Genomic DNA, 57,671 nt, shown 5'->3' on the forward strand with positions numbered 1-57,671 from the left:
CGTCGGCACGGCGGTTGCGAACCGCGACATCCATGGCATTCAAAACACGATAGGCATGCTCGTCAACATGCTGCCGGTGTGCGTGGAGTTGTCGGCCGACACGCGTTGGCCGGCGCTGCTCGACCGCGTGAAAGAAGAGATCCGCGCCGCTTGCGCGCACTCGCATGTTCCGTTCTCGAGCATGGTCGCAGACCTGCAGCCGGAACGCGTGGCGAACTTGCTGCCGTATATCCAGGTGGGCTTCAGCTTCCATAACTCGATGACGCGCCAGCTGGATTTCGACGGCCTGGATGTCGATATCGTCGAAGGTCTGAGCAATGGATCGGCGAAATTCGATCTGAACGTGATTGTCGTGTTCGAAGACGAGACACACCCGGAGGCCGGTGGGCGCTTCCTGCTCGAATACTCCACGTCGGCGACCGACGAGGCCGATGTGGTGGCCTTGATGAACGAGTTCTTCGTCCGCGTGAACGCGTGGCTGGATGATCCCGAGCGCAGGCTTGCCGAGCTGTCGGGCGGAGACGTCCCGGCGCTTGCCGCGGGTTTGGCGCCGGAGGCCGCCTTCTGGGCGGCGCAACTGGAGGCGGAGGCGGGCGAGCTGTTTTCGGATGTGGAAGCCGCGCCGGCCGACGCCGCTTGGCGTTCCGAGCGACTGGAGCTGGCGCTCGCCAGCGAGTCTGTCGAATGCTTGCGCGCCGCCTGCGAGGCCGCGGGCATTGAGCCGTCCGCCGCCTGGCTGGCGTTGCACGCGGCGGCGGTCGCCCGTTTTTCCGGCAGCCTCGACGTGATGGTGGGGCTGGCATCGGACATCGACGGGCGCGCGCTTCCTGCGCCGCTGCCGGTCGCGCTGCGCATCGATCCGGCGGCTTCGTTCGCCGATGTGTTCCGTGTGGTTCAGCAAGCGTGGCGGCAGGCGCATGAGCGCTATGCGCGCGCGCCGGGCGCGCTTGACGCCGCGCTTGGCGCATGGCGAGGCGAGGCGGGCGCGGCTGAGGCCCCGCGGCTGCAATCGATGTTTTCCGTCTCGCAGGCGGCGGATGGCTCGCCATCGGATAACCATGCGAATCTGGACGCGTCGCTGCGCATTTCCGACGAGGGCGCCGTGTTGAGCGTCGGCCATGCCGACAGGTTCTTGTCCGCGCGCGCCGCCGAGCTGTACGCGCAGGCGGTCTCGCGGCTGGCCGAAGCGGCGGCGGTATCGTTGGACGCGACGGTCGGCATGGCCGGCGCGCCGCGCGACGCCGCCGTGCTGCGCGCGTTGGCGGAGGGCGCGCGGCCGGCCTATAGCCAGGCGACGCTGCATCAAATCTTCGAGGGCTGGGCGATCGAACAGCCGGATGCCGTCGCGGTGCGTTGCGGCGGCACGGCCTGGACCTATGAAGAACTCGATGCGAAGGGCAATGAGATCGCCGCGTTGTTGCTGGCGGGGGGAATGCGTCCCCGCGAAACGGTGGGTGTTTGCATGGCGCGCTCGGCCTCGCTGGTGGGCGCCCTGCTAGGCATCTTGAAGGCCGGCGGTTGTTACCTGTCGCTGGATGCGGCCTTGCCCGAGGCTCGCCGTGACTGGCTGTTGAGCGAAGCGGGCGTGACCCATGTGCTGGTTGACGCCGACGCGCCGGCGTTTGCCGCCGGCGTCGCGACGCATCGCGTCGACGGCGCGCCGCTCGCGTCCTTCATCGGCATGCGCCAGCCGAACCGGCCGGGCATCGATGCGGATGCGCCTTGCTATTACATGTTCACGTCGGGTTCGACCGGCGAGCCGAAGGCGACGTCGAGCAGTCATCGAGCGGTGGTGAATCTGCTGACGGGCAGCGATAGCGTGAGGATAGGCCGGGACGACCGCGTGCTGATGTTCGCGCCGCTCGCCTTCGACGCGTCCACATTCGAAATCTGGGGTCCGCTGCTGAATGGCGCGCAGCTCGTCGTGCAGCCCGGCGCGCATGCCAGCCTGGAGGAGCTGGCCGACACGCTGGCGTCGCAGCGGGTGAGCGTGCTCTGGCTCACCTCTGCCTTGTTCCAGGAAATGGTTGCGCAGCATCCGGAGGTGTTCGTCCAGGTCGGGCGCGTGCTGACCGGCGGCGACGTGGTGTCGCCGGATGCGATGCGCGGTTTCTTCGCGGCGGGCGGCCGCGCGCTGACGGTGTGCTACGGCCCGACCGAGGGGACGGTCTTCACCACGGCCTACACCCTCGACGCGCCGGAGCAAGTCGGAACGCGCGCGCTGATCGGCCGGCCGCTAGCGCATCGCGATCTGTATGTGATCGACGTGTTCGGCAACCTTGCGACGGAGGGCGTGCCCGGCGAGTTGTACGTCGGCGGCGGCGTGACGGACGGGTATCTGAAGCGGCCGGAGTTGAGCGCCGAGCGTTTCGCGCCTGTCGCGAACGTGACCGATCAGGTGTTGTTCCGTTCCGGCGATATCGGGCGCTGGACGGCCGACGGCGGCGTGGAGTTTCTCGGTCGGCGCGACAAGCAGATCAAGATCCGCGGTTTCCGCATCGAGGCCGGCGAGATCGAACAGGCGATCCAGGCGCAGGATGGCGTGGCGCAGGGCGCGGTGGTGTTGGTCGGCGAGGAGGCGGACAAGCGGCTGGTCGCCTTCGTCACCGCCAGGCGCGGGGCGACGCCGTCCGGCGGCGCCATCCGCGACGCCTTGAGGTCGATCTTGCCCGACTATATGGTGCCCGCCAGCATTCATGTGATCGAGCAGTTGCCGACGACGCCGAGCGGCAAGCTGAACAAGCGCGCGTTGCTGGCGCTCGCCGCCCATCCGGAGGAGGCCGCGTCGGCGCAGCCGTCGGACGAGGAGGTGGGCGAACTGGAAGGCCCGGTCGCCACGGTATGGGCCGAGGTGCTCAAACTCGCTTCGATAGAGCGCCATCAGGACTTCTTCGCGATCGGCGGCCATTCGCTGGCCGGCATGCGGATTCTGTCGCGCTTGAGCAAGATGCTCGGCCGTCGCCTGCCGCTTGACATGCTGTTCCGATATCCGACCGTCGCGTCCTTCGCCAAGGCGATCTCAAACGGCGCGGCGCCTGCGCCTCGTTGATTCAAGCTCCCGCGCGGACAGTCCAGTGGGCTGTCCGCGCGGCGAGGATTCTTACCCCCGAAAAAGCATGACGGCCGGCGCGCCTGCCGTTCTGGAGCAATGCATGCATCTCGAAAGTCTGGCGGCCGCATCCGGCCACTCCTCCTTCGCTGGCTTGGCCGGCTTGTCCGCCGCTCAACAGAGTCTGTGGTTTCTGAATCAGTTCGAACGCGGCGGCGTGACGTATAACGTCCCGTTCACGCTGCGGCTGTCCGGCCGCGTCGACGCCGACGCGCTCGCGCGCGCGTTTGCCGTCGTGCAGCGGCGGCATCCCGCGCTCCGCTCCAGGTTCCCAAGCCTGGACGGCAAGCCGGCCGCGCGCATCGTCGATACCTTGGCCGGGCTGGAGCGGGCGGATCTGTCGGCGGATCCGGATCCCGAGATGCGGATTGCCCTGCTGGAGGATGAACAAGCCCGCTCGGCATTCGATCTGGAGCGCGACGCGCCTATCCTCGCCACGCTCGCGCGCATCGCGGACGACGAATACGCGCTGATCGTGACCGTGCATCACATCGTGTTCGACGGCCGCTCGGTGCAGATATTTCTGGATGAGCTGGCGAACGCTTACGAGGCGCTCGCCGGCGGCGTCGATCCGGACGCGTCGTCGCTTGCCGACGGCCTGCACCCCGGCGCCGCCGTCGGCGGCGCGGAGCTTGAGGCCGGCATTGAGCATTGGCGGAGCCGGCTAGTGGGCGCGCCGGCGGTATTGCCGCTGCCGCTGGACCATCCGCGTCCGGCGGAGCGGCGTTTCAACGGCCGCCGCGCCGTGTTCGACGTGCCCGCCGACGTGGTCCGCGCGCTCCGGGGCGTGGCCAGCGGGCGCAGCGTGTCGATGTATATGATCGGCCTCGCGGCGTTCGCCGTGTTGCTGCGGCGCTATACGCACGAGGGCGATGTGGTGATCGGCTCGCCGATCTCGAACCGTTACGAGCTGGATTGCGAGGACGCGATCGGCTATTTCGTGAACACCTTGCCGAACCGGATCGACGCGTCCGGTTCGCCGACGTTTGCCCAACTGCTCGATCGCGTGCGCGAGACTGTGCTCGAAACGCTCGAGCATTCCTATGTGCCGTTCGAGAAGATAGTCGAAGCCGTCCAGCCTCCGCGATCGCTCAGCCATGGGCCGGTGTTCCAGGTCTTGTTCGATCTGGCGGCGGAAGGGTTCTCGACCGCGTTCGGAGACGGGATAGCCGCGCGTTTTTACACGCTGGATTCCCGCACCGCGAAATACGATCTCAGCCTTACGCTATCGTTGGTCGGCGACGGCATGCGCGGCGCGTTCGAGTACGATTGCGACCTGCTCGACGACGCGCTGGTCGAGCGGATGAGCGATAGCCTGGTGCGGATCTTGCGCCGCTTCGCGGCCGATTTGAATGCGCCGATCGATGGCTTCCCCTTGCTGTCTCGCGAGGCGGCGGCGGTGATGCTGTCCCTGGCCAACGACGGCGCGCGCGATCCCGACGCGCCATTCCTGCCGTTCCACCGGGCGGTAGAGGAGGTCGCGGCGCGCGACGGCGATGCGATCGCGCTGGTTTACGGCGAGGCGCGCCAGACATACGCCGATGTCGACGCGCGGGCGACGGCGCTCGCCGGTCGCCTGCGCGCGTCCGGCGTCCGGCGTGGGGATCGCGTCGTCGTCTTGAGACGCTACGGGCCCGAAGTGATTATCGCTCTCCTCGCCATCCACAAGATAGGCGCGGTGTTTGTGCTGGTTTCGCCGGACGACGCGCGGCATGCGTCGCTATTGGACGATGTGGCGCCGGCCGCCGTCGTCGTCGCGAAGGCTGGCGACGGCGCGGGGTTTGACGGCCCGGTGATCGCGATGGACGAGGCCGACGGCGCCGAGCGCGCGCCGTTCGCGGCCGATGGCTGGGAGGATGAGGCGACGCTGCCCGACGACATCGCGTATGTCATCTTCACCTCCGGTTCGACTGGCCGGCCTAAGGGCGTCCAGGTTTCGCATGGCAGCTGGATGTCCTTGTTCCATGCCTTCGAGGCCGCCTACGGCCGCGCCGAGCTTGGCGTGACCGCCGTGCTGCAGATGGCGAACCACACCTTCGATGTGTTCATGAGCGACGTCATTCGCGGCCTGGGCGGCGGCGGCAGGCTGATCATGTGCCCGCGCGAAAGCCTGAGCGATGCGGCGGCGCTGCATGGCTTGATCGAGCGCGAGGGCGCGACGGTGATGGAGTTTGTGCCCGCCGTGGTCCGGCAGATGATCGACTACCTCGAACGCAGCGGCAAACGACTGCGCGCGCGCGCGGTCACATGCGGCGCGGACGTCTGGTTTGTGCACGAATATAGAAAGTTGCGCGCCTTGTGTGCGCCGGACACGCGGGTGCTGAGCGTATACGGCGTGACGGAGGCGACATGCGAAAGCGCGACGTTCGAACCGCAGGTGTCCTGGTATGAGTCCGAGCGCAGCCTGCCGATAGGCGCGCCGCTGCCCAACACGTCGATGTATGTGGTCGACGGCGCCTTGAATCTGGTGCCGCTCGGCGTGCCCGGCGAGTTGCTGATCGGCGGCGGCGCCGTCGCCTCGGGCTATCTGAACCGGCCGGAGTTGAACCAGGAGCGTTTCCCGACGGGTTCGTTCGACGCCGACGGCCGCTTCGCGTCCGATCCGAACGGCCGGCGTTTCTACCGCACCGGCGATTTGTGCCGCCATCTGGCGGACGGCACGATAGAGTTCATTGGCCGGCTCGACAATCAAGTGAAGGTGCGGGGCTTCCGGATCGAACTGGGCGAAATCGAGAGCGTTCTCGCCGATTATTCCGCCGTGCGCGAGTGCGCGGTGGTGACGCGTCCGGCGCCCGGCGGCGAGCTCGAGCTGGTCGCTTACGCGAGCGCGGCGGAAACGGCGGATATATTGTTGGCGCATCTGCGCGCGCGCCTGCCGGCGCATATGGTGCCGCGCGCATTGGTGCTGCTGCCGGCGCTGCCCCTGTCGGCGAACGGCAAGATCGATAGAAAGCGGCTACCCGATCCGGACTGGAATGCGACCGAACGCGTCTATACCGCGCCGCGCAATCCGCTGGAAGCGCGGATCGCAGAGGATTGGGAAGCGCTGCTGCAGACGACGCGGGTCGGCGTCCACGACAACTTCTTCGAGCGTGGCGGCCATTCGCTGCTGATCACGCAGACGCTGGCGCGCGTTCACGACGCGTTTGGCGTGAAGCTGCGGGTGGCGGATCTGTTCGAGCGTCCGACGATCGCCCAGCTGGCCGAAACAGTGATGCAGAAAATGATGGAGCGCGCGCAGGGCGGCGGCGCGGAGCGCGCCAGCGCGGCCATCTCCGAAGCGTCGGGGACGGAGCGGCGCCGCTTGTCGTTCGCGCAGCGGCGGATGTGGTTCGCGCAGCAAGCCGCGCCGACCTCCGCCTACAATATGCCCGAGGTCTTCCGCGCGCGCGGGCCGCTGGATCGCGCGGCGCTGGAGGCCGCGCTGAATCATGTGATCGCCCGCCACGAGACATTGCGCACCCGCTTCGGCGCGGAAGTGCAGACATTCGTCGACGACGCGGGCGCGACGCGCAAGGAGCCGCTTGCGCAAGTCGATGAACCGGCGCGGCTGGCGCTCGTCGCGGAATCCGTCGACGCGGCGAATCTGGACCAGCGGCTCGCGCGCGAGGCGGCCGGGCCGTTCGCGCTGGATCGCGAATGGCCGATCCGCGCCAGCCTGTGGCGCATGGCCGACGATGACCATGTGTTGTGCGTGGTGCTGCATCACATCGCCTATGACGGCTGGTCCAGCGCCTTGCTGCGCCGCGAGCTGGCGGCCGCCTATCGCGAATACGCCGGCGGCGGCGCGCCCGGCGCTTGCGCGCTCAAGCCGCAGTATCAGGATTACGCGGCCTGGCAGCGCGCGCAAGCCGCGACGCCAGGATTCGCGGAGTGGGTGGCTGCGTGGCGCGAGCGCTTGAGCGACCTCCCTCCGGCGCTGCCCTTGCACGAGCGCGCCGGCGCGACGGACGCCGACGACGCCGCGGGGGACTACGCCGGGTTTGAATTGCCCGCGGCATGCTCGGCGCAACTGACGCGGCTGTGCGAACGCTTGAGCTGCACGCCGACGATGGTGTTGCACGCGGCGTTCGCGGTGCTGCTGCACCGCTACACCGGGCAGGACGACATCATCATCGGCATCCCGTTCGCCGGCCGCGATCATCCGGACGCCGAGGCCTTGCTGGGCTTCTTCGTCAACCTGCTGCCGGTGCGGCTGCGGATGGAAGAGCCGATGCGGCTGGCGGATGCGGTCAAGGCAAGCCGGCGTGCGCTGCTCGACGCCGACGCCGGGCAGGCGGTGCCGCTCGACCATCTGGTTGAAACGCTGAATCCGGCGCGCGCGCCGGGCAGGCATCCATTCTTCCAGATCGGGCTCGTCGTGCAGAGCGCGCCGCCGGCTGCGCTCAATCTGCCGGGCCTGGCGGTGGAGGAGATCGCGCTCGCCTCCGACGAGGTCAAACTCGATCTGATGCTGGAAATCCGCGCGTTCGACGGCGCGCCGCTGGGCGGCGGCTTCAAATACCGCAAGTCGCGTTACGCGCGCGGCTTTGTCGACGGGCTGGCGCGCCACTTCGGCGAATTGCTGCGCAATCTTCTCGCCGACGCCGAGCAGACGGTTTCCGAAGTGCGGATGTTGCCCGCCGACGAATATCTGGCGTTGACGCGCGCGTGCAATCAGACGCGGCGCGATTTCGGCGCGGGCGGCGACGTGGTCGCGCAATTCGAGTCGCGCGTGTTGGCGGCCCCCGATGCCGTCGCGCTGGCGTTCGACGCGCGTCGCTGGACGTATGCGCAGCTCGATGCGCTGTCGAACCGGATCGCCGCCGCGCTGCTTGAGCGCGGCGCGGCGCCTGGCGCGAGGGTCGGCCTGTTCACCGGACGCCATCCGTATCTGGTCGCCGGCATGCTCGGCGCGCTGAAGGCGCGCTGCGCGTTTGTTCCCCTGAACCCCGACGACAAGATCGACGGCGGGCTGGGCTATACCATAGCCGATGCCGGCGTGCGGTTCTTGATCGCCCAGCGCGACATCGCGCCGCGGTGCGCGGCGTTGGGGCTGGCCACGCTTGTCGCCGACGACATCGATGATGAACGCTCGCCGGTCCCGCGCTTGCCCGGCATCGTCCGCGAACCGACCGATCTCGCCTATGTGCTGTACACCTCGGGCTCGACCGGGCGGCCCAAGGGGGTGATGGTCACCCAGCGCAATCTGCGCAATACCGCGAACGCCTTCGCCGAATGCATCGGCCTGTATCCGGGCGCGCGGCAACTGCAGTATTTCTCGCCGGTGTTCGACGGCGTGTGCGGCGAGGTGTTTCCCGTGCTGATCAGCGGCGCCACCCTGGTGTTCGCGCACGGCGCGCGGCTGTTGCCCGGTCCGGAGTTGCTTGAGCTGCTGCGCGCCGCGCAGATCACGCATCTGCAGATCACGCCGACCGCGCTTCGCCTGCTGCCGCATGCCGAGTTGCCGGATCTGGCGACCATCGTGGCGGCCGGCGAGGCGTGCCCGGCGAATGTCGCGCACGCGTGGGCGCAGGGCCGGCGCTTCATCAACGGCTATGGACCGACCGAAACGACCATCTATGCCTCGGCGACCGATTATTGGGATGCGCGCGGCTCGCTGGTGTTGAATCCGATCGCCAACGTGATGTTCTATGTGCTTGACCGTTATCGGAACCCGCTGCCGCATGGCGTGCCGGGTGAGCTGTATATCGGCGGAGAAGGCGTCGCGGCAGGCTATCTGAACCTGGACGAAGCGACCGCGCGCAGCTTTGTGCCGGATCCCTTCTCGTCCGAGCCTGGCGCGCGCTGCTACCGGACCGGCGATTACGTGATCCGCCAGGCGGATGGCAGCCTGGTGTATGTGGGGCGCTCGGACGGGCAAGTGAAAATCCGCGGTTTCCGCGTCGAGGCGGGAGAAATCGAAGCGCATCTGAACGCGTTGCCGGGCATCGAGCAAGGCATCGTGGCGGCGCCGCTCGATGCGAACGGGCATCGGATTCTGATCGGCTACTATGTGGGAACGCTCGAGGAGGGGGATGCGCAGGCCCAGCTCGCGCGGAAGCTGCCCGCGCATATGGTGCCGGAGCGCTTGGTGAAACTGCCCGAGCTGCCGCGCGCGCGCACCGGCAAAGTCGATCGCAAGGCGCTTGCCGCCTATTCCGACGCGCAGCCGACGCAGGCGGCGCCCGCGCCGGCCGTCTCGTCGCCGGCGACGACCGGCGAGCGCGTGCAATTGGGCGGCCGCAAGCTGCTCGCGCGTGTCCGGCGGATCTGGCAAGAGGTGCTTGAGCGCGACGATATCGAAGCGGATGGCAATTTCTTCGATCTCGGCGGCCATTCGTTGCGCATCGTCGAAATGCGCAAGCGCCTTGAGGATGCCTTCTCGACCCGCATCACGATTCCGGAGCTGTTCGAGCATCCGACATTGCGCGCGCTGGTCGCGCATCTGGAGCGCCTGCGGGTATCCATCGCGGACGACGCCGCACCCCAGCCTGCCGCCGAGGCGGCCGATGTCGTCGTGGCCGGCGATGGGGAGGCCCCGGCCATCGCCGATGGCGCGATCGCGGTGATCGGCATGGCGGGGCGTTTTGCCGGCGCGCCGGACTTGCAGGCGTTTTGGGACACCCTGATCGATGGCGCCGAATCGACGCTGCGCTTCAGCGAGGAGTTGCTGGCCGAGCATGGCGCCGACGAGGCGGCGCGCTCGCAGCCGGATTTCGTCAAGCTTGGCAACCGGCTTGAGGACGCGGACAAGTTCGACGCCGAATTTTTCGGCTACTCGGCCCGCGAGGCGGCGTTGATGGACCCGCAGCAGCGGCTCTTCCTCGAGTGCGCGTGGGCGGCGGCGGAAGCGGCCGGTTACGGCAGCGCGCGCGGCGCGCGAGTCGGCGTGTTCGCGAGCGCGGGCACCAGCCACTATTTGCTCGACAATGTCTATCCGCGCCGCCGCGAGCTGAAGCTCGAGAACATCCAATGGTTGCTTGGCAACGGCCGCGATTTCCTGGCGACGCGCGTCGCCTACAAGCTGGACCTGGCCGGTCCGGCCGTGACGGTCGAAACCGCGTGTTCGTCCTCGCTGGTCGCCGTTCACGCCGCGTGCGCCAGCTTGCGCTCGGGCGATTGCGAGATGGCGCTGGTCGGCGGCGTGTCGCTGGAGGCCGAGTACTATGGTTATCGGCCGATGCAGGGCAGCATCATTTCCGCCGACGGTTATTGCCGGCCATTCGACGCCGATGCGTCCGGCACGACCGGCGGCAGCGGTTGCGCCGTCGTCATGCTCAAGCCGCTGGCGAAGGCGATCGAGGACGGCGACCATGTCCACGCGGTGATTCTCGGTTCGGCGATCAACAACGACGGCGCCGGCAAAGTCAGTTATACCGCGCCCAGCGTCGCCGGTCAGGCCGATGTGATCGCGGCGGCGCTGCGCAACGCGCAGGTGCCGGCGGAGACCATAGGCTATGTGGAAGCGCACGGCACTGGCACGCGGCTTGGCGATCCGATCGAATTCCGCGCCCTCGCGCAGGCGTATGCGGCTGACGGCCGCTGGCCGGATGGCAGCTGCTGCGCGCTAGGCTCCGTCAAGGCCAACTTCGGGCATCTGGACGCGGCGGCCGGAATTACCGGATTTGTGAAGGCGGTGCTCGCGGTCGAGCGCGGCGAGTTGCCGCCGATGGCCAACTTCACCCGGCCTAACGCCGAGATCGACCTCGACGGCAGTCCGTTCTACGTCAATACCGACAGGCGCGCCTGGCCCGAGGCGCCGTGGCCGCGTCGCGCCGGCATCAGCTCCTTCGGCATTGGCGGCACCAACGCGCACGTGATCATCGAGGCGCCGCCGCGGCAACCGTCGCCGCTCGCCGAGGACGACGCCTGGCGCGTCTTGCCGCTGTCCGCCAAGTCGCCAAGCGCGCTTAGGCGCATGCGGCGCCGGCTCGCCGCGCATCTGAGAGCGACGCAGGCGCGGCTGTCCGATGTCGCGTACTCGCTTGGCGCGGGCCGCGCGCGCCTGCCGTTCCGGGACACGATAGTCTGCGCGACGCGCGAGCAGGCGCTTGTCGCGCTGGAGGCGGCATCGGAAACCCCGGCGCGCGAGCCCAGGGAGGACAGGCCGCTGGTCTTCATGTTCCCGGGGCAGGGCGCGCAGCATGTCGGCATGCTGCGGGGGCTCTACGAGCGCGAGCCGGTATTCCGCGAGGCCCTGGACGAGTGCGCGGCGCTGTTGCGCGCGCAATCCGGCCCCGACATCCTCGCCTTCCTTTATCCGGCTCCGGAGCGCGAAGACGAGGCGGCGGCCGCGTTGCGCGAGACCGAAGTCGCGCAGCCGGCGCTGTTCGCGGTCGAATACGCTTGCGCGCAACTATTGATCTCGCGCGGCGCGCAGGCGGACGCGCTGATCGGCCACAGCCTGGGCGAATTGGTCGCCGCCTGCATCGGCGGTTGCTACGCCTTGCCTGACGCGCTCGCCATTGTCGCGATGCGCGGCCGGCTGATGCAGCGCGCCGAACGCGGCGCGATGCTGGCGGTGACGCTGAGCGAGCAGGCATGCGCGAATTGGCTGGGCTCGGACGTGGAGCTGGCGGCCGTCAACGGCCGCGCCCAGTGCGTGTTGGCCGGCGGCGTCGAGACGATGGCGCGCTTGCAGCAAGCGCTGACCGACGCCGGTGTGCAAAGCCAGCCTATCCGCACCTCGCACGCCTTCCATTCCCGCCGCATGGCCGATGCCGCGCGGCAATTGGAGGCGTTTGTCGCGACGATTCCGGTGCAAGCGGGCGCGGTGCCGATTGTGTCGAACCGTACCGGTGACTGGTTATCGCTGGACGCGGACAAGCACGCCGCCTATTGGGCCTCGCATCTGCGCGACACCGTGCGCTTTGCCGACGGGATCGAGATGCTGCATGAAGCGTTCGACACGCCCATCCTGCTGGAGGTGGGGCCGGGACGGACCTTGCGCGCCGCCTTGGACGCGGATGCCGGCGAGTACGAAACCGCCGGTTGCGGCCGTCATCCGCGCGATCGCTCGGACGACGCGGCGATGTTTGAACATGCCGTCGCGGCGTTGTGGCGGATGGGCGCGCGGCTTGACTGGCCGCGTGTTCGCGGCGCCGATTCCGCGCGTCGCGTGCCCTTGCCGACCTATCCGTTCGCGCGCGCGCGGCACTGGATAGACGCGCCGATTGAACGCGGCGCCGCTCCGGCCCTGTACCGGCACTGGCGTCGGCTGGCTGGCGGCGGGCGGGAATACGCGCTGGCGCTGCTGCCGTCGCTGTGGCTGGTGGACGAGCACCGCGTGTTCGACGGCAAGCCGGTGTTGCCGGGCACGGGCTGCCTGGAGCTGGTGCGCGGCGCGTTCGAGCGCATGGGGCATGGACCCATGATCGAAATGCGCGATGTGTATTTCCCGGCGCCGCTTGTGCTCGACGAGGCGCGAGGCCCGCACGCGGTGCGGGTGACCTTCGGCGGCGAGGACGGCGCTGCGCAGGACTTTGCCTTGACGTCCGCGCCGCTGGACGACGACGGCGCCTGGATTATCCATGCACAGGGCAGGATCGCCGCCGAAGACCACGCGTCGACGCCATCGGCCGCTTTCGACCATCTGCGCGATTTGCGCGCCGACACGTTGGCGAGCGTCGACGCCCGCACCGCGCTCAATGAGCGACTCGCGCTGTTTGGACCTCGCTGGCGTTGTTTCCGCTCGATGTGGCTGGCGGAGGACGAAGGCGTCGCCCGCCTTGAGCTCGACCCCGGCTTTGCGGCCGACTTGGGGCGTTTCCCCTTGCATCCGGCGCTGCTAGACATGGCGACCGGCTTCCTGGCGGTGATGGAGAACCGCGGAGCGCGGCTGCCGTTTCATTACGGCAGGCTGTCCATCCATGCGCCGCTGACCGAACGGCTATACAGCCACGCGCGGCGAGTGCGGGAAAACGTTTACGACCTGACGCTGTTCGCGGCGGATGCCGCCGGCGGTGTCGGGCCGGCGTTGGCTAGCGTGGAAGGCTTCACCTTGCGCGACGAGCGACTGGACGCCGCGGCGGCCGACCGATCCGCGCCGGACGCGTGGTGCACGCGGCCCGCTTGGCGGCCGGCCTTGCCGCCGCGCGGCGAGGCGCTGCCGGCAACGGGATGGACGATAGTGGCGCGCCAGGCTGCCTGGCGCGAGGCGATCCAGCCCTTTGCGCCGCGAGACAGCGCATGGGTGGATGGCGAGCACGAGATCGCGCCGGGCGATGCCGATGGCTATGCCGGCCTTGTCGAGCGACAGCCGGAGCCGGCGCAATGGGTGTATTGCGCCGACGATGGCGACAGCCGCTCGGCGGGCGCGCTGTTCGACGATCTGATGCGGCTGTTGCAGGCGTTTGCGCCGAAGGCGCCTCACGGAACGGTGTTGACGCTGGTCAGCAGCGGAGCCTGCGCCGTGCGCGCCGATGACCGCCCGCGGCCCGCCCAGGCGGCGCTGGCCGGCGCCCTGCGAGCCGCGGCGTGGGAGTTTCCGCAGCTGCGTTGTCGCCATATCGATCTGCCGGCGCAGCCGGGCGCGGCCGACTACGCCGCGCTGGGCGACGCGTTGGCGCGCGCCGACGTCGGCGAGCGGACGCCGCTCGCGCCGACGGTGGCGGTGCGCGACGGCACATTCCACGAGCCGTTTTTCCGCGCGCTGCCGGCCCTGGAGGCGCCGCCGCGGCTGGTGGATGGCGGCGTGTATGTGATCACCGGCGGCCTGGGCGGAATGGGTCTGGCGTTCGCGGCGCACATCGCCAAGCATGCCGCGGCTCCGCGCTTGCATCTGGTGTCGCGCTCGGCGGGCGCGACGAAGCCGGAGGTCGAGGCCTCGCTGAGCGCCTTGCGCGAGCTGGGCACCGAGGTGACGCTGGTTCAGGCCGACTGCGGGGACCACGCCGCGTTTGCCGCCGCGCTCGCGGACATCCGCGCCCGTCACGGCCGGATAGACGGCGCGATTCACGCGGCCGGCGCCGAGGCCAGCGGGCCGATCCAGTTGGGCGCGCCCGCCTTGTGGGAGCGCGTGCTGGCGCCGAAGACGACGGGCGTCGAGGCGCTGTTGGACGCCTTGCGCGGCGAGCAACCGGACTTTGTCCTGCTGTGCTCGTCGCTGGCCTCGCTGGTTGGCGGCGTCGGGCAAGCCGACTACGCGGCCGCGAACGCCTATCTCGACGCCGCCGCGCATGCGGCGCGCCGCGACGGCCTGCCTGTTGTCGCGGTGAATTGGGATGCCTGGGCGGAGGTGGGCATGCGCGTCGAACATGATCGCGCGCACCCTGGTCAGACGCCGATCGACGCGGCGCATGGCCTGCTCGTCGCCGAGGGTTGCCGCGTGTTCGATATCACGCTCGCGCAGCAGGGCGCGCAAGTGGCGGTGAACAAGGCTGCCGACATCGATGCCTGGATGCGCCGTCTCGCTGGCGGCCCGGGCGCGCGCCGCGAGCGGGAGGGGGCGTCCGCGCCGGCGGAACACGCCGAACGACTTGCGCCGCGCACCGACATCGAGCGCCAGCTGGCCGAGCTGTGGCGCGAGTTGCTAGGCGGCGAGTTGCCGGGCGTGCGGGACGATTTCTTCACGCTGGGCGGCCATTCCTTGCTGGGCGCGCAACTGATCTCCCGCGTGCGGGAACGGTTTCCGCAATGCCTGACGCTGGCCGAGTTTCTCGATGAGCCGACGATAGAGCGGATCGCCCAGTCGCTTGGCGCGACCGAGGGGGCGGAAGACGCCGGGGATGCGGTGGATGCGCATGTGCGTTACTGCCTGGTGCCGGTGCAACGCGCGGGAGCCGGCGCGCCGTTCTTTGTCTTGCCGGGCATGGGCGGCAATGTGAACCAGCTATTGCCGTTGGCCAAGGCGATGGGCGGCGACCGCCCGTTCTACGGCTTGCAGTGTCTTGGCCTGGACGGCAAGGCGGAACCGCATGGCAGCGTGGAGGAGATGGCGGAGCACTACGTCCGTTGCATCCGTTCGGTCCAGCCGCATGGGCCGTATCTGCTCGGCGGCCATTCGCTGGGCGGCAAAGTGGCGCTGGAGATGGCGAGACTGCTGGACGCCGACGGCGAGCCGCCCGGTTTGATCGCGCTGTTTGATTCAGCCGCGCCGCCGTATCTGCGCATGGCCGCGCCGACCGATGCCCAAGTCGTCGGCTCCCTGCTCAGCATCTTCGGGCGCTATTCGGGCAAGCCGGTGGAGGTGACGCGCGCAATCCTGGAACGCCTGGAGGCCGCTTCGCACGAAGAGCGTCTCGGTTTCTTGAAGACCCAGCTCCAAACGCACGGCTTGATAGACGCGCGAGCCGACGAGGGAAGCATCCGGGGCATTTTCAACGTCTATCGGGCGGCAGGGGCCTTTGGCATGTCCTATGATCCGCCGAAGCAGAAGCTGCCATGGTCGTTCGTGCTGTTCCGCGCGGTCGATTCGATGCCGGCCGGCATCAATCTGCCGGAGATCCGGCAGACGCCCGCCTGGGGCTGGGAGGCGTTCAGCGCGTCGCAGGTCGATTACATCGATGTGCCGGGCGACCATTTCACCTGCCTGGCCGACGCGCACGTAGAGGCGATCGCCCAGCCATTGCGACAGCGCCTCGGGGACTTCGGCCTATGAGCGCGCGACCGGAGTGGAACGGAACGCCGCTGGTCGCGGCGGCGACCAGGCCTGCGATGGGTCTGGTCTTTGCGATTCTCGCCTTGGATGTGCTCGGAGTAGGCTTGGCGATGCCCGTGCTGCCGACGCTGATCGCGGGGCTGGCCAAGCTGTCGCCCGAGCGGGTTTCGCTGATGCTTGGCATCGCGATCGCGTCGTACTCGGCGATGCAGTTTCTGTGCGCGCCCTTGCTAGGCGCGCTCAGCGACCGGTACGGACGCCGCGTCGTGCTGCTGATCGCGCTGGTCGGCATGGCGGTTAGCAACTGGATCGTCGCGTTTGCCGGCGGCCTGGCGTCGTTGCTGATCGGGCGGGCGCTGGCCGGCGCCGCCGCGGCGAATGTGTCGACGGTGATGGCATACATCGCCGACGTCAGCGATGGCGAGCGCCGTACGCATCTGTACGGCAGCGCCGGCAGCGTCATCGCCGTCGGCCTGGTGGCCGGGCCGATCGCGGGAGGCTGGCTCGCATCGTTCAACCCGCATTTGCCTTTCGTGGCGGCAGGCCTGCTGGCCGCGCTCAATGCGCTGGGCGGCGCCTTGTATCTGCCGGAGAGCCTGCGGCCCGAGAATCGGCGAGCGTTCGATTGGCGGCGCGCTCAGCCGGTCGGCAGTTTGCTTGCCTTGTTCCGCAATCGCGCGCTGCGTCCGTATCTGTTGGCGTCGGTTTCGACATGGGCGGCATACGGCGTGTTCCAGAGTTGCTTTGTGCTGGCGAACGAGGCGCGCTATGGATGGAGCGTCGTCGACGCTTCCTGGGCGTTGGCGGCGCTCGCGTTCGGAATGGCGGTGTCGCAGCGGTTTCTCGTGCGTCGGTTGACCGCCAGGCTGAGCGGCCGGGCGATCATTGTGCTGGGTTATGGCTGCTGCTGCGGCGCGTATCTGTGCTACTTCGCGGCGGCGGCGCCCTGGCTGACTTATGCGGGGATTGCCATGCAGGCCCTGGGGCTGGTTGCCGAGCCGGCCATGCGCGGCGAGCTGTCGCGCCATGCTTCCGGTCGGCATCAGGGCGAGCTTCAGGGCGGGCTGGCATCGTTGTTGAGCCTGGTCGGCGCGGTTGCGCCTCTCTTCGGCGCGTCCGCGTTTGCCGCAGCGGTACGCGCGGGCGGCGGCGCGGCGGCCGCGGCGGGCTGGCCGTTTGCGATCGGCGCGGCGCTGTATGTCCTGGCCCTGGCGCCGCTGGCGCGGAGGCCGGCGACCGACGGCGCGGACCCGAGATAGCCGGGCCGATGCGTTGCGCGCGGCAGGGCCGCCTCGGGGCGGCTGGCCGCCGGCGCGCTGGGCGCGGGCGTTCAGATCAGGCCAAGCACGATGGACTTGACCACCGCCTGCAGCGTGTTGGACGCATTAAGCTTCAGCATCGCGTTTTTTAAATGGAAATAGACGGTGCGCGCGGATAGCCCGACGATGGACGCGACTTCCTCGGCGGTTTTGCCGAGGGCCGTCCAGCGCAGCATCTCCCGTTCGCGTTCGGTGAGGCTGCTGCTGTTGTGCGCCCATGACGACGCGGCGGGGAGCGTGATGAACTTCGCATGCAGCGCGCCGGCAAGCCAAGCGATGTACGGCGCCATGGTCGCCTTTTCCTCGGCCATCACCGGCGTGGTTTCGCGTCCCATGGAGAACAAGGCTGGGCTATCGGCGCCGATCCAGCTGCATTGCGTCAGAACAAATCGGGCGCCATCCGTCCATTCGGCGAGGCCTTTTTTTCTGAGCGCGGCATAGATGGGGCTACAGCCGGGGAACAGGTCGGCTTCCTTGTAATACCTGATCCAGGTCGCCGCTTGGGTGCAGTCGGAAAAGATGGCCGGCTCGGGGGCGGAGCAAATCGACCGGACTTCGAACAACCAGTGGGAAAAACCAATCTTCGCGACGGCGCGCGAAGCGGTATCGGCCAGATCTGGCAACGATGTTGCCTTTTCAATGCCATGATAAACGTCCTGCCATTCATTTAGCATGCTTGATCATCCGATGAAACTCTGGTGAATTTAGATCAGCGCCCTTTGGAACGTATCAGAGCCTGTTCAAAGTCTTTTTGTGCTCGGCGCGGCCCAGCCGGCGGGCCGGATGCCAGGCGGAGGGCGCGGGCCTGGGTCATCCCAGGGCCAAGCGTTGACGACGCGGCAGGTGGCCTGCCGGTTGGGCGGCCCATAGAGGCCGTTTTCCGCGCCCTGCATCCGGCAGACAACGGCCGCTGCCGCAAAAAGACTTTGAACAGGCTCTAAGAGAGGGCTTATTCATCTGATGGCTAAATTCTGTACCGAATCCATTTGTAAGTTATTGATATGCCAATGTATTATTAAATGTAATGAGTGGGATTAAGGTTGGTAATGAAGCGCCAGCGTTCCTCTATGGAAACCGCGTGGGCTCAGCTTTTTGCCATGGCCTGAAAATCAATTTCGCGCTTGGCTGTGGCCAGGCTATTTATGTCGTCACGGGAGTGTTGATAACGCGGTAAATATTCCTATCATATAAAGTTTTAATTAGTCGTATTTATCTCGGCATTCCCGCCAACCTACTGGAGCGGAGTGCGCGTATGCAGAAAGGCGCTGCTGACGACGGCGGATGCGTTGAAAGCCCATGAAGGCCATTTTATGGCAATGATAATGACGGATCGGTCAGGTTTTGTGCGTTGCTCCTCGGTTAATAGGGTGATTTGATGCCGCCACATCAAAATGAATTCAACTGGCATTGTTATTACAAAGGTAAATTTAACCGGCTTTCACTAGGATTTTAGCGAAAAGCAACTTAACCTTCATGGATATCATATGCTAAAACTAATTTCAAATGGATATTATTTATTGTAAATATTCCATGCCTTTCAGTTCCGCCGATTTTACCTGCTGCGCTTTATACATAAATCTGCAATAGAGGGCGGTCGAGCGGGGTTTTCGAGATTATGTAGTTTGTCATTGGATGGTGGCCTTGCCGCATCAGGCTGCTTGCTCATGGCTAGGATGAGGTATTATCATGGCCAAGCCTGGCATCAAACTGCCGGCGATTAAACCGATCAGCCAGTTTGGCTTTGCCCCTCTTATTTTCCGAGCGGGCTGCGCCTTATCGATAAACCGCTAAAACGCTAAGCGAAACCGCCGGCCTCGCATATGGCCAGGTGGGCGGTTTCATGTGTGCGCCGCTTAGCGGAAACGACTTTGCGTGGCTTGGTTTGGTAAATCCACGCATATAAGGGCTCGGTAAAATAGCCGGATGAGCAAGCCAGTTGGGAAACCGTGTTGAACCACCAACTGGAAGGACTATCAGCAAGCCCTGATCCACGGCGGCTCCTTGTCTATCCGGCTCGACACCAGCATGACCTGACAAACAAGACCGCGATGGACGCGAGGTCGAGCGCAGACCTGCCGCGATGTGGCGGCCATTCCGTTTGGTTTGACCATCAAGAACCGGTTCGGCCTGGCATGGCGACAGGCCATCGGTTTCATCCACGCGGCCCTGGACCGGCGCGTCCCGGACTACGGCACGCTGCGTCGGCGCCAGCAGATCTGGCCGCCCTCCGCGCCAAAGTCACCCCGCTTTTCTCCACCATCGCCTTCCGAAGGCATGACCCGGCATGGCGGCCCTCGTTGGAAACGCCGTCCTGGGGGGCGGTCAGCCTTGTGACGATAAACCGCCGATTTTGGCCAGTCGCGGGAACAGGGGTAGCGCGTTGCGGTGGTTGATCGCGGCATGTGCCGCCGGAGACAGCTCGGCGCATGCATCCAGCTTGGCGGTGAACGATGCCCCGACCGATGCCGGCGCGTAGGGGTAGTCGCTGCCGTACAGGATGTGGCCGATGCCGGCGAAGGCGGTCAGGCCGGGGAGGGTCGCCGGACTGGAGGACAGCGCGGTATCGAAGTAGAAGCGCTGGAACAGGCGCAGCAGTTCCTCGCTTGACGGGATATCGTCGCGTACGCCCGGGGCCAGTTCGGCGAAGCGATGGGACGCGTACGGCAGAAAGCCGCCGGCATGGGACAGAATGACGTTTATGTCCGGATGGCGGGTCAATGTGCCGTTCAGCGTCATCTGCACCGCGGTGCGGGTGGTGTCGAAGGGGTAGTCCACCAGCGGTCCGGGCATGCCGGCGATGGCGTCGATGCCGGGCTTGCCCGGGTGGATGAACACGGTGGCGCGCCGCCGATTCAGTTCGGCCCATACCGGTTCGAATGCCGGATCGCCCAGATATTGTCCGTTGTAATTGCTGAGCAGCACCACGCCGTCCGCGTGCAGCGCATCGAAAGCAAATTCGATCTCCCGCAGCGAGCCTGCTATGTCCGGCAGCGGCACGGTGGCGAAATTGCCGAAGCGGTCGGGATGGCATTCCACCAAACCGGCGGTGTATTCATTGACGCGGCGGGCCATGTCCAGCTTGGCTTGGCCGGACCAGCCCTGCACGCCGGGGGCGGTCAGCGACAGAATGCCGGTGGCGATGCCCTGGCCGTCCATGAAGGCGATGGCGCTTTGCGGGCTCCATTCCGGGCTTTTCCAACCGGAAGGGTCGCCGCCATGGGCGGGCAGGGCTTCAGCCCAGAACGGTGGGACGACATGCTGGTGGACATCGATGCGTTGAGTAGCGGTCATGGCCTTGTTCCTGATTGATGGCGCCGCGGCGCGGCGTCTGATGCTCAGCGTAGGCGGGCTTGAAAAATCACTCCAATAGATTAAATTTCAAGATTAATCATTTTTAGTGATGAGTTTGGACGCATGGAACTACGCCATCTACGCTATTTCCTGACGCTTGCCGACGAGGGCCATTTCGGCCGGGCCGCCGAAAAACTGCATATCGTCCAGCCGGCATTGAGCGCCCAGATCCGATCGTTGGAAGAGGAGCTGGGCGTCACGCTGTTTGCGCGCAGCACGCGCAAGGTGGAGTTGTCCGACGCCGGACGGATTTTGTTGATCGAAGCCAGGCGGACGGTGGAGCAGGCCGAGCGCGCCAAGAGCGTGATGCGCCGCGCCGCGCGCGGCGAAACCGGCGTGGTGAGGATAGGTTTCGTCGGCAATGCCGTCGCGGCGGGCCGTTTGTCGGACGATTTGCTGGCCTTTCATGCCGCCTGGCCGGATGTGGCGGTGGACTTGCATGAAATGGCGCCGGCGGCGCAGTTGGAGGCGATTCTGTCGGCTATTGCCCGCAATTGGGCCATTCGCTTCCGGCCGGCTTGCAGGCCAGGCCGGCGGGGAGCTGGCATTGGGAGGTGGCGATGGGGGCGCGGCATGCCTTGGCCGCGCATCGCTCATTGCGCGTGTCCGACTTGCGGGAGCAGTCGTTCATCGTTTATGCCGCCGATGGCGACGATGAGGGGCAGTTGCTGATGTTGCGCCAGCTATTGGGCGACGAACCGCGCATCGCCTATAAGGTGGGCAGCACCATGTCGGTGCTGGCCTTGGCGGCGGCGGGCTTGGGCCTGGCCCTGGTGCCCGCGCCGGTGCGCAAAATGGCGGCGCCTAATCTCGTTTATCGCCGTCTGACGGAGCGCTCGCCGCTGGTGTCTGAATTGGCGGCGATCAGCCGGGCCGGCGGCGAGTGGGGCGCGGCGCAGCGCTATCTGGACATGCTGGATGGCTGAGTATGCGCGCAAGTTACGCTGGTGGACCGCGTTTGGCGTACGGATGAAATCCATTACGCTACGGCAAAATCGATGGGCATGATCTTGGCAATCGTGTCCGATTATGGTTCTTGGCGGTAAGGCGCGTGGGAGTATGAGTTGGAGCGGTCCGACCCCGGCAGGTCATTCCTCCCTATCATTGGATGCGTGCCAGCGCCGCGGCCAAGGCTGCGGATGCGCGGTACAACGGCACATGACCGCGCTGCAGGATCTGGGTGTTGCGCTGGTAGGCGACGCGGAGAATGTCGATGCGCATGCCGTCCATTTCGGCCTCCACCCGCGCGCGCAGCAAGCCCGCTGGGTTGGCCAGCGCGATCTCGGTGCGGAAATCGTCGTTTTGCGCCGGCAGTTCCATCGCCGCGAGTTCATGCGCAATGGTGCCGGGCACCAGGCAGGCGGAGGCGATGCAGCAGGCGCCGGACACCGCCAGCGACGCATGGGCCTGCTGCGGCGTGAAATAGCGCACGCACAGCCTGGCCTCTCCGTGGCCGGGGGCCAGAATGGCGACTTTGGGCAGGGTTTCGCTGAGGGCAAGCTCCCGTTCGTCCAGCAGGCGGCCGGATGCGTCGCGCAAGCGCATCTTCAAGGCCGCCTTCACCCACAGACGGCGTAAAGCCGCCATGAAGTCCGGATCGGACTGCAAGTCGGCCGGGGACTCCTGCGCCGTCTTGCCCAGATCGGCCGCGCGGATCAGCACCATCGGCACCGCCACGTCGACGCAGCTGACTTCGACGCCATCGATGACATCGCGTGCCGAGCCTGTCGGCAGCAGCTGTCCCGTCTTGGCTCCGACCGGATGGTTCAAATACAGGTGGACTTCCGGCCAAAGCCCTTCGACGCCTGGAATGGCGGCGCTTCGCAACCGCTGGTCCGCCTCCATGCTCATGCTGGCGTCGCTGATCACGCCGGTGTTGGTGTTGCGTATGCGAATCCGACACAGGCCATCGGCATCGGGGTTGAGCCAGCCCATGTCCAGCGCCCACAGCGGCAGGGCCGACGACAAATTGCCGCAGTTGACACGCCAATCGATCGCATCGGTGTGCGCGGCGAGTTGCGCCAGGGTGCTGATCAACCGGAATTGTCCGTCGGCCTCTTCCTGATCGACCAGAAACACCTTGTTGCTCGTCGGCGTGCCGCGTCCCAGGCCGGTCAGTTGCTTATTTCCCGGCAGTTCTCCATGCAGGGGGACGCCCATCAGATGGCGAAGCAGTTCGTCGCGCAGCGCCGGCTCTTCAGGGATGAGCGCGCCGGGTAGGACAAGCCCGCTGGATGTGCCGCCGCGCATCAGATGCACCGGGTAATGCCAAATGCCGAAGGCACGGTAAGGGCGAAGGGTGGGAGAGGGCGGCTTCATCTGCGGCTTCATCTATGGCTCCAATACCGTATTTCAGGGCGGGACGATGGCATGGAACAAGCATGCCATATCATTCTGATGCGCGCCGCGTCTGCAAACATCGATTGATCAGCGGCGACGTCGGCCCCCCGCTGGCGCCGTGACCTACCGCCTTCGATGCGCTTGGGCGGCCGCTCATCCGCCTCTGACGCTTCGGTCGGAGCGAGCGGCATGACGGTTCATCATACGGCTCCGAGTGCAGCGCCGCCATGCTTGCCGTTTGGCGTCATCGCCCGCCTGGCGGCGCGGCCCATATTTCTCGTCAACTTAATGTGATTGAGCTGAGACAAACTTTCATGCCAATGCGATTGAGAAATGATTCGCCGGAATCTAAAACAACAATATGGCGAATGAGAAACGGGTGAGCGCGATGAGACGAGATTTCATATTGTCCGATCGTCGACGACGGTCAATCCGTTTGGCGCTCAGCGCCTTGTCCGCAGTCGTTCTGGGAGCGTGCGGCGGCGGGTCCGGCGGCGGCGCGGATATCAATCTTCCCCCCATTATCGAGGGCAAGGTCAGCTATGACTTCGTTCCCACCTCCGCGACGACGAACGACGACGGGACAAGCCAGGGCTACCTCGACTATGCGAAGACCACGCAACTGCCGGTGCGACACGCGCTGGTCGAGCTGGTCTCGGCCAATGGCGGCGCGATACTGGGCACGACGAGCACCGACGACAGCGGCGCTTATTCCATCGCGGTGCAGGCCGGAGAGCAGGCGTATGTACGCGTCACGGCACAGGCGTCCGAAGGGCCGGCCGGTACGCCCAATTATCTGATCAGGGTCCGAGACAACACGGCGCCGGAGTACCTGGCCGCGCCGGGCACCGCGCCTATCTACGCGATGCGCGGCGGCGTCTTCACCACCGCTTCGCGGTTTACGATAGTCAATTTGAACGCCGGATCCGGCTGGACCGGCGCCAGTTACGGCGCGACGCGCACGGCGGCGCCGTTCGCGATCCTAGACCAGACCGTGACCGCCGCGCAGAAGCTGCACCAGGCCGCGCCGGATGTGCCCCTGCCCGCGCTCAATGTGTTCTGGAGCGTGAACAACCGGCCGGATTCGGACACTTCATCGAACGACGCCGACGACGACAGCTCCGGCAACGGGTCCAACAACAACGCCGGCCTTATCGAGACCAGCCATTATGAAGGAAGAGGCGCGGGCACCGGCCTGTATATTCTCGGCGCGGAAAACGTCGACACCGACGAATACGATTCGAGCGTGATCGTGCATGAGTATGGCCACTATGTGGAAGGTAGCGTTTCGCGTTCGGACTCCGTCGGCGGCCAGCACGGCAGCGGCAATGTGCTCGACATGCGCGTCGCCTTTGGCGAAGGGTTCGGCAACGCGTTTTCGTCCATCATGCGGGGGACGCCGGCCTATACCGACACCGCCGGTCCGAAGCAGGGGCGGATAAGCGTCTATCTGCAGCTGGACCGGGTGCCGTCGTACGAGGAACACGCCTGGTACAATGAATCGGCGGTCGGCAACTTCATTTATGAAGCCAGCCAGGCGGCCAGCATCGGCTTCACGCCGATGTACCGGGCCTTGCTTACCGGGGAGAAGACGACGCCGGCGGAGACCAGCATCTTTTCATTCGCCACGGCTTTGAGGCCCGGCCTGTCCGACGCGGGCAAGCAGGAACTCGACCGGCTGCTTGCCGCCGTCGACGTCCAGGGGGGCGCTCAGCTCGACGAATGGGGAAGCCAGACCAGCTTCCCGGGCGATCCGGCCGACGCGAACCCCGCCGTGTATCCGGTCTATGTCTGGCTGGCGCCCGGCCAGACCGTGACGGCCTGCACGACCAACCAGTTCGGAACAGACAACAAGCTGGGCAACCGCCGCCATCTGCGCGTCACGATTCCCGCCGCGGGCGGCTACTTCTTCCTTGCCACGCTGAAGCCGGGCGACACCGGGGTCAACGACTATTACTTCTATCCGTTTGTGATGGGCCAGCCCTTGGCGTCGGTTGGCGGCTTGTATGATTTTCCGGCCGCAGGAGACTATGCCGTCGACGTGGCATCGAATGCGGACCTCGATCCCACGACGCCTGCCGGCACCGAGCCGCGCTGCATCGACGTGACGATGTAATCGGCCGTCCGGCAATGTTAAGGAGGACGCGATGAAAAGGATTTTACTGATGCTTGCGGTCGTGTCGCTGCTCGGTGCGCAAGCGGCTTTCGCGCAGGCGAGTGTTTCCGCCGCGAAGAACTACGGCGGCATTCGGGTCTGGGCCTCGGCCGCGCGCGGTTCCGCGGGCAGGCCGATCAGCGTGGACGTGCACTATGCCGGACTTTCGGCATCCGGCGGCGCGCAGGTGACGTATACGACCGAAGGCGCGTTGACGCTGTCCGGTCCGGCGCAGAAAACCATCGCGCCAAACGGCAAGGGCGGCTATGACGACACGGTCGTCGTGCAGGCCGCGTCCGATGGCGCCTATTTTCTGAACGTGTTCGCCACCACCGCGGCCGGAACCAGCATCATTTCCGTCCCGGTGACGGTTGGCGCCGCCGTATACAAGCCGCGCTCCGCCGCGGGCGTCCGCGCGTCGGCCCCCGGCGGCCAGCGCGTGATCGAAATGCCGGCGCAGGAAACGCGGCGATAAAACCGTCTTGAAGCGTCTCGGCCGTCGGCGGGAATCGTTTACTGCGGCCGCGCCACCCATCCGAAGGCCATCTGCACTTCCCCGGACGCGCATTCGAAGGCCTGATCGATGCGTGCGGCGTCGCCGCCCGCCATCTGCAAATCGGCCTTCAAGCGCGCGCCGATGCCGGACAGGGTTTCCGTCACGTCGGCGCCGCGGTGGTTGAACCGTTCCAGCAGCTTGTGCAAGGGGTAGTGCTTTTGGGCCACCGCCGAATCCTTGCCGGCCAGATAATTGCGCCCCACCGTTTCCGCCAGCGAGCAGCCTTGCCGGTCGAACAGGTAATCGACGTCGTTGAAGCGCTCCGGCTCGAACTCGGCGGCGTCGAACTTGGCGCGGCCGAAGTCTATCGCCTTCAGGAACACGGCGCCGTCTTCCTTGCGTTCCGCATGCACCAGCAGATTCTGCATGTGCAAGTCGCGGTGGGACAGCTGATTGCAATAGAAGGCTCTGGCCATGTCCACCAGTTGGGCCGCCACGCTCTTGGCCTGGTTCGGCGTCAGCGTGGGCAGGGCCTGGTCCAGTTCGCGGCTGTTGATCTGGTCCCGGTCGTACAGCGGCACCTGGGCGTAGGCGAATTTGCCGTTGGCGTCCTGCGGCGCGTTTATCTGCCGCTGGGTGGAGATGTAGTGCTGCAGATCCGGGCGCGATTCCGCGTATTGCTGCAGGCGGTCTTCGCGGATGAAGTCCTCGCGGCCGATAGCATCCCGGGCCTGCAGCACGCCGGTGCCGGCATGGAAGCGCTTGTGCACGCCGCCGGAGCCGAAATCGCTGTCCTTGAGCTGGTTCACTTGCTCCGGGGAGACCTCCCGGCGGTGCTCTTCCAGACTCAACACCGGCTTTTCCAAGTGTTCCGCGCCGGTGGGCTGGCCCATGCGCGCCAGAATCATGTCCCGCGCCGCCGGCGTCACCTGCTCCGTCCTGACCGGGTGGCCGCTGATGCAGTAATCGAGCCGGTAGCCATCCTGTTCCGGCGACACCGCCACGGTGAACAGCGTCCGGTTGTTCGGCGTGGCCATCTGGGCCAGCTGATTGAAGGCGTAGAACGATTGGGAAGGGCCCCGCCAGGTGTTCGTCAGTTCGAACAGCGCATTCAGGGCTTCCTGTTTTTTCTCGGAGCGGAACAAGTCCTTGAACTTGTCCCACAGGCCCATATGCGTGGCGGTTTGCTTGTCGCCGCTCATCATGCGGCTCACGCGTTCATTGCTCAGGGAAAACGCCGTTTGGCGAGTATCGAGGCTGATCGAGGTGGACATGTGTTTTGACCTGTTGGCAGAGTTCGAGGGAGCGGTAACCAGTTGTCTGGACGCCGGCCGGTTTCGAGGCGCTGCTCGATCCCGGCCGACGGCGACGACGCTTAGGCCATGTCCTTGGTCGCGCTTTGCTGCTGTTCCTCGGTTTCGAAGTTGACGTAGCCGTCCGGGAACTTGAAGTGGGATTCCATCGCGGTCCAGAAGTCCTGGTTCTGCGCTTGCGAGCGGTCCCAGATCCGTTCCGCCAGCGATTGCGGGTCATTGCGCATCCGCTCCGGCTCGCCCTGATGCACCACGGCGTCCACCTGGCCGCGCAGCGCGTTGGGGCCGGTGCCTTCGATGGTGCTCTTGTTGGGGCGGCTGAAATAGCGGTCGCCGACAAACTGGTTGCCGCGCATGCCCTGGTAGTCGTTGCCTATCTTGTCTATGAAGTCGGCCAGCATCTGGCTGCCGGGATGGCTGGCCAGCAAGGCGTTGGCGAAGTACGGCGTCGAGCTGCCGCTGGCTTCGCGCTTGCCTTCGGCCAGACCGACCAGCATCAGGTCCGGATGCGCGTGTAGGGCGCCGCTCAGCGCTTGAGTGCATTCCAGGTCGATGTCGGCGTAGACGCCGCCGTAGGTATGCAGGATTTCGTAGCGGGCGATGTCGGAGGCGGCCGGGTAGGCGCCGTTGCGGCCGACGATTTCATGCTGGTAGGCGTCGCGGTTTTTCAGCTGGAGATCGCTGGGATCGCTCAGGTCGCGGATGCGGATATTGCCGCGGTCGGCGAACTGCTCGCGCAGCGTCTGCAGCGCGTCGGTATCGCGCGGGCAGTCTTCGGCGCAGCGGTCCCAGGCCTTGACGGTTTGGTCCAGTATCAGCCGGTCGGCCTGCAGAAACTTGTCGTCGTTGCCGTGCGTCTGTTGCTGGAAAACCTGCAGGACCTTGGCCGCGTTCTCCGGCGTGACTTTGCCGCCGTCGGGCAGCAGCGCCTGAGACAGGGCCTGGTTGCCTTTGGCGCCCAGTTCCTTGTTCAGCTCGCCCAGCGCCTGTTTCTGCGCGGCGCGGTTCAGCGCGGTGTCCGGCTGTTGCAAGGTGGTCTTTACCTGGCTGAACAGGCCGCGGAACAGTTTTTCCTGCTGGTACTGCTTGGCGTCCGGGAATAGCGCGTTGACCTGCTCCCTGACTTCCTTGTTTGCCGCGTAAGCGCCGAATTGTTTGGAATCCACCCAGAGATTGACCGTGCTGTCCGGGTTTTTATCGGACCATTCGCGCAGGTATTGCTGCTGGCTGGATCCCGGTTTGGAGCCGACCCAGACCATGTGAATTTCCGACGGCACCGCCTTGAAATCGCCTTTGTCGTAAACCTGGGAAAAGCCGCGGTTTGCCTGGGTCGATTCCACGCCGGAAGGGGAAGAGAGATTTTGCGGGCGAGCGTTTACTGCCGAATTCACAATCATGTCAGCTCCTGCAATCAAGGACGAAAAGAAGTGAGTGCATTTAAACGCAGCCATAAATCAATCGCTTACAAAAAGCGCTCACCGAAAACCTTTTTACTATAAAGGTCAAAATGCGGACGCCGCCGCCGCGGAGTTTCAAGCCCGGGGCGGACGGGAATGGCGGCGGGAGGGACGATGAGACCGGTCGGAAAGGAGGGCGTGTTGCCGGCCCAGGCCGTTTTCTGCGCCGGCGGCCGACGGAAGACGGCCGTGGCCGGCGACGATCGTCAACAGGCGTCAGGCCCGTTCCGCCATTCCGCGCAGATAGCGGCGGGTCAGGCAGGCGTCGGCCAGTTGTTGCATGATCAGCGCGCGCAGCGGCGATACGCCGGGACGGGGAGCCTGGCCGCGACTGAGCTTGCGCAGCTGGAACTTGACGACGGCCATATTGGCCAGTGACGCCAACGGCTTGTTCTTCCAACGGATAGGCGGCAGCGCCGGCGCGCTGTCCCGGCCGCTTAGCCAATCGCGCGGCAGCATCGGGTTGATGGCCAGCGCGGTGCCGATGCCCACCATGTCGACCCCGCTGTTTACCACTTGCTCGGCGACCGGCCGGCGGCGGATGCCGCCGGTGACCATCACCGGCATCCGCGCGACGGTGCGGATGTCGCGGGCGAATTCGACGAAATAGGCTTCGCGGGCCAGCGTGCGTCCGTCGCGGGCCTGGCCCTGCATCGCCGGGGCTTCATAGCTGCCGCCGGACAACTCGACCAGATCGACGGCCAGATCGTTGAGCAGCGTCACTACCTGCCGGGCGTCGTCTACGCTGAAGCCGCCGCGCTGGAAGTCGGCGGAGTTGAGCTTGACCGCCACGGCGAAGCCGGGCGAGACCGTGGCGCGGACCGCCTTGACGATTTCCAGCAGCAGCCGGGCCCGGTTTTCCAGCGAGCCGCCCCAGGCATCGGTCCGCCGATTGCTGAGCGGCGACAGGAACTGGCTCAGCAGATAGCCGTGGGCCGCGTGGATTTCCACCCCGTTGAAGCCGGCGGACTCCGCCAGATGGGCGGTTCGGGCAAAGCGGCCTATCACCTCGGCTATCATCTGATGCGTCATCTCTTCCGGCATCGCGAAATGCCGGGACATCTTGCCCAGTTCCAGCGGCACCGCCGACGGCGCCCAGGTCTGCTGCTTCATCCGGGCGGGCATCTGCCGGCCCGGATGATTGATCTGCAGCCAGAACTGCGCGCCGTTGGCGCGGCCGGTCCGGGCCCAGCGCTTGAACTGGTCGAGGTGCCGCTCGTTTTCCAGCACCACGCCACCCGGTCCGGTCATCGCGCGGCGGTCCACCATCACATTGCCGCTGATCAGCAGGCCGGCGCCGCCGTCCGCCCAGGCCTGGTAGAGGCGCAGCAGGGCCTCGGCCGGCGCGTGTTCGGCGTCCGCCATATTCTCTTCCATCGCGGCCTTGGCGATGCGGTTCGGAATGCTGGAACCATTGGGCAGCGCCAGCGTGTCGAATACTTTCATCGGAGATCCTCCAGTTGACTCAAACTCAACCATAAGCTTAAAGTTAAGTTTAAGGTCAAGCGCTTTCGAGAGGGAGAGATGAAGATTGGCGAATTGGCGAAGCGCAGCGGCTTGACGGCCTCCCGCATTCGCTTTTACGAGGCGAACGGACTGATATCGGCGGTGGAGCGCCAGGCCAATGGCTACCGCGACTACGGACCGGAGGCGCTGTGGGTTCTGGAGATCATCGCCGGCGCCCAGGGCGCGGGCTTCTCGCTGGAAGAGATACGCCACCTGCTGCCGGTGGCGCCGGATGCCTGGCGGCACGAAGCCTTGCTGGACGGGCTGAAGAGCAAGGTCGCGGAAATCGAACGGCTGCAGGCGCGGCTGGCGCAGAGCAGGGCGCAGCTGCTGCTCGCCATCGACAGCATAGAAAACGGTCCCGACGGGCTGACGTGCGCGGACCGCGCGCAATGGGTATTGAACCGGCTGCGCGACGATTGCGACGGGGCGGGCTCGCCGCCATCGGCGTGATGGCGGGCGCGTCAGGCCATCGTCATCGCTTCCCGTTCCGCTGGAAATCCCTATATTGTTGTCGGTGCTTCCCCCTCCATCACCGCATGGGATCAAACTCATATGCAACTGATCAGTCAGAACTTCCAGGACGGACGGCCGATTCCGGGCGAATTCGCGTTCGCCGTGCCCGACGCGGCCAGCCGCATCGCCCTGTCGGCCAACCGCAATCCCCACCTGGCATGGAGCGGCGCGCCGGCGGGCACCCGTTCCTTCGTCATCGTCTGCCATGATCCGGACGTGCCCAGCCGCGGCGACGACGTCAACCAGGCCGGCCGCGTCGTGCCGGCCTCGCTGCCGCGCGTCGATTTCTTCCACTGGCTGCTGCTGGACATTCCGGCCGGCACCGCCGAAGTCGCGGCCGGCTCGCATTCCTCGGCCGTCACGCCGCGCGGCAAGCCGGGACCGGCCGCGCCCGGCGGGCTGCGCCACGGCATCAACGACTACACCGCCTGGTTCGCCGGCGACGAGCAGATGGGCGGCGACTACTACGGTTACGACGGCCCGTGCCCGCCGTGGAACGACGAGCGGGTCCACCATTACGTCTTCACCGTCTACGCGCTGGCGACGCCGACGCTGGACATCGAGGGCGCGCCGACCGGCGCCAAGGTCAGCGCGGCGCTGGCCAAGGCCGAGGTCTTGGGCCAGGCCAGCCTGACCGGCCTGTACAGCCTGAATCCGGACGTCGCGGTAGGCTGAGCGGAGGCGCCGGACGGGAGCGGCGCCGATGCGCCGCCCCGTTGGCCGGCCTGCCTTGCGGGGCGACTTCTGCCGATGCCGCAAAAAGATCGCGTACAGGCTCTTACTGCGGCATCGACGGCATGATGACCTGTTGCGCGATCTCCATGCCCTCGGGCGTGGCCCAGGTGCCGACCAGCTCGGCGATCGCCTGGTTGGTGCTGGACAGCGTCGCGCCGGCCTGTTCCATCCGCCGCAGCGCCATGTCGTCGGCCAGCTTGCCGGGCGAGCCGCCGGCGTCGGCGATCACCTGCACCTGGTAGCCCATGCCGACCAGGCTGAGCACCGGAAACACCGTGCAGACGTCGTTGGTGACGCCGGCGACGATCAGCTTCTTGCGGCCGGTGGCCCGCACCGCGGCGGCGAAGTTCGGGTCGTCCATCGCGTTGACGATGCCGGCGCGCTTGACGCGCGCGTCGAACGCGGCGGGCAGGATGTCGGCCAGCTCGGCGAGCAGCGGCCCCTGCGCGTAGTCTTCCATGCTGGAGGTTAGCACCGCCGGCATCTTCAGGATGCGGGCCGCCTGGGCCAGCATCAGCGCGTTGCGCTTCATCTCCTCGAAGGGCAGCGAGCGCACCCAGCCCATTGTTCCGACCTGATGGTCGATCAGCAACAGCGCCGCATTGTCGGCGGTATATCGTTCAAAACTCATGCTTGATGCTCCTGGTGTCGATTCAACGACGAAGTCAGGGGTTGCCCCTGGAAAAACACGATGTGGGCCGGCCCGTTGCGGGCCTGGACCACGACGGCGCGGGAGCGGCCGTCGGCCGGATACACCGGCAGGCTTAGTCCGTCCGGCGTGAACGGCGTCCCGTCGATGGCGGCCTCGCCGGCAATCGGCAGCAGGAAGGCGCCGCCGCCGGCGGGAACGGTGAGCGTCACCGATGCGCCGTCCTCCAGCTCGATGTCCAGCAGCGTGACCGGCGTCGGCGGCGTCAACGGCGAGGTCCGGCCGTCGAAAGTTCCCAGCGCGACGCGGATGCGCGCGCCGGGCGGGCGGACCTGAGGAATGTCTTCCGGCGCCAGGCTGTGCGCCGATGGCGGGCCGTTTTGGGCTGCCGGCGGCAGCTGCACGAAAATCTGCAGCGAATGCACGGTCTTGCCGGCCTCGGCCGGGTCTTCCTGGTGGACGATGCCGCTGCCGGCGGCGGTCCAGTGCAGGCCGCCGGGGCGGATCCGGTTGCGCGTGCCCAGCGAGTCGCGGTTGTCGATGCCGGTTTCCGAGTCGGCGAACACATAGGACACCGCGGAGAAGCCGGCATGCGGATGCGCCGGGAAGGTCGGGGCGCTCATCCAGGCGTGGTCGACGCCGATGAAGGGGTCCAGCCGGCCGGCGGCGTCGCGCAATCCATGGGCCCGGAAGTGGTCGCCGCGGCTGAGCGGGCGCAAGTTGGCGATGACGGGCATGATGGCTTCCGGTCTCAGTTCGGCGCGAGCAGCGCCGGATAGTCGGTATAACCTCTTGCGCCGCCGCCGTAGAAGGTGGCGCGGTCGGCCTCGTTCAGCGGGGCGTCCGCCTGCAGCCTGGCGACGAAGTCGGGATTGGCGAGAATCATCTGGCCGTAGGACTCCAGGTCCGCCAGGCCGGACTCGACGTCCGAGCCTATCCGTTCGCGCGGTTGGCCGGGACGGTTCAGGATCAGGCTTTGTTGCCAGAGCCGGCGCAGGTCCCGCAGCAGCGCCTCGTCGCCCAGATGCATCAGGTGCAGATAGGCCAGGCCGAGCTTGTCCAGTTCGGCGACCAGGTGCCGATACAGCGCCGGGCCTTCCGGGCCTTCGTCTATGCCCCAGATCGGCGTGCCGGGCGACAGCCGGATGCCGGTCCGCTCGGGGCCGATTTCGTCGGCGATGGCGGCGGCGACCTCGATGGCGAAGCGGGCCCGGTTTTCGATGGAGCCGCCATAGCGGTCGGCGCGCTGGTTGGCGCTGGGCGCCAGGAACTGCTGGATCAGATAGGCGTTGGCGCCGTGGATTTCGACGCCGTCCGCGCCGGCCTCGATGGCGCGCCGCGCGGCCAGGCGGAAGTCCGCCACGGTTTGGCCGATCTCGTCCAGGCTCAGCGCCCGCGGTTGCGGAATGTCCTGCATGCCGGTCGGCGTGAACATCTGGGTGTTTGGCGCGATGGCCGACGGCGCGACGGCTTGCCGATGATGGGGCGTATTGTCCGGGTGCGACATCCGGCCGACGTGCATCAGCTGGATGAAGAGGCGGCTGCCGTGGCGGTGGACCGCCGAGGCGACGTTGCGCCAGCCGGCCACATGCGCGTCGGTGTAGATGCCGGGCGTGGCCAGATAGCCCTGGCCGTCGTCGGAAGGCTGGGTGCCTTCGGCGATGATCAGCCCGACGCTGGCGCGCTGCGCGTAGTAGGTGGCCGCCAGCTCGCCCGGCGTGCCGTCGAGGCCGGCGCGGCTGCGCGTCATCGGCGCCATCGCGATGCGGTTCTTCAGCGGGTGGCGGCCCATCGTGGCCGGCGTGAAAATCGTGTTCATGCGTCTTCCTTTGCGGTGATCCGTGTGCGGTCGGCAAACCGGATTTCTATCGATCCCGCAATCACTGCAAGCGGCTGCGCGGCGACGGCTTGGTTCGACTTGCCGGAGTCCATCATCCCCTTGTTTTTTAATGGGATAAATATGGTATTTTGGAAAGGATTGATCCAAATATGGAGCAGTGAGTGGAGTTGCTGAACGATATGGCCTTATTCGTCGAGGTGGTCAAAGCCAGGGGCTTTCGCGGCGCGGCGGAGGCCACCGGCGTGCCCAACTCGACGCTGTCGCGCCGGGTTTCCGCGCTGGAAAAGGCCATCGGCCTGCGCCTCCTGCACCGGACGACGCGCAAGGTAGAGCTGACCGAGGCCGGCTTGATCTACTACGAGCGCTGCCGCCGCATCGTCGACGAGGCGCGGCTGGCGCATGAACAGCTGGGCGACATGCTGGCCCAGCCTGTCGGGGTGCTGCGGGCCTCGCTGCCGGTCGATTTCGCGGTCGCCTACCTGGCGCCGCTGATCGCGGAATTCGCCCGGCAGCACCCCGGCCTGGCGTTCGACTTCGATCTGACGCCGCGGCGCGCCGACCTGGTCAGCGAGCCGTTCGACGTCGCGATCCGCATGGGCGCGCCGGAGAATTCGCAGCTGATCGCGCGCCACCTCGCCTCGCTGCCGACCGAGCTCTACGCCTCTCCGGGCTATCTGCGACAACGCGGCATGCCGGCGGCGCCGGCCGAGCTGGCGGGCCACGAATGCCTGAGCATGCAGAAGGCCGGCGCCGGATCCTGGACGCTGGAGAGCGGCGGGCAACAGGCCAGCGTCGCGATAGGGGGACGGTTCGCGCTGAACAGCGTCGGCCTGATGCGCCGCCTGGCGGCGCTGGACATGGGCATCATCCTGATTCCGGCGGCCGTGGTGGCCGACGAACTGGCCGCCGGCAGCCTGCAGCGCGTTCTGCCGGCGTGGTCCGGCGCGCCGATTCCGGTGTATGCGATCACAGAGACCCGGCTGATCCCGGCCAAGACCCAGCGCTTCATCGAGTTTCTGCGCGTGCGGCTGGCGCGGCGCTAGCGCCGCGACGGACACCGCTTGCGCGCCGGTGGCCGCTTTCGTAGAATCGATGGCAATGGAGATGGCATTCCTCCGATAAGCGCTTGATCCAAGCTGATGATGCCTACAGTGTTCCCTGGACCGGGAAGCTGTGGGCGCGCGCTCGGCTTTTCCTCCGTCCAGGCCTGTTCAACGATGAGAACGACTGGACCCGCATGACCGCAAACCCAATCCCCGAACCGCTCGCCATCCTGCCTCATATCGTCAAATGGCTGCTCCTCGCCGGCCTGGTGGCCGCGCTGGCCGGCACGGCGTCCGCCTTCTTCCTGTTCGCGCTGGACTGGGCGACGGCGACCCGCCTGTCCCATCGCTGGCTGATCTGGCTGCTGCCGCTGGCCGGCTTTCTGGTCGGCCTCGCCTATTGGCGGCTGGGCCGCGAGGTCGAGGCCGGCAACAATCTGCTGATCGACGAAATCCACGACCCCAGGAAAGTGATCCCGCTGCGGATGGCGCCGCTGGTGTTGATCGGCACCGTGGCCTCCCACCTGTGCGGCGGCTCGGCCGGCCGCGAGGGCACGGCGGTGCAGATGGGCGGCGCGCTGGCCGACCAGCTCAACCACCTGCTGCCGCTGCGGCCGGAAGACCGCCGCATTCTGTTGATGGCCGGCATCAGCGCCGGTTTCGCCTCGGTATTCGGCACGCCGCTGGCCGGCGCCATCTTCGGACTGGAGGTGCTGGCGATCGGCCGCCTGCGCTACGACGCCATCCTGCCGTGCATGGCGGCGGCCATCGTCGCCGACCGGGTCGGGCTGGCCTGGGGCGTGCATCACACGCATTACGTCATTCCCTTCGTTCCGGACCTGAGCGGCTGGGGCCTGATCGCCTCGGCGATCGCCGGCGTGATCTTCGGCCTGACCGGCAAGCTGTTCGCCGACTCGGTGCACGCGATCTCGGCGCAATTCAGGCGGCGGGTCGGCTTCGCGCCGGCGCGTCCGCTGATAGGCGGCGTCATCGTTGCGCTCGCCGCCGCGGCGATCCCGGCCGACGCCTACCTGGGCCTGGGCATTCCGACCATCGTCTCCGCCTTCCAGCAGCCGTTGCCGGCCTACGATTTCGCCGGCAAGCTGGCGTTCACCGCGATGACGCTGGGCGCCGGCTTCAAGGGCGGCGAGGTGACGCCGCTATTCTATATCGGCGCGACGCTGGGCAACGCGCTGGCGCCGCTGCTGCATCTGCCGTTTCCGTTGCTGGCCGGCATGGGCTTCGTCGCGGTATTCGCCGGCGCGGCCAATACGCCGCTGGCGTCGACGGTGATGGCGGTGGAACTGTTCGGGCCGGAAATCGGCGTCTATGCCGCGCTGGCCTGCGTGGTCAGCTATCTGTGCTCCGGCCACACCGGCATCTACCGGGCGCAGCGCGTCGGCCATGCCAAGCGGCGCGGCGTGCCGGAGAAGGTGAGACTGTCGGAGCTGCCGGCCCTGCGCCGCGATGCCGGGCGGGCGGGGGACAAGCGCGAATAGATGTCGGCATCGAGGCGTGGGGCGGCATGCCTGATCTTTCGGATAGTTTGGTTTGGAATGGTTGCTATCAAACCGGTTGACAGCCTGTGATAGACTGCCGCGTCAATACGCATGCGTGTAATCACCCTCGATACGAGGGTGTTTCTATTTCGGGTTTCCAGCATGGACATCAACCAACTCCTCGCCAGCTTCGCCTCCGCCTTCACCCAGGACAACCGCCTGCTGACGCTGGCGCTCGGCCACGGCGACATCGCCGCCGGGCAACTGCTGCCGCAGACCCTGAGCGGCGAGGAGGGCGTGTCCCGACCGTACCGCTACACCGTCAGCTGCCTGTCGCCCGACGCCAACATCGAACTGAAGACCCTGCTCGGCCAGAGCGCCCGCCTCGGCATCGCCGACGCCCAGGGCCGCGAAACCGTCCGCTGCGGCGTCGTCAGCCAGGCCCGCCTCGCCGGTTCAGACGGCGGCTTCTCCCGCTACGAACTGAGCATCGAGCCGCCGTTCGCGCTGCTGCGCCACCGCCGCGCCTCGCGCGTGTTCCAGGACTTGAGCGTGCCGGCCATCGTCCAGCAGATCGTCCAGGAACATCAGGCCGCCAACCCGGCCTTCGCCCGGGTGCAGACGCTGGAGATCCAGGTCGGCCAGGCCAGTCCCCGCAGCTACTGCCTGCAGTATCGCGAAAGCGACTACGACTTCATCGTCCGCCTGCTGCACGAAGAAGGCTATGCCTGGCGCTTCGAGCACATCGACGGTGACTCGCCCCAGGTCAAGCTGGTGGTGTTCGACGACGTCTACAGCCTGCCGCCGGCCGAAGTCGATCGGGTGCGCTTCCACCGTAGCGACGCCACCGAGGAAGAAGACGGCCTGACCGACTGGCAGGCGGCGCGCCAGATCGTGCCCGGCAGCGTCGCGCTGGCCAGCTTCGACTACCGGCCGGTCAGCGCCCAGCACAGCGGCGACAGCAGCCAGATCGACCAGGGCCAGACCGGTCAGTCGCTGCAATCCAGCCTGCAGGACTACGATCCACAGGGCCTGTACTACGCCGGCGACGCCGACCAGCTGTCGCACTACGCCCGGCTGCGCCAACAGGCGCACGACGCCGCAGCCAAGACCTTCGAGGGGACCGGCAGCATCCGCGGCCTGACCGCCGGCCAGTGGTTCCGGCTGGACGATCACCCGGCGCACGAAGGCGACGCCGCCGAACAGCGCGAATTCGTCGTCACCGGCCAGAGCTTCCAGGTTCAGAACAACTTGCCGACAGACCTCGCCTCGATACTCCCCTCGCCCCTGGCGGGAGAGGGGCAGGGGGAGAGGGGGATCAACGCCGAGACCGCCCCATTCACCACCCAAATCCAGGCGCAGCGACGCGGCATTCCGCTGACGCCGGCCTACGCCCATACGGAACAGGCCAAGCCGACCAGCCTGGGCGTGCAGACCGCCACCGTGGTCGGCCCGGCCGGGTCCGAAGTGCACACCGACGAACAGGGCCGGATCAAGGTGCAGTTCCACTGGCAGCGGCCGGACGAGCACCCGACGATAGGCGCCGGCCTCGACGACAAATCGTCGTGCTGGCTGCGGGTGGCGATGCCGTCGGCCGGCGCCGGCTGGGGCCACCAGTTCCTGCCGCGCCTCGGCCAGGAAGTGCTGGTGGACTTCATCGAAGGCGACATCGACCGTCCGGTGATCACCGGCGTGCTGTACAACGGCGGCCACCCGCCGCCGGAGTTCAGCGGCGCCGGCAGCCTGCCGGCCAACAAGACGCTGTCCGGCATCAAATCGAAAGAACACCAGGGCGGCGGCTATAGCGAGCTGCTGTTCGACGACACGCCCGGCGAAGTGCGGGCCAAGCTCAGCAGCGAGCCGGGCAAGACCCAGCTGAACCAGGGCTTCCTCGCCCACCCGCGCAGCAACGGCAAGGCGCAGCCGCGCGGCGACGGTTTCGAGTTGCGCACCGACAAGCACGGCGCGATCCGCGCCGCCCACGGCCTGCTGTTGAGCACCGAAGCGCAGAACGGCGCGTCCGGCAAACAATTGGCCAGAGAGCACGCCCAGTCGCAGCTGGACAGCGCGCTGAACCTGGCGCAGTCAATGGCCGAGGCGGCGGCGGGCCAGCTGGCCGACACGATGGAGACCGGTCCGGACGGCATAGACCCGGACAACGGCAAGAGCGGCAACAAGGCCGACGGCCATCTGCAGCACCACGTCGAGGCGCTGAAGGCCTGGGAAGCCGGGTCGAATACCGACAAGGACGGCAAAACCGCCAAAGACCAGGCGGGCCAGCAGCCGCTGCTGGTGCTGTCGGGCCCGGCGGGCATCGTCAGCACAAGCGAGCAGAGCCAGACCCTCAGCGCCGGGCAGAACCTAAACCTGGTGGCGCAGCGTGACGCGAACCAGGTGACGGGCCGGCGCTGGATTCACAACGTCGGCCAGCACATCAGCCTGTTCGTGGCGGGAGTGAAGGACAAGGTGGCGCTGAAGCTGATCGCGGCGAAGGGCAAGGTGCAGGTGCAGGCGCAGAGCGACGCGATGGAGCTGACGGCCGATCAAGAGCTGACGATCACTGCCGTCAAGGGCAAGGCGCAGATCGCCGCCAGCCAGGAAGTGCTGCTGAGCAGCGGCGGCGGCTACATCCGCATCGCCGGCGGCAATATCGAGATCCATTGTCCCAGCGAGGTCAGCGTCAAGGGGGCCAGCCACCAGCTGAGCGGCCCGGCCAGCCTCAGCACGCCGATGCCGGTTTACGCCAAGCCCGGCACCGGCAATCTGCAGGTGATCCACGAGTTCGCCAATGGATATTCGATGAACCAGGGCAAATTCGTCGTCACCGACGCGCTGGGCGTCAAGCACAGCGGCGTGCTGGACGAGGCCGGCAAGGCGATGGTCAACGGCCTGCCGCTCGGGCCGGCGGAAGTCCAGTTCCTGGGCCGTCCGAACAAGGACAAGGCCGACATCTTCCCGTTCGTCGCGCAACCGGAAGAGGCGGTCAAACAACTGGGCGGCGAGGCGGTGAAGAAGCAGGCGATGAGCCAGCTCTCCAGTCTGGTGGGCAAGGCGGTGCCGCCCGGCGTCGCCGCGGCCGCCGGCCAGTTGGCGCAGGCCAAGAACACGGTGGACCAGGCCAGGCAGATGGCCGGCCAGGCGCAGTCGATGCTGCAGCAGGCCCGCGACGTCAAACAGCTGGCCTCCACCGCCGCCGCCAGTCCGGACACAGCCAAGCTGCTCAAGAAAATACTATAAAAGACACCCTTCATCATGACGACCGCAGACCTCGCCCGACCCGTAGCCGTTATTCCCGCCACGCCTCAAGCCGCCGCCCAGGCCCTGCAGCAAACCGGTAAAGACTTCGATCAATGGCTGCGTAGCATCAGCGACGGCCACCTGTCGGTGGAAAGCCTCAGGACCATCGCCTCCGCGGTGCCGGTGGTGGGCAATTTGATTTCCATCGGCGACGTTATCGTCGACGTCGTCGACATGTCGGAAAAGTCCCGCGCGAATCAGGAAGTGGACGTTTTCGACTGGCTGTTCCTCGGCGTGGACCTGGTCGGCGTGATTCCGGCCGCCGGCGGTTTGTTCAAGATGGGCGCGCGACCCACGCTGAAACTGTGCGCCACCAGCCTGCGCCGCGCCGGCAAGGATTGGGCCAAGGGCGAGATCGAGGCAGGCTTGGCGAGCAAGCTGATTTCCATGTTGCCGGCCAGCTACCGCAATTCGCCGGCGGAGTGGGTGAAGTACGTCGACGGCAAGATTCAGAGCGAACTGAAGGAGTGCGGCGGCAAGGGCGCCACCATCATCGCCGGCATGGGCGAGCTGCTGAGCAGCCTAGGCAGCGGCAAGTTCGGCGCCTATGTGCAAAAGAACGTTCCGCACGCACCGGTCCGCTACAACCTCAACAAAACCAACGACCAGGGTTTCTGGGGCACGATCAGCGCCCATCTGCACGCTTTGAATCAGGCCGCCGCCGATGCCAGCGCCGAGGTGGCGGCCGGCATGACGGTGACCGCCGCCAAACAGGTCGACTCCATGTTGAAGGGCACGGCCTCCGCCCGCCTGATGCAGCGGCTGGGCGCGGCGATGGCCAAGTGGGCCGGCATGCTGGTGGACATGCTGATGAAGATGTACAGCAGTCACTTGAAGCCGCTGCTGGACAAGCTGTTGAAGGCTTTCCTGAAGCATTTGCCGGCCAAGGCCGCGGCGGTGGCCGGCAAGGTGGCGAATACGGCCAAGAAGAAGGTGGCCCAGGTCGCGCACGAGGTCTCGACCAAGTTCAAACAATTGGCCAAGCCGGGGCCCAAGTGCGTTTGCGCCGCATCGCCGCAGTCCATAGGCTTCGCCTTGGGCGAGGAGTCGCTGCAGCACACGGACTTTTCACTGCCCGGCGTGCTGCCTATCGTTTGGACCCGGCAATATCGGTCCAATTTCGACGGCAACGACCAGCATGGCGAGCTGGGCGCGCGCTGGAGCGTCGTCTATGCCGCCCGCCTCGATATCGAAGGCGAGCAGCTGAAACTGCATGACGACAGCGGCCGCACGCTGGAATACCCGCTGCTGCCGGAAGGCGAGTCTTACAAGGATGAGATCGAGGGTTACACGCTGACCCGCTTGTCCGATACCCTGCTGTCTCAAACCTTCGGCCACGATCTGATCCAGCTGTACGAGCGCCACGGCGACAGCTTCCGTCTGGCCATGATCAAGGACCGCGCCGGTAACAGCATTGCGATGAACTTCCGCGGCGGACGTCTCAGCCAGCTGGTCAGCAGCGCCGGCTACGCGGTGGACCTGAGCCACGATGCCATCGGCCGCATCACCCGGATGACGTTGCAGAACCTGGAAACCGGCCAGCCGCGGCGCACGCTGGCCGAGTACCGCTACAGCGACATTCCGCCGCTTGGCGGCGATGCTGGCGATCTGCTGGCGGCCACCGACGAAAACGGCCAGAGCTGGAGCTATCAGTACCAGCACCACCTGCTGACCCGCTATACCGACCGCACTGATCGCGGCGTCACGCTGGAGTGGGACGGCGGGCATCTGGACGCGCGCGCCATCCGCGAATACGCCGACGACGGTAGCCTGGACATCCGCCTGCGCTGGGACGAGAACATCGATCTGACTTATGTCACTGACGCCTATGGCCGCACCACCGAATACTATTTCGACGAAAAAGGCTACAACTACCGCATCGTCTATCCGGACCATAAGGAAGAGTGGTTCGAGTACGATGGCGACAAGAGATTGCTCAGCCATGTCTACCCGGACGGCACCGACGAGCGTTTCGACTACGACGCCAACGGCAACCTGAGCCTGCACGAGCGCCGCGACGGCGGCGAAGTGCGTTTCGCTTACGACGAGCAGGACAATCTGGTCGAGATCGTCGACCCGATGGGCGAGAAGTGGCTACGGACTTACGACGACAAGGGGCAGTTGGTCGAAGAAACCGACCCCTTGGGCCACAAGACCAAGTACGCGTATAACGAGCAGGGTCTGCCGGTGGCCGTCACCGACGCCAAGGGCGGAGCCAGGAAGATAGCCTACCGTCCGGACGGCTTGCTGGAGAGCTATACCGACTGCTCCGGCAGCGCCACCCAGTGGCAGTACGATGAGCGCGGCCGGCCGCAGTTGGCCATCGACGCGATGGGCAACGCCACCCGCTATCAGTACGCCGCCAACGGCACGCTGCAAGCCATCGTCCAGCCGGACGGCCAGGCGACCCGGCTGGAGCACGACGCCGAGGCGCGGCTGCTGAAGCTGACCGACCCGCTGGACCGCCCCACCCATTACGATTACGACAAGGCCGGCCGGCTGCAAAAGCGCACCGACGCCAACGGCCACAGCCTGGGCTACCAGTACGACAAGCTGGGCCGCCTGACGGCGCTGCGCAATGAAAACCACCGCTACTACCGCTTCGACTACGACGAAGGCGGCCGTCTGGCGGCCGAAACCGGCTTCGACGGCAGCATCACCCGCTACGTCTACGATCAGGCGGGCCGGCTGGCGCAGCAGGTGGAGGGCGATATCGCCACCGACTACCGTTACGACCGCGCAGGCCGGCTCACCGAGCGCAGCGCGCCGAACAGCCAGGAGAGCTTCGGCTACGACGCGGCCGGCCGACTGTTCCAGGCCAGCAACCGCTACGCCAGCCTGCGCTGGGCCTACGATCCGGTGGGCAATGTCGCCGAGGAACACCATGGCTACCACGTCGCCGGGCTGAAGCAGACCTTCCGCTGGCAGCACGAGTACGACAAGCTGGGCAACCGCGTCGCCACCATCCGCCCGGACGGCCACCGCGTCGACGTGCTCAACTACGGCAGCGGCCACGTCCACGGCCTGCTGTTCGGCCAGCGCGACATCATCAATCTTGAGCGCGACAAGCTGCACCGCGAAACCCAGCGCGTGCTGGGCAACGCCTTGCAGCAGACGCTGGGCTACGACAAGGCGGGCCGACTGGCCAGCCAGCGGCTGAGCGGCGCCACCCAGTGGCAGCGGCAGTACCAGTACGACGCCGCCGGCCAGTTGACTGGCATCCAGGACAACCGCGGTGGCCAGCTCAGCTACCGCTACGACCCGGTGGGCCACCTGCTGGAGGCCGCCACGCCCAAGGGCGTGGAAAGCTTCCGTTTCGACCCGGCCGGCAACCTGCTGGACAATGCCCCGGCCGCCGACGGCCATCAGGAGAACAGCCTGCTGGGCAATCTGCTGAGCCAGTACGCCGGTCGCCACTACCGTTACGACAGCCGCGGCAATCTGGTCGAGAAACGCGTCAACGGCAGCCTCACCAAGCTGGAATGGGACAGCCACAACCGGCTGTCCAGCCTGACCGCGCCGGATGGCCGGCGCACCGACTATCACTACGACCCGCTAGGCCGCCGCATCGCCAAGATCTGCGAGGGTCAGGCCACGCTGTACGGCTGGGACGGCGACGTGTTGGCCTTCGAAACCGGGGACGAGGCAGCAGTGCACTACCTGTTCGAGCCGGAAAGCTTCGTGCCGCTGGCCCAGGTGCACACCGACGCGATCCGCGGCGTCAAGGTGCCGGCCTGGAGCCAGCACAACCCTTATGATCCGGACAAGGACCCGTTGCGCCGGCCCCTGGCCGAGCCGAATGGGCCGAAGGCGGTGTACTACTATCACACCGACCACCTGGGCACGCCGCAGGCGCTGACCGACGAGGAGGGCAGGCTCGCGCTGGAAATGGATTACAAGGCCTGGGGCCAGGCGCGCGAGATCATCGCCGACGCCGCCGGCAAGGCCGGCATCCGCAATCCCTTCCGTTTCCAGGGGCAGTACCATGACGACGAGTCAGGGCTGCACTACAACCGATATCGTTACTATGATCCGGAGATAGGGCGGTTTATTTCACGGGATCCGATTGGGTTGCGTGGTGGTTATAATCTTCACAACTATGCAGTAAATCCTATTGAGTGGATTGATCCAAGCGGTCTCACTGCAAGAAAGCAAGCAACCAAGCCAAATCAGCAATGTAAAAAAGAATGTAGAAAAGAGTGGGCGGTAGACAAGTTTGATAAGATTTGTGAGGGCAGATTGAATGGAAAGGCTGTAAAGTACATGAGAGATCCTGATACCAAGCTTTGGTGGTCAAAGGATACTGAAAATCATGGCGGATCTGCTTGGAAGGTTATGAAACAAGAGGGGAAACAGCTGAAGCATCAGGCTGATGCAGATGTGTTTGGTGACTATATGCTTGACAAACACAAAGGTGATACCGGGAAAGTTATGGATATGAAGAATATGAAATGTAAGGATGCCTAAATGAAAATACAAAAAATAAAAGATGTTTTTGGAGATGACTGCTTTTCAAGTGCAGTCTTTTATAAATATAAAGATAGTCTGCGATTTGAGATCAGCGAGAGTGATAGTAGGCTTCGGCAGTTTATTGTTGCGTATGGAAATTTAAAAAGTATACTGGATGCGGTTTTTTCAAATGATATTGAAGTTTATTGTTGCCTAAGTCTATGCGGAGCGAACCTGCTGTCTGCATTGTCTCAGTTTAGAGAGCTAGATAGAGGTGGATTTTCATTTCCGGCAGAGAGATTTGTTGAGTCGGAGATAAATGATGATGAGAAGATTGTGAGATTAATGTTTAAAATTGAAAGGGGGGAGTGCGATAAGTTAATTTGGATGAAAATTGCGCATGAGTTGGGCATAAGCCCATCTGTATGGCTTGATTTGCATATCTTTAGTCTCGAAAGTGAAGTTTTTGCTCATCCTTATGATGAGCGTGGTATTGATATTATTGGTAAGAAGAGTAAACTTAAATCAATTTTTGACAAAATGCATCACTTGCTGATTGATTATGATATGGATAAGATGGAAAAGAGTTTTCGAAGTGGCGTTTGATTGATAGTGTTTTTGTTCGTTGTTCTATACTAAGATTTCTATGCACTTTTATTAGGTTTGATAGTCAAGCACTATTGTTATAGCTGGGCGGTCGTATCGCGCAGAATCACAATCTCTATGCTATGTTGTGTGGCTAGACTAGCGTTTGCTAGTTTTTGAAACCCAGGATTTAGGGCTGATATCGCAGCTAGTGGTTTCGACTTGGTGGCGTCCATAGCCTCAAGCTTATGCCATCACCAACTCCTTCATCTTTGCCTACTCTTTTACGTCTTCTTTTTGATACTCGTTGTTAGCTGGCTTGTCAGTGATACATGCTTGGCATATCACGGAGAAGCGAAGCGGATTCGCCGGCCACCGTTCCAAGGGCGTGGTCGTGGAGTCGGAACGATGGTGGACGGCAACAGTCTATAGGCATGCCAAGGCGGGAGGCCTCGCTGGACTCCTTGGCGGAGCGGACTCCCGGCCTGTCATTTCCCATTTAGAAAAGCGATGCCAGCCATTGAAATTGCTCAATGGTTCTTAACAGCCATCTTGGCTAAGCTGGTCGCAGGATAGTCATTTGAACCCTTTCATCGAAGGAGTTTGTGATGAGCAACGACGCCAAATGCCCATTTCATGAAGCCGCCGGCAATCCGGCCGCGCAGAACAAGGTCCGCTCCAACCGCGACTGGTGGCCCAACCAGCTCAATCTGAATATTCTCCACCAGCATGCGCCGGCTTCGAATCCGCTAGACCCGGACTTCGACTATGCCGCGGCCTTCAAGAAGCTGGACTACGCGGCGCTGAAGAACGATCTGAAGGCGCTGATGACCACCTCGCAGGACTGGTGGCCGGCCGACTGGGGCCACTACGGCGGCCTGTTCATCCGCATGGCCTGGCACAGCGCCGGCACCTACCGCATCGCCGACGGCCGCGGCGGCGCCGGCACGGGCAACCAGCGCTTCGCGCCGCTGAACAGCTGGCCGGACAACGGCAATCTGGACAAGGCGCGCCGCCTGCTGTGGCCAATCAAGCAGAAGTACGGCGCCAGCATCTCCTGGGCCGACCTGATGATTCTGGCCGGCAATGTCGCGCTGGAATCGATGGGTTTCAAGACTTTCGGCTTTGGCGGCGGCCGCAAGGACGTCTGGCAGCCGGAAGAGGATGTCTACTGGGGCGCCGAAATGAAGTGGCTGGCCACCAGCGGCGAGGCCAATAGCCGCTACTCCGGCGATCGCGAGCTGGACAATCCGCTGGCGGCGGTGCAGATGGGCCTGATCTACGTGAATCCGGAAGGCCCGGACGGCAAGCCCGATCCGGTCGGCTCCGGCCGCGACGTGCGCGAGACCTTCGGCCGCATGGCGATGAACGACGAGGAGACGGTGGCGCTGGTCGCCGGCGGCCATACCTTCGGCAAGGCGCACGGCGCCGGCGATCCCAAGCTGGTCGGGCCGGAACCGGAAGGGGCGCCGATGGAGGAACTGGGCCTGGGCTGGATCAACCGTCTCGGCAGCGGCCATGGCGAATACACCACCACCAGCGGCATCGAAGGCGCGTGGAAACCCAATCCTACGCGCTGGGACAACGGCTATTTCGACATGCTGTTCGGCTACGACTGGGAGCTGACCAAGAGTCCGGCCGGCGCGCACCAATGGGTGGCGAAGAACGTCAAGCCCGAGCACATGATTCCGGACGCCCACAATCCGGCCAAGAAACACCCGCCGATGATGACCACGGCCGATTTGTCGCTGCGCTTCGATGCTATTTATGAACCTATCGCCCGCCGCTTTCACAAGGACCCGCAGGCTTTCGCCGACGCCTTCGCGCGCGCCTGGTTCAAGCTGACGCACCGCGACATGGGGCCGAAGCCGCTGTATCTGGGACCCGAGGTGCCGGCCGAGGATCTGATCTGGCAGGATCCGGTGCCGCCGGCCTGTCAGCCGTCGATAGACGACAAGGACGTCGCCGCGCTGAAGGCCAAGGTGCTCGCCTCCGGCCTGTCGATAGGCGAACTGGTGTCCACCGCCTGGGCGTCGGCGTCGACTTTCCGAGGCTCCGACAAGCGCGGTGGCGCCAACGGCGCACGCATTCGCCTGGCGCCGCAGAAGGATTGGGAAGCGAACCAGCCGGCGCAGCTGGCGCGCGTGCTCGCCGCGTTGGAGGGCATACGCAGCGCTTTCAACGCCGGCGGCGGCAAGCAGGTGTCGCTGGCCGATCTGATCGTGCTGGCCGGCGGGGCGGCGATCGAGGCAGCGGCCAAGGCCGCCGGCCACGCGGTGACGGTGCCGTTCGCGCCGGGCCGCGGCGACGCCAGCCAGCAGCAGACCGATGTCGAGTCGTTCGCCGTGCTGGAGCCGCAGGCCGACGGTTTCCGCAATTACCAGAAGCCCGGCTGCGCCTTGCCGGCCGAGGCCCTGCTGGTGGACAAGGCGCAGCTGTTGACGCTGAGCGGTCCGGAAATGACGGTGCTGGTGGGCGGCCTGCGCGTGTTGGGCGCCAATAGCGGCGACGCCAAGCATGGCGTGTTCACCGCCCGGCCGCAGACCTTGAGCAACGACTTCTTCGTCAATCTGCTCGACATGGGCGTGGCCTGGCAGCCGGCCGCCAACGACGCCGGCCTGTACGAGGGCAGGGACCGCAAGACCGGCCAGCTGAAGTGGACCGGCACCCGCGTCGACCTGGTATTCGGCTCCAACGCCCAGCTGCGGGCGCTGGCCGAGGTCTATGCGCAGAGCGGCGGCGGCGACAAGTTCGTCCGCGATTTCGTCGCCGCCTGGACCAAGGTGATGAATCTGGACCGCTTCGACCTGAAGAAGTAAGGAGAGGGGATGGCGGCGCGCCGCCATCCCGGACCGGCGGAGTCGTATGGCTCAGGCGCGCGCGAGCGCGCCTATTTCATTTCCCAGTCGGTGACCTTGGCGACCGCCGCGTCGGCGTTCTTCAGGTCGGTTTCGCCCATGTTGAGCAAGGTGCTCCATTGTTTGACGCGGTTCTTGCCATTGGGCGGCTGGTTGTAGTCGTTGGTGTCGACGATCTTGCTGCGCTGCGCGTAGAAGGTGGTCATGAAGGTCTTTTCGTCGGCGCTGTTGCCGGAGCGGGACAGCAGGCCCTGCAGCGTGCCGGAGTCGCCGGCGGCGCCCTGGTTCAGCGCGGTGTCGACGAAGGAGCCTATGGTCAGCGCGCTGTTGAATCCGCGCTGGCGCGCCTGCGATACGCTGTACTGGATGTACACCTTATAGAAGGTGTTCCACATCGCCTGGCGCCAGGCGGCGTTGGCCTGCAGGCCGCCTATCTTGCCGCAGAACACCTTGGAGCTGTCGCTGATCTTCAGGATGGAGCCCTGCATTTTGCCGTGGGCGCCGATGCGGGACAGCCCGCCTTCTATAGAGGGATTGGCGGCGCCGCTGGCGGCGTCGAATTCCTTGAACAGCGTCGGGCCGTCCGGGCCTTCGTCGTTCGGTCCGCCGGTGGTGGCGCCGAAGATGCCTATGGTGTAGCCGCGCTTGTCGCCGATGTCCTCGCAATAGCCGTAGAACTTGGTCCAGTCGAGCGAGTCCTGTTCCGGCTTGTTGATCAGCTTCATGATGTTGTTCCACTGCTCGCCGTCGAGGCCGGTGTTGGCCTTCAGGAATTTCAGCGTGGCCGGCGAGAAGTTGTCGTCCGGGTTGGCCGCGGTCCTGGCGGCCGCCACGGTACAGTGCGGGCCGGCTGAGCAGGCTTCGGCTCGCGCGGCGTGGCGGGCGGAACTGCCGGCCGCGGAGCCCTGGGCGTTGCAGGCGCCGGCCAGCAGACCCAGGCCGGACAGCATCATGGCGAATGTCGATAGATTGCGCGTCACTGCGTTTTTCAAGAGTCTTCTCCCATATGGTGGATCGGCGTCGCCGCCGGACAGGCTTGATGAAACCGCTGCGGTTCGGAGCCGTTGAGTCGCTTCGCCGAGCGCCCCTGGCGGGCGGCTCGCGAAAGATCGTCAACCGGCTCTCTGGCAAAGACATCGGATCGCGCGTTCGCGGCGGAGGGGCCGCGAGCGCACGGCAATGATGATATCCGTATTTAATTCAAATTTAATTATCTATTTGACATTTCATGTCGCGATGTTGCGCCGATGACCGCAGCTTCAGCCACGGCTCGCGCTGACGCCGCCGTCGGCCAGCAGCGCGCTGCCGGTGACGAAGCTGGACAGATCCGACGCCAGATAGAGGGCGGACGCGGCGATTTCTTCGGGATCGGCCAATCGTTTCAGCGCGTGAAGGCCGCCGACGAAAGCCTGTTGCTCCGGCGTGGGCGCGGCGGCGCGTCCCATTTCGGTATCGACGCCGCCGGGCAGCAGCGCGTTGACCCGCAGGCCGTGCGGGCCGTATTCCGCCGCCAGCGCCCGGGTCAGCCCCACCAGGCCTGCCTTGGCCGCGGCGTAGGCGGCCATGCCGGGGAAGCCGGCGGCGTGGCCGACAAAGGACGAGGTGAATATCAGCGATGGCCGGCGTCCCAGCAGCAGCGCTGGAATCTGATGCTTGGCGCACAGGAAGGCGCTGGTGAGGTTGCCGTCCAGCGTGCGTTGCCAGTCGCTGCGGGTCAGCGCCGGCAGCGGACCGGGCGTGCCCAGGCTGCCGGCGTTGTTGAAGGCGATATCCAGTCCGCCGAAGCGGTGCTGGGCCAAGGCGACCATCTCCCGGGCGCAGTCCTCGTCGGCGGCGTCGCCGGCCAGAACCGCCGCCTGGCCGCCGGCGGCGGCGATTTCCGCCGCCAGCTCGTCCAGCAAGCCGACGCGGCGGGCCACCGCCACCACCTTGGCGCCATGGCGCGCGAACAACAGGGCGGCGCAGCGGCCGATGCCGGCGCTGGCGCCGGTGACGATGGCGGTTTTTCCTTGCAGCAATTGCATGATCGTTCTCCTCGTATCGTTGGGCGAGGAGAGAGTGTCGCGCCGCGCGCGCGGCCAGGCATTCCGATTCTTGCCGACTTGCGGCGCGCGCCGGATCAGTCGTTGCCGGGCGGCGTCAGCACGGTGTCCCGGGTTTCGGGCAGCAGTTCCGGGTAGTCGCGGCTGTAATGCAGGCCGCGGCTTTCCTTGCGATCGAGCGCGGAACGGACGATCAGCTCGGCGGTCTGGACCAGGTTGCGCAGTTCGATCAGATCGTTGCTGACGTGGAAGTTGCTGTAGTACTCGTTGATCTCGCCCTTCAGCAGGTCGATGCGGTGCAGCGCCCGCTCCAGCCGCTTGTTGGTGCGGACAATGCCGACGTAGTCCCACATCGCGCGGCGCAGCTCGTCCCAGTTGTGCGAAATCACCACCTCCTCGTCCGGGTCGGTGACGCGACTGTCGTCCCAGGCGGGAATCGCCGGCAGCTTGATGGCGGCCGCCGCCAGGATGTCCGCCGCCGCCGCCTTGCCGATCACTAGGCATTCCAGCAGGGAGTTGCTGGCCAGCCGGTTGGCGCCGTGAAGGCCGGTGTGCGCCACTTCGCCGACCGCGTACAGGCCCTCGACATCGGTGCGGCCGGCGAGATCGGTCACCAGGCCGCCGCAGGTGAAATGCACCGCCGGCACCACCGGGATCGGCTGCTGGGTGATGTCTATGCCCAGTTCCAGGCAATGGGCATAGATATTGGGGAAGTGTTCCTTGATGAACTGGGCCGGCTTGTAGGAGATGTCCAGATAGACGCAGTCCAGGCCGTGCTTCTTCATTTCGAAGTCGATGGCGCGCGCCACCACGTCGCGCGGGGCCAGTTCGCCGCGCGGATCGTGCTGCGGCATGAAGCGAGTGCCGTCGGGCAGCTTCAGGATGCCGCCTTCGCCGCGCACCGCCTCCGAGATCAGGAAGGACTTGGCGTGCGGGTGGTACAGGCAGGTCGGGTGGAACTGCATGAACTCCATATTGCCGACGCGGCAGCCGGCGCGCCAACCCATCGCGATGCCGTCGCCGGTGGCGGTGTCCGGATTGGTGGTATAGAGGTAGACCTTGCCGGCGCCGCCGGAGGCCAGGATGGTGTGCTGGGCGGCGATGGTCACGACCCGATCCAGGTCCTTGTCCAGCGCGTAGACGCCGTAGGCGCGCTTGCCGGTTTGACCCAGCTTCTGCGAAGTGATCAGGTCTATCGCTATATAGTGTTCCAGCTCGGTGATATTCGGATGCGCCTTGATCTTCTGTCCCAGCGTGCTGGTCACCGCGGCGCCGGTGGCGTCGGCGGCGTGGATGATGCGGCGATGGCTGTGGCCGCCTTCGCGCGTCAGGTGATAGCCGGTCTGATGTTCGTCGTCGCGGGTGAAGGGCACGCCCAGCTTGATCAGCCAGTCTATCGCTTCCTTGGAGTGCTCGACGATGAAGCGGGTGGTCTCCTCATTGCACAGCCCGGCGCCGGCGATCAGCGTGTCGCGGATGTGGTCCTCCACCGAGTCTTCGGTGTCCAGCACCGCGGCGATGCCGCCCTGGGCATAGGTCGAGCTGCCTTCCAGCAGATCCCGCTTGGTGATCAGGCCCACCTTGCGCTTTTCCGCCAGGTGCAGCGCCAGCGTCATGCCGGCCAGGCCGCTGCCAATAATCAGAACATCAAACTTGAGCATATCAATGTGTCCACACGGCAGGCACGTCATTGTGCCAAATGCATGTGAGCGTAGCAGAATCGACAGGGCGAGCGTAGCGGCAGGCCGGAATGCGGGCATGGCTGCGAGTCGGCATCGCTGCTCGTGCACGATGAAATTACAATGCCGTTGACCTATCTTTTGTAAAATCAGGTGCTTGTGTTCCCGCTTTGTCGGCGTGCCGAATTTTTTCAGATTTTTCTCACGGAAAGTGTTGACGCCTCCTGGGGTGGCCGGTATAGTTCGCCTCCTCAGCTGACGCAGCGAACGAAACGGCGGAAACGAAACGGTTCCGGTGAAGACGACGCAGCGGCCAGCACTGCTCTTTAACAGAACGAATAACCGATAGGTGTAAGTGCTTGGCGAAAGCCGACACTTGCACTGCAAGAGACAAGAGATACTTGTTTATTTCTTTGAACTTGCGTGCCAGAAAATTGCTATGAGATTGAACTGAAGAGTTTGATCCTGGCTCAGATTGAACGCTGGCGGCATGCTTTACACATGCAAGTCGAACGGTAACAGGGTGCTTGCACCGCTGACGAGTGGCGAACGGGTGAGTAATGCATCGGAATGTACCGTGTAATGGGGGATAGCTCGGCGAAAGCCGGATTAATACCGCATACGCCCTGAGGGGGAAAGTGGGGGACCGTAAGGCCTCACGTTATACGAGCAGCCGATGTCTGATTAGCTAGTTGGGGAGGTAAGAGCTCACCAAGGCGACGATCAGTAGCGGGTCTGAGAGGATGATCCGCCACACTGGGACTGAGACACGGCCCAGACTCCTACGGGAGGCAGCAGTGGGGAATTTTGGACAATGGGCGCAAGCCTGATCCAGCCATGCCGCGTGTCTGAAGAAGGCCTTCGGGTTGTAAAGGACTTTTGTCAGGGAGGAAATCCCGCTGGTTAATACCTGGCGGGGATGACAGTACCTGAAGAATAAGCACCGGCTAACTACGTGCCAGCAGCCGCGGTAATACGTAGGGTGCGAGCGTTAATCGGAATTACTGGGCGTAAAGCGTGCGCAGGCGGTTGTGTAAGTCTGATGTGAAAGCCCCGGGCTCAACCTGGGAACGGCATTGGAGACTGCACGACTAGAGTGCGTCAGAGGGGGGTAGAATTCCACGTGTAGCAGTGAAATGCGTAGAGATGTGGAGGAATACCGATGGCGAAGGCAGCCCCCTGGGATGACACTGACGCTCATGCACGAAAGCGTGGGGAGCAAACAGGATTAGATACCCTGGTAGTCCACGCCCTAAACGATGTCAATTAGCTGTTGGGGGTTTGAATCCTTGGTAGCGTAGCTAACGCGTGAAATTGACCGCCTGGGGAGTACGGCCGCAAGGTTAAAACTCAAAGGAATTGACGGGGACCCGCACAAGCGGTGGATGATGTGGATTAATTCGATGCAACGCGAAAAACCTTACCTGCTCTTGACATGTAACGAACTTGGTAGAGATATCTTGGTGCCCGAAAGGGAGCGTTAACACAGGTGCTGCATGGCTGTCGTCAGCTCGTGTCGTGAGATGTTGGGTTAAGTCCCGCAACGAGCGCAACCCTTGTCATTAGTTGCCATCATTAAGTTGGGCACTCTAATGAGACTGCCGGTGACAAACCGGAGGAAGGTGGGGATGACGTCAAGTCCTCATGGCCCTTATGAGCAGGGCTTCACACGTCATACAATGGTCGGTACAGAGGGTTGCCAAGCCGCGAGGTGGAGCTAATCTCAGAAAACCGATCGTAGTCCGGATCGCACTCTGCAACTCGAGTGCGTGAAGTCGGAATCGCTAGTAATCGCAGATCAGCATGCTGCGGTGAATACGTTCCCGGGTCTTGTACACACCGCCCGTCACACCATGGGAGTGAGTTTCACCAGAAGTGGGTAGGCTAACCGTAAGGAGGCCGCTTACCACGGTGGGATTCATGACTGGGGTGAAGTCGTAACAAGGTAGCCGTAGGGGAACCTGCGGCTGGATCACCTCCTTTCTAGAGACTGGCGATTGCCAAGTACTTACAACCTATCGGTTATTTGATTTGAAGGGCATTGAGGTTGTGGATGCCACGATCTCATAAGTCAACTGGGTTTGTAGCTCAGCTGGTTAGAGCACTGTGTTGATAACGCAGGGGTCGTAGGTTCGAGTCCTACCAGACCCACCAGTTACACTCTGGGTGTTCTGATGAGCACTACGGAGAACCATTTTTGTTCCAGGCAAGGCGCGAAGAAGCGAAGTGTGCGAATGCACATGAGCGACTGAGCAACGCAGCATCACCCAAAAAGAGGGGGATTAGCTCAGTTGGGAGAGCACCTGCTTTGCAAGCAGGGGGTCGTCGGTTCGATCCCGTCATCCTCCACCACTCACGCCGCAAACAAAATCAAATTGAAAAGTTTGATTCTGTTTGCGTTGTAGAAACGCCCGATCTTTAACAAACTGAAGAAGCCGAATATATAAGACGGCGAAACAAACAATAGGAGTTAACTCTTCTGTTGAATGAATCGTCATCTTGGGTATTTGATTGTATCTAAGGCTGCGTCGCCATATCAAAAGGGGCGGTGCAGTCGTCGCACAAACACTCTCTGTTGTTTTAGTGATTTAGGTTACTGAAATGATAGGGTCAAGCGACTAAGTGCATCTGGTGGATGCCTTGGCGATCACAGGCGATGAAGGACGTGTAAGCCTGCGAAAAGCGCGGGGGAGCTGGCAATAGAGCTTTGATCCCGCGATATCCGAATGGGGAAACCCACCGCTTAGGCGGTATCCCTGACTGAATACATAGGTCAGTGGAAGCGAACCGAGTGAACTGAAACATCTAAGTAACTCGAGGAATAGAAATCAACCGAGATTCCGTAAGTAGTGGCGAGCGAACGCGGAACAGCCTGTACGTGTTATGGATTGTGTTAGTGGAAGGTTCATGGAAAGGACCGCCGTAGTGGGTGATAGCCCCGTACACGAAAACACATTCCAGGGACTAGGCGTACGAGAAGTAGGGCGGGACACGCGAAATCCTGTCTGAAGATGGGGGGACCATCCTCCAAGGCTAAATACTCGTGATCGACCGATAGTGAACCAGTACCGTGAGGGAAAGGCGAAAAGAACCCCGGGAGGGGAGTGAAATAGAACCTGAAACCGGATGCATACAAACAGTGGGAGCGGACTTGTTCCGTGACTGCGTACCTTTTGTATAATGGGTCAGCGACTTACGTTCAGTAGCAAGCTTAACCGAATAGGGGAGGCGTAGGGAAACCGAGTCCGAATAGGGCGATTTAGTTGCTGGGCGTAGACCCGAAACCGAGTGATCTATCCATGGCCAGGATGAAGGTGCGGTAACACGCACTGGAGGTCCGAACCCACTAGTGTTGCAAAACTAGGGGATGAGCTGTGGATAGGGGTGAAAGGCTAAACAAACTCGGAGATAGCTGGTTCTCCCCGAAAACTATTTAGGTAGTGCCTCATGTATCACTTCCGGGGGTAAAGCACTGTTATGGCTAGGGGGTCATTGCGATTTACCAAACCATGGCAAACTCTGAATACCGGAAAGTGCAATCATGGGAGACAGACGGTGGGTGCTAACGTCCATCGTCAAGAGGGAAACAACCCAGACCGCCAGCTAAGGTCCCAAATGATCAGTTAAGTGGTAAACGAAGTGGGAAGGCCCAGACAGCCAGGATGTTGGCTTAGAAGCAGCCATCATTTAAAGAAAGCGTAATAGCTCACTGGTCGAGTCGTCCTGCGCGGAAGATGTAACGGGGCTCAAACTGATAACCGAAGCTGCGGATGCACAGTTTACTGTGCGTGGTAGGGGAGCGTTCTGTAGGTCTGTGAAGGTGTCTCGTAAGGGATGCTGGAGATATCAGAAGTGCGAATGCTGACATGAGTAGCGATAAAGCGGGTGAAAAGCCCGCTCGCCGAAAGCCCAAGGTTTCCTACGCAACGTTCATCGGCGTAGGGTGAGTCGGCCCCTAAGGCGAGGCTGAAAAGCGTAGTCGATGGGAAACGGGTTAAAATTCCCGTACTTTTATGTAGTGCGATGTGGGGACGGAGAAGGTTAGGTCAGCAGACTGTTGGAATAGTCTGTTCAAGCCGGTAGGCTGGGGTGGTAGGCAAATCCGCCGCCCCTTAAGGCCGAGACGTGATAACGAGGGTCTACGGACCTGAAGTGACTGATACCACGCTTCCAGGAAAAGCCACTAAGCTTCAGCTACATAAGAACCGTACCGCAAACCGACACAGGTGGGCAGGATGAGAATTCTAAGGCGCTTGAGAGAACTCAGGAGAAGGAACTCGGCAAATTGATACCGTAACTTCGGGAGAAGGTATGCCTGTTGAGGTGTAGTGATTTACTCACGAAGCTTTGACAGGTCGCAGAGAATCGGTGGCTGCGACTGTTTAACAAAAACACAGCACTGTGCCAACACGAAAGTGGACGTATACGGTGTGACGCCTGCCCGGTGCCGGAAGGTTAAGTGATGGGGTGCAAGCTCTTGATCGAAGCCCCGGTAAACGGCGGCCGTAACTATAACGGTCCTAAGGTAGCGAAATTCCTTGTCGGGTAAGTTCCGACCCGCACGAATGGCGTAACGATGGCCACACTGTCTCCTCCTGAGACTCAGCGAAGTTGAAGTGTTTGTGAAGATGCAATCTCCCCGCTGCTAGACGGAAAGACCCCGTGAACCTTTACTGTAGCTTTGCATTGGACTTTGAACAGACTTGTGTAGGATAGGTGGGAGGCTTTGAAGCCAGGACGCTAGTTCTGGTGGAGCCGACCTTGAAATACCACCCTGGTGTGTTTGAGGTTCTAACCTTGGTCCGTGATCCGGATTGGGGACAGTGCATGGTAGGCAGTTTGACTGGGGCGGTCTCCTCCCAAAGTGTAACGGAGGAGTTCGAAGGTTACCTAGGTACGGTCGGAAATCGTGCTGATAGTGCAATGGCAAAAGGTAGCTTAACTGCGAGACCGACAAGTCGAGCAGGTGCGAAAGCAGGACATAGTGATCCGGTGGTTCTGTATGGAAGGGCCATCGCTCAACGGATAAAAGGTACTCCGGGGATAACAGGCTGATACCGCCCAAGAGTTCACATCGACGGCGGTGTTTGGCACCTCGATGTCGGCTCATCACATCCTGGGGCTGTAGCCGGTCCCAAGGGTATGGCTGTTCGCCATTTAAAGTGGTACGTGAGCTGGGTTCAAAACGTCGTGAGACAGTTTGGTCCCTATCTGCAGTGGGCGTTGGAAGTTTGACGGGGGCTGCTCCTAGTACGAGAGGACCGGAGTGGACGAACCTCTGGTGTACCGGTTGTCACGCCAGTGGCATCGCCGGGTAGCTAAGTTCGGAAGAGATAACCGCTGAAAGCATCTAAGCGGGAAACTTGCCTGAAGATGAGACTTCCCTGGAGGCTTGACCTCCCTGAAGAGTCGTTCGAGACCAGGACGTTGATAGGTCGGGTGTGGAAGCGCTGTGAGGCGTGAAGCTAACCGATACTAATTGCTCGTGAGGCTTGATCCTATCATTTGAGTGACTTAACTGCGTGCGAATCTGTGATTCGCTCAGCGATAAGCTAAGTGACGATGATGGAGTGTTGTGCGACACAATTAAATACCGAATATTCGAGGGTTGGTTTGAAACCGGCCCGGGCTTCTTGAGTTTGTACCAGTTTATGTCTGGTGGCCATAGCGAGGTGGTCCCACGCCTTCCCATCCCGAACAGGATCGTGAAACGCCTTAGCGCCGATGATAGTGTGGCATTCGCCATGTGAAAGTAGGACACCGCCAGACGCCCGATAAGCGAAACCCCAGCTCGATGAGCTGGGGTTTTTGCGTTGCGCGGCCGAAACGCGCGACCCCGAAAAATAGCCCCGCCGGAGCAATCCGGCGGGGCTGTGTCGTTTCAGCGGTACTGCATCAGCTCGACCGGCGCGCCATTGACCTCGATGAAGGCGACGGTCAGTCCCGGACTGGGGCTGTTCGGGGCGATCAGCAGCTTGTGTCCGGCCAGCGCCTTCTCCAGATCGTCGACCTCGAACGCGACGTGCGGCACCCGCTTGACGAGATCCGGGTAGGGCGCGTCTTCCCAGTAGCGCTGCCACTGGATGCCGAAGGCGTTGTCCTGGTGGTCGCTGACCGTCATCTTCAGGTGCGGCAGATCGATCTCATTGTCGAAGCGCCCGTCCGTCGGTATGCCGATATGGTTGTATTTCATGCGCTGTCCTCGATCGCTGGCGATAAAAAATCCCCGCTGTCTTGGACAGCAGGGACGGTAAAGGTTTGCCGGGGTAGCCGCGCTTCCGTCCGGTTCATGCCAGCTGGAGGGCGCTCTTCCTGAAGCGGCAGATGACTTTCACGCACATCCGGGAGGCAACACTCCGATACATCAGCAGTGGCCGGACGAGCAGGCGGTAGGCTGGCAGGTCGTGGAAGGCCTGGTCCAGCGCGGAGATCGGGTTTTCCGCTCCGGCATCGGCCTGGCCGCCGCTGCAGAAGCTGGCCAGGAACCACATCGCGGAATGCAGGATCAGCCGTTTCAGCCTGGCCTCTCCGGGCAGGAAGGCATCCAGCTGGGCCCTGAGATTGACGCCGAACACCTCGACGAGGCGGTAGCCGCCGGAGGAGTTGTTCGGCTCGGCGGCGATCAGACAGGCCTGGCTGCTGGCGAAGCGTCGGCCTTGGCGGAGCAGCGGCAATATCCACGCCATCTGACCGATCCAGGTGCCTTGCCGTATCGAGCCGGCGAAGTCCGGATCTTGCAGCAGCTGCCGTTTGTTGAAGACCAGCGCCGATATGAAGGTGAAGTAGACGCCGATCGGACGGGCGAAATCGGCGGACGACGAGAAATGGTCTATGCCTTGGTTTCTCGGCTTGC

29 protein-coding genes, 2 tRNA genes, 3 rRNA genes, 1 pseudogene and 1 riboswitch (2 of these 36 only partly in view) are annotated in these 57,671 nt (G+C 64.4%); of the genes and pseudogenes, 21 read left to right on the plus strand and 14 right to left on the minus strand.

What is annotated here, in order from left to right:
- From CXB49_RS01540 to CXB49_RS01550, 3 genes are all read left to right on the plus strand, one after another.
- Window positions 1–3,049 carry the 3' portion of an amino acid adenylation domain-containing protein gene (locus CXB49_RS01540; RefSeq protein WP_255409585.1) on the plus strand. The gene continues 854 nt to the left of window position 1, outside the view, so the window shows 3,049 of its 3,903 coding nt (coding positions 855–3,903); its start codon lies off the left edge, out of view; it ends in the stop codon at window positions 3,047–3,049.
- 103 nt (window positions 3,050–3,152) lie between these two features.
- A complete protein-coding gene (locus tag CXB49_RS01545; RefSeq protein ID WP_101710563.1) occupies window positions 3,153–15,689 on the plus strand; it encodes a hybrid non-ribosomal peptide synthetase/type I polyketide synthase in 12,537 nt (4,178 codons plus the stop codon).
- Window positions 15,686–16,948 (plus strand): MFS transporter, encoded by a 1,263-nt coding sequence (locus tag CXB49_RS01550; protein WP_101706774.1) that lies wholly within the window; start codon window positions 15,686–15,688, stop codon window positions 16,946–16,948. The genes CXB49_RS01545 and CXB49_RS01550 overlap by 4 nt, the downstream gene beginning before the upstream one ends.
- 71 nt (window positions 16,949–17,019) lie before the next feature.
- Here CXB49_RS01550 and CXB49_RS01555 read toward each other — a convergent pair whose 3' ends face one another.
- On the minus strand, window positions 17,020–17,682 hold the full coding sequence (locus CXB49_RS01555; protein ID WP_101706775.1) for a LuxR C-terminal-related transcriptional regulator: 663 nt from the start codon (window positions 17,680–17,682) through the stop codon (window positions 17,020–17,022).
- A 1,381-nt stretch (window positions 17,683–19,063) separates the two neighbouring features.
- Between CXB49_RS01555 and CXB49_RS24390 the strand changes: the two are divergent.
- Window positions 19,064–19,342, plus strand: a pseudogene (locus CXB49_RS24390) (transposase); the annotation flags it as partial.
- On the opposite strand, the gene CXB49_RS01560 reads toward CXB49_RS24390, so the two are convergent.
- Window positions 19,331–20,299 carry an amidohydrolase family protein gene (locus tag CXB49_RS01560; RefSeq protein WP_101706776.1) on the minus strand — a complete coding sequence of 323 codons (969 nt, stop codon included), beginning with the start codon at window positions 20,297–20,299 and terminating at the stop codon, window positions 19,331–19,333. The pseudogene CXB49_RS24390 and the gene CXB49_RS01560 sit on opposite strands and share 12 nt — an antisense overlap.
- Before the next feature lie 123 nt (window positions 20,300–20,422).
- Here CXB49_RS01560 and CXB49_RS01565 point away from each other — a divergent pair, with 123 nt between their 5' ends.
- Together CXB49_RS01565 and CXB49_RS23855 are read left to right on the plus strand one after the other, a co-directional pair.
- On the plus strand, window positions 20,423–21,031 hold the full coding sequence (locus tag CXB49_RS01565) for a LysR family transcriptional regulator (RefSeq protein ID WP_199406761.1): 609 nt from the start codon (window positions 20,423–20,425) through the stop codon (window positions 21,029–21,031).
- A complete protein-coding gene (locus CXB49_RS23855; protein WP_369826530.1) occupies window positions 20,920–21,285 on the plus strand; it encodes a LysR substrate-binding domain-containing protein in 366 nt (121 codons plus the stop codon). The genes CXB49_RS01565 and CXB49_RS23855 overlap by 112 nt, the downstream gene beginning before the upstream one ends.
- Window positions 21,286–21,460: 175 nt before the next feature.
- Here the strand turns inward: CXB49_RS23855 and CXB49_RS01570 are convergent, their stop codons facing one another.
- Window positions 21,461–22,690, minus strand: a complete 1,230-nt coding sequence (locus CXB49_RS01570; protein WP_233492910.1) for a PrpF domain-containing protein — start codon at window positions 22,688–22,690, stop codon at window positions 21,461–21,463.
- A 370-nt stretch (window positions 22,691–23,060) separates the two neighbouring features.
- Between CXB49_RS01570 and CXB49_RS01575 the strand changes: the two genes are divergently transcribed.
- Window positions 23,061–24,815 carry a hypothetical protein gene (locus CXB49_RS01575; protein ID WP_158300579.1) on the plus strand — a complete coding sequence of 585 codons (1,755 nt, stop codon included), beginning with the start codon at window positions 23,061–23,063 and terminating at the stop codon, window positions 24,813–24,815.
- 31 nt (window positions 24,816–24,846) lie between these two features.
- Window positions 24,847–25,329, plus strand: coding sequence for a hypothetical protein (locus CXB49_RS01580; RefSeq protein ID WP_158300580.1), 483 nt, complete (start codon window positions 24,847–24,849; stop codon window positions 25,327–25,329).
- 38 nt (window positions 25,330–25,367) lie between these two features.
- Here CXB49_RS01580 and CXB49_RS01585 read toward each other — a convergent pair whose 3' ends face one another.
- The 3 genes from CXB49_RS01585 to CXB49_RS01595 form a co-directional block, all read right to left on the minus strand.
- Complete coding sequence (locus CXB49_RS01585; RefSeq protein ID WP_101706779.1) at window positions 25,368–26,624, minus strand: hypothetical protein; 1,257 nt, start codon at window positions 26,622–26,624, stop codon at window positions 25,368–25,370.
- Window positions 26,625–26,725: 101 nt separating this feature from the next.
- Complete coding sequence (locus CXB49_RS01590) at window positions 26,726–27,922, minus strand: TcdA/TcdB catalytic glycosyltransferase domain-containing protein (RefSeq protein ID WP_233492911.1); 1,197 nt, start codon at window positions 27,920–27,922, stop codon at window positions 26,726–26,728.
- A gap of 414 nt (window positions 27,923–28,336) precedes the next feature.
- Window positions 28,337–29,566: an NADH:flavin oxidoreductase/NADH oxidase family protein gene (locus tag CXB49_RS01595; protein WP_101706781.1), complete on the minus strand. Its 1,230-nt coding sequence runs from the start codon at window positions 29,564–29,566 to the stop codon at window positions 28,337–28,339.
- 78 nt (window positions 29,567–29,644) lie between these two features.
- Here CXB49_RS01595 and CXB49_RS01600 point away from each other — a divergent pair, with 78 nt between their 5' ends.
- The gene (locus tag CXB49_RS01600) at window positions 29,645–30,079 is read left to right on the plus strand and encodes a MerR family transcriptional regulator (protein ID WP_101706782.1); all 435 of its coding nucleotides are present in this window, start codon (window positions 29,645–29,647) and stop codon (window positions 30,077–30,079) included.
- A gap of 102 nt (window positions 30,080–30,181) precedes the next feature.
- Window positions 30,182–30,817: a YbhB/YbcL family Raf kinase inhibitor-like protein gene (locus CXB49_RS01605; protein ID WP_101706783.1), complete on the plus strand. Its 636-nt coding sequence runs from the start codon at window positions 30,182–30,184 to the stop codon at window positions 30,815–30,817.
- A 103-nt stretch (window positions 30,818–30,920) separates the two neighbouring features.
- On the opposite strand, the gene CXB49_RS01610 is transcribed toward CXB49_RS01605, so the two are convergent.
- From CXB49_RS01610 to CXB49_RS01620, 3 genes are read right to left on the minus strand one after another with little or no spacing between them, the layout of a single operon-like run.
- The gene (locus CXB49_RS01610; RefSeq protein ID WP_101706784.1) at window positions 30,921–31,508 is read right to left on the minus strand and encodes an isochorismatase family protein; all 588 of its coding nucleotides are present in this window, start codon (window positions 31,506–31,508) and stop codon (window positions 30,921–30,923) included.
- Window positions 31,505–32,263, minus strand: coding sequence for a pirin family protein (locus CXB49_RS01615; protein ID WP_199406763.1), 759 nt, complete (start codon window positions 32,261–32,263; stop codon window positions 31,505–31,507). Before CXB49_RS01615 ends, CXB49_RS01610 begins: the two co-directional genes overlap by 4 nt.
- 14 nt (window positions 32,264–32,277) lie before the next feature.
- Window positions 32,278–33,345, minus strand: coding sequence for an alkene reductase (locus CXB49_RS01620; RefSeq protein WP_101706785.1), 1,068 nt, complete (start codon window positions 33,343–33,345; stop codon window positions 32,278–32,280).
- 182 nt (window positions 33,346–33,527) lie between these two features.
- Between CXB49_RS01620 and CXB49_RS01625 the strand changes: the two genes are divergently transcribed.
- From CXB49_RS01625 to katG, 6 genes are all read left to right on the plus strand, one after another.
- A complete protein-coding gene (locus CXB49_RS01625) occupies window positions 33,528–34,409 on the plus strand; it encodes a LysR family transcriptional regulator (protein ID WP_233492912.1) in 882 nt (293 codons plus the stop codon).
- 48 nt (window positions 34,410–34,457) lie between these two features.
- A riboswitch (Fluoride riboswitch) is annotated at window positions 34,458–34,522 on the plus strand.
- 81 nt (window positions 34,523–34,603) lie between these two features.
- Complete coding sequence (locus CXB49_RS01630; protein ID WP_101706786.1) at window positions 34,604–35,908, plus strand: voltage-gated chloride channel family protein; 1,305 nt, start codon at window positions 34,604–34,606, stop codon at window positions 35,906–35,908.
- Between the two features lie 162 nt (window positions 35,909–36,070).
- Window positions 36,071–39,145, plus strand: a complete 3,075-nt coding sequence (locus CXB49_RS01635; protein WP_101706787.1) for a type VI secretion system Vgr family protein — start codon at window positions 36,071–36,073, stop codon at window positions 39,143–39,145.
- Window positions 39,146–39,160: 15 nt separating this feature from the next.
- Window positions 39,161–43,672 (plus strand): RHS repeat-associated core domain-containing protein, encoded by a 4,512-nt coding sequence (locus CXB49_RS01640; RefSeq protein WP_101706788.1) that lies wholly within the window; start codon window positions 39,161–39,163, stop codon window positions 43,670–43,672.
- A complete protein-coding gene (locus CXB49_RS01645; protein WP_101706789.1) occupies window positions 43,673–44,260 on the plus strand; it encodes a DUF3885 domain-containing protein in 588 nt (195 codons plus the stop codon). It begins immediately after the preceding gene.
- A 587-nt stretch (window positions 44,261–44,847) separates the two neighbouring features.
- Complete coding sequence (gene katG / locus CXB49_RS01650; RefSeq protein ID WP_101706790.1) at window positions 44,848–47,058, plus strand: catalase/peroxidase HPI; 2,211 nt, start codon at window positions 44,848–44,850, stop codon at window positions 47,056–47,058.
- 71 nt (window positions 47,059–47,129) lie between these two features.
- Here the strand turns inward: katG and CXB49_RS01655 are convergent, their stop codons facing one another.
- The 3 genes from CXB49_RS01655 to nadB all read right to left on the minus strand — a co-directional run bounded on the left by CXB49_RS01655 (window position 47,130) and on the right by nadB (window position 50,800).
- On the minus strand, window positions 47,130–48,089 hold the full coding sequence (locus tag CXB49_RS01655) for a chitosanase (RefSeq protein ID WP_233492913.1): 960 nt from the start codon (window positions 48,087–48,089) through the stop codon (window positions 47,130–47,132).
- Between the two features lie 267 nt (window positions 48,090–48,356).
- Entirely contained in the window at window positions 48,357–49,121 is a 765-nt protein-coding gene (locus CXB49_RS01660) for an SDR family oxidoreductase (RefSeq protein ID WP_101706792.1), read from the minus strand.
- Between the two features lie 95 nt (window positions 49,122–49,216).
- A complete protein-coding gene (gene nadB / locus CXB49_RS01665) occupies window positions 49,217–50,800 on the minus strand; it encodes an L-aspartate oxidase (protein ID WP_101706793.1) in 1,584 nt (527 codons plus the stop codon).
- Between the two features lie 465 nt (window positions 50,801–51,265).
- On the opposite strand from nadB, the gene CXB49_RS01670 reads away from it, so the two are divergent.
- The 5 genes from CXB49_RS01670 to rrf all read left to right on the plus strand — a co-directional run bounded on the left by CXB49_RS01670 (window position 51,266) and on the right by rrf (window position 56,587).
- Window positions 51,266–52,801, plus strand: a 16S ribosomal RNA gene (locus CXB49_RS01670).
- A gap of 94 nt (window positions 52,802–52,895) precedes the next feature.
- Window positions 52,896–52,972 (plus strand) — tRNA-Ile (locus CXB49_RS01675).
- 122 nt (window positions 52,973–53,094) lie between these two features.
- Window positions 53,095–53,170 (plus strand) — tRNA-Ala (locus CXB49_RS01680).
- A 256-nt stretch (window positions 53,171–53,426) separates the two neighbouring features.
- Window positions 53,427–56,318, plus strand: a 23S ribosomal RNA gene (locus CXB49_RS01685).
- A gap of 154 nt (window positions 56,319–56,472) precedes the next feature.
- Window positions 56,473–56,587 (plus strand): 5S ribosomal RNA (gene rrf / locus CXB49_RS01690).
- Together the 16S, 23S and 5S rRNA genes with 2 tRNA genes alongside form the textbook arrangement of a ribosomal RNA operon.
- 112 nt (window positions 56,588–56,699) lie before the next feature.
- Here the strand turns inward: rrf and CXB49_RS01695 are convergent.
- Together CXB49_RS01695 and CXB49_RS01700 are read right to left on the minus strand one after the other, a co-directional pair.
- Window positions 56,700–57,011: a VOC family protein gene (locus CXB49_RS01695; RefSeq protein WP_101706794.1), complete on the minus strand. Its 312-nt coding sequence runs from the start codon at window positions 57,009–57,011 to the stop codon at window positions 56,700–56,702.
- Between the two features lie 94 nt (window positions 57,012–57,105).
- Window positions 57,106–57,671, minus strand: the 3' portion of a protein-coding gene (locus tag CXB49_RS01700; protein WP_158300582.1) for a glycosyltransferase family 2 protein. 403 nt of this gene lie beyond the right edge of the window; 566 of the gene's 969 nt are visible here — the last part of the coding sequence; the start codon falls outside the window, past its right edge; it ends in the stop codon at window positions 57,106–57,108.

It is taken from the genome of Chromobacterium sp. ATCC 53434 (assembly GCF_002848345.1).
Lineage (GTDB): Bacteria > Pseudomonadota > Gammaproteobacteria > Burkholderiales > Chromobacteriaceae > Chromobacterium.

Coding starts and splice junctions, on each gene's coding strand:
- CXB49_RS01545 (WP_101710563.1), top strand. CDS start 3,153: ATGCATCTCGAAAGTCTGGCGGCCGCATCCGGCCACTCCTCCTTCGCT.
- CXB49_RS01550 (WP_101706774.1), top strand. CDS start 15,686: ATGAGCGCGCGACCGGAGTGGAACGGAACGCCGCTGGTCGCGGCGGCG.
- CXB49_RS01555 (WP_101706775.1), bottom strand. CDS start 17,682: ATGCTAAATGAATGGCAGGACGTTTATCATGGCATTGAAAAGGCAACA.
- CXB49_RS01560 (WP_101706776.1), bottom strand. CDS start 20,299: ATGACCGCTACTCAACGCATCGATGTCCACCAGCATGTCGTCCCACCG.
- CXB49_RS01565 (WP_199406761.1), top strand. CDS start 20,423: ATGGAACTACGCCATCTACGCTATTTCCTGACGCTTGCCGACGAGGGC.
- CXB49_RS23855 (WP_369826530.1), top strand. CDS start 20,920: ATGGGGGCGCGGCATGCCTTGGCCGCGCATCGCTCATTGCGCGTGTCC.
- CXB49_RS01570 (WP_233492910.1), bottom strand. CDS start 22,690: ATGAAGCCGCAGATGAAGCCGCCCTCTCCCACCCTTCGCCCTTACCGT.
- CXB49_RS01575 (WP_158300579.1), top strand. CDS start 23,061: ATGGCGAATGAGAAACGGGTGAGCGCGATGAGACGAGATTTCATATTG.
- CXB49_RS01580 (WP_158300580.1), top strand. CDS start 24,847: ATGAAAAGGATTTTACTGATGCTTGCGGTCGTGTCGCTGCTCGGTGCG.
- CXB49_RS01585 (WP_101706779.1), bottom strand. CDS start 26,624: ATGTCCACCTCGATCAGCCTCGATACTCGCCAAACGGCGTTTTCCCTG.
- CXB49_RS01590 (WP_233492911.1), bottom strand. CDS start 27,922: ATGGTCTGGGTCGGCTCCAAACCGGGATCCAGCCAGCAGCAATACCTG.
- CXB49_RS01595 (WP_101706781.1), bottom strand. CDS start 29,566: ATGAAAGTATTCGACACGCTGGCGCTGCCCAATGGTTCCAGCATTCCG.
- CXB49_RS01600 (WP_101706782.1), top strand. CDS start 29,645: ATGAAGATTGGCGAATTGGCGAAGCGCAGCGGCTTGACGGCCTCCCGC.
- CXB49_RS01605 (WP_101706783.1), top strand. CDS start 30,182: ATGCAACTGATCAGTCAGAACTTCCAGGACGGACGGCCGATTCCGGGC.
- CXB49_RS01610 (WP_101706784.1), bottom strand. CDS start 31,508: ATGAGTTTTGAACGATATACCGCCGACAATGCGGCGCTGTTGCTGATC.
- CXB49_RS01615 (WP_199406763.1), bottom strand. CDS start 32,263: ATGCCCGTCATCGCCAACTTGCGCCCGCTCAGCCGCGGCGACCACTTC.
- CXB49_RS01620 (WP_101706785.1), bottom strand. CDS start 33,345: ATGAACACGATTTTCACGCCGGCCACGATGGGCCGCCACCCGCTGAAG.
- CXB49_RS01630 (WP_101706786.1), top strand. CDS start 34,604: ATGACCGCAAACCCAATCCCCGAACCGCTCGCCATCCTGCCTCATATC.
- CXB49_RS01635 (WP_101706787.1), top strand. CDS start 36,071: ATGGACATCAACCAACTCCTCGCCAGCTTCGCCTCCGCCTTCACCCAG.
- CXB49_RS01640 (WP_101706788.1), top strand. CDS start 39,161: ATGACGACCGCAGACCTCGCCCGACCCGTAGCCGTTATTCCCGCCACG.
- CXB49_RS01645 (WP_101706789.1), top strand. CDS start 43,673: ATGAAAATACAAAAAATAAAAGATGTTTTTGGAGATGACTGCTTTTCA.
- katG (WP_101706790.1), top strand. CDS start 44,848: ATGAGCAACGACGCCAAATGCCCATTTCATGAAGCCGCCGGCAATCCG.
- CXB49_RS01660 (WP_101706792.1), bottom strand. CDS start 49,121: ATGCAATTGCTGCAAGGAAAAACCGCCATCGTCACCGGCGCCAGCGCC.
- nadB (WP_101706793.1), bottom strand. CDS start 50,800: ATGCTCAAGTTTGATGTTCTGATTATTGGCAGCGGCCTGGCCGGCATG.
- CXB49_RS01695 (WP_101706794.1), bottom strand. CDS start 57,011: ATGAAATACAACCATATCGGCATACCGACGGACGGGCGCTTCGACAAT.